Below are 57,671 nucleotides of genomic sequence, written 5' to 3' on the forward strand. Positions count from 1 at the left end.
ACATCGACGCGGATGGCCGGATAACCGCCGCTTCTCTCGAGGTTCGCTTTGGGGGGAGGGGAGGAAAGTCCGGACTCCCTTGAGCAACGGTGCCGGGTAACGCCCGGCGGGGGCAACCCCAGGGACAGCGCCACAGAGAAGAGACGGCCTTCTATACGGAGGTCATGGTGAAACGGTGGGGTAAGAGCCCACCGCGCGAGCGGCAACGTGAGCGGCACGGCAAGCCCCACCGGGAGCAATGCCAAATAGGGGTTCTACGCGGGGTCTGTTGTGCGCAAGCATACCGCCCGCAAGGTCGCTCAAGCCTGAGAACCCGGGTTGGCAGCTTGAGCCGTCTGGTAACAGCCGGCCTAGAGGAATGGTTATCCACGGCGGGTTTCCCGCTGAGACAGAATCCGGCTTACAGGCTGTCCGCGTCGTATGTCAGGGGCTTTTGAGGGCTCTGCCCTCTTGGCCGCTCCGCGCCCAATTCACCCGGGATATTTAGCGACAAAAGAAGGCGGATTTTGCCCGGTTGGCAGATGGAATTTTTCATCGCACTATGGGGCAAGTTGTTTTGAGAAAAGGGAGAGCCCCCAATGAGTTTCGTGAAGACATTGACAACCTTGGCGATCGGCTTTGCTGCGGCCAAAGGCGTTGAGAAGATGAAGAAAATGGGGGGTATGGACGGGGTGCGCGAAGCGATGCGCCAGTCCGGCGCCCCTGGCGGCATGGCCGATCAGATGGGCCAGATGGCGGAGAAATTCGGCTTTCCCGGTGGATCAGAAGCCGTGCGCGACATGATGGGCAAGTTTGGCAATCAGGCCGCGGATATGTCCGAGGCGACCGAAGCGGGGCTTGGCTCGCTGTTCTCTGCTATGTCGGGGGCTGCGGCCACGGGCGCAACGTCGATGTCGGACATGTTTGCCTCCGTGACGGCGGGGACGCCTGTGGGGGCGGCCGCAGAAGAGAATGCGAAACTGATGATCCGCTCGATGATCATGGCGGCGAAGGCCGATGGCGTGATCGACGCCGAAGAGCGCACGAAAATCCTCGATCAACTGGGCGATGCCTCCGAGGAAGAGATCGCCTTTGTGCAGGCCGAACTGGATGCGCCGGTCGATCCGATGGCGCTGGCCAAGGACGCGGGGACGTCCGCGGGCGCGCAGGTTTATGCGGCGGCTTTGATGGCGATTTCGGTGGATACCGAGGCGGAAAAGACCTTTCTCACAGGGCTGGCGCAATCCTTGATGCTGGACCCGGCAAAGCAGGCAGAGATTCATCAGTCGATGGGCAAGCCAGTCATTTGATGTCTTCATGCGAGATTGCTTTGCAATCCGCTCCAGACGGGGCGGCCTGACCGGGCGACAGTCGTCGCCTTCTCGTACAGACCTTTCAAGTGGAAGGGCGGTCTTGGAGCCGCCCTTTTTTGTTTATGCAGGCTGTGCGGCGCGGCTTTCCTGGCGCAGCAAGTAGAAGGATGCGGCGAGGATCATAATCGATCCGATCCACATCGAACCGGGCGGCACAAAGCCAAAGGCCAAGACGCCAAAGCCCACGTTAAGCGGCAGTTTCAGGTGATCGAAGGGCTGCAAATAGGCGGCATCGGCGACCGCATAAGCCTTGGCGATGGCATATTGCGCCAAGGCGGTCAGGAGCCCCGCCGCGACGAGAATGAGCGCTGTGAGGCCGCCACCCAGGGCGATGCCGTCTCCTAATGCGAGGCCGAAGTTCACGGGGCTGAGCATCAAGAGCAGGTAGACGGTGAGGCTCTCTGGTGTTTCAGAGCGGGTCAGGCGTTTGGTCAGCAAAGAGGTGAGCGCCCAGAAGGCGGCGGCGCCGACGGGATAGAGCACGAAGAGCGAAAAGCTTTCGGACCAGGGCGCGAGGATGATCATGCCGCCCGCGAAACCGACCGTGACGGCGATCCAGCGCTCGGGCGTGGCGGCCTCATCCAGGAACAGATTGGCGCCCAGCGTCACAAAGAAGGGCGAGAGCATGATGAGCGCAATCGCCTGCCAGATCGGCACATGGGCGAGGCCCGCGATCCAGAGCTGGACCCCGATGACGGCGGCGGCGACGCGCAGAAGGTGGAGCATCAGGTTGTGGGTCTTCATCGCGCGCAGGCCCTCGCGGACCACCCAAGGGAGCGAGAACAGCAAGGCGATGAAATATTGCCAAAACGCCATGCGCGCGGAGGGCACATGGAGCATCATGGTGGCATATTGGGTCAAAAGGTTGATGACGGCAAAGAGCACACCGGCCACGATCATCAAAAGGGCACCGGCGCGGGCCGGACCAAGGGAAGTGAGAGTCATGTGTCGTCCTTTCTCCACACATAACTCAAGGCACGAGGGCAGGGCGCACGCGGTGAGGCGACGACCTGTCTTCTCTCTTTCATCCGGACTATGACCGTCGGCTCCGGGATCGCACCGGATCTGCTGTCCAAGCGTATCCGAGGAGGATGCGCGAGCGCTCGCGGGCTGATAGGAGGCTTGAATAGGCCCCTAAACACCGCCGGTGGGGAATTTCACCCCGCCCTGAGAGGTTACACGACCGATTTGGTCGCAGGATCGATTTAGGCGTCGTGCAAAAGGGACGCAAGCCATAGCAGGCGCAGAACCTCTGTGCGTCAGGAAACTCCGCGCTTGTGACTGTTTTCTGTCGATACCCCATTGACTCAGGGGCCGAAGTCCTTAAAAGGCAGGCTTCAAGGATTCCACGGGCTGGCGCTCGAACACAACTGTGCCCCCGTTGCACGCGATAATTGGAGTAATGAAAAATGGCGAAGCCGACGACGATCAAAATCCGTCTCAACTCGACCGCGGACACGGGCCACTTCTACGTGACCAAAAAGAATGCCCGCACCATGACCGAAAAGATGGTCGTAAAGAAATACGACCCGGTTGCGCGTAAGCACGTCGAGTACAAAGAAGGCAAAATCAAGTAAGCCCTTCCGACATACCAAGATGCAAAAACCGCGCAACCCGAGAGGGAAGCGCGGTTTTTCTTTGCCAGCTTCTCTCGCCAGCGGACCAGAATTCCAACCCGTCCAACATGAGGAGAGAGAGATGTTCGGATGTTTCGATGATGATTTGAGAGAGCCGGAGCGGCCAGACAGCTCCTGCTCGTTGCCCAGTAGCCTGAGCGAGGCTCTGGCGGTGCGCGCGCAGGAGATTCGCAAGAGCGTGCCGTTCACCGTTCGCGTCGCCATGCCGGCCGATACCGCGGAGATCGACACGCTCTTTCGTGCCTCCTACGGTCAGCTTCTCAAACAACACTACCCGGCCGCCATTCTCGACGCCGCCTTGCCTGCGCTTTTGCATACGGCGCCACGCTTGCTCAATTCCGGCACATTCTTTGTCGCCGAAAGCGGCGGGGGCGAGATCATCGCCGCAGGTGGTTGGACGCAGGCCACGCCCTTTGGCGGTGTCGGTCCGCGTGAGATCGGCCATATGCGCCGGGTCGCGGTGCACCCGGATCATGTCCGGCGCGGTGTGGGGTCGGTTCTGCTTGGCCATATCCTCGAAAATGCGACGCTGACGGGGGTGGAGCGGATGTGTTCGCTGTCGACCCTGACGGCGCGGGCGTTTTATGAGGCGCATGGGTTTGAGGCGTCAGGCGATGTGGATCTGGCGCTGAAACCCGGTGTCTACCTGCCCGCGATCCAGATGGCCCGCGACTTGGTCTGACACGTTAAAGCGTTTCTCAAAAAACTTGAGGCACTCAATTTTGAGAAACGCAGCACTATCAATTCAGTGTGGCACCGTTTTTCGCTCAATCTGATTCAGATTAAACGAAAAACGCTTTAGGCAATCGCCATAATCACGGCGCCGGCTGAAATCAGGCCGACGCCGACCCAGCCGAGCAGGCTGAGGCTTTCCCCAAGCACAAGGGCGGCCAGCACGGCCACGAAGACCACGGAGAGCTTGTCCACGGGCGCGACCTGTGCGGCTTTGCCGATCTGGAGCGCGCGGAAGTAACAGAGCCAGGACGCGCCGGTCATCAGCCCCGAGAGCACCAGAAACCCCGCGCCTTTGGCGCTGATCTTGGACAGCGGCTCAATGTCGCCCAGCGACCATGCAAAGAGACCGGAGGCGACAAAGACCACGCCGGTGCGCAGGAAGGTCGCGAAATTCGAATTGATTTCCGAGATGCCGAGCTTTGCTGTGATGGCGGTCAGAGCGGCGAAAACTGCGGAGAGCAAAGCCCAGAATTGCCAGTTGTCTGTCATGTAACTGTCCTGAATCCATGAAAAAAGGGCCGGTCGTTACCGGCCCTTTGTCAGTCTGTCAGGCGATCCTTTGAGGATCAATCCCGCTTCTTAATCCCGGTTGCCCAAGAATTGCAGCAGGAACATGAACAGGTTGATGAAATCGAGGTAGAGGTTCAGCGCCCCCATGATCGCGGATTTCGCCAGCCATTCCCCGTCCATCGCATGGGCGTGGGAGATGTAGTCGGTTTTGATCTTTTGCGTGTCGTAGGCGGTGAGGCCTGCGAAGATCAGCACACCGATCGCGGAGATCGCGAACTCAAGACCGGAGGACTTGAGGAAGATGTTGACGATCGACGCGAGGATCAGGCCGATCACCCCCATGATCAGGAAAGACCCCCAGCCGGAGATGTCTTTCTTGGTGGTGTAGCCCCAGAGCGACAGACCCGCGAAGGCCGCGGAGGTCACGAGGAAAGTCTGCGCGATGGAGGCGCCGGTGAACACGAGGAAGATCGAGCTCAAGGACAGGCCCATCAGAGCGGCGTAGACATAGAAATAGGTCTGGGTCGCGGCAGCCGAGAGGCGGGACACGATGGCGCCAAAGCCAAAGACCATGGCGAGCGGTGCGAACATGATCACCCATTTGAGCGGCGACACGTAAAGCGCGTAGCCGAGGCTCGTCAGGTATTCATTGGCGCCGATCTGATATTCGGTCGGGGTGGCGCTCACGGCGAGGTTGGACAGAGCCCAAGCGGCCAAAGCGGTCACCAGAAGACCCACGGACATCGTGCCGTAGACCTTGTTCATATGGGCGCGAAGGCCGGCGTCGATCTCAGCCGAGCGTGCGCCGACACCAGCGTTGATCGTTCTGTAGTCAGCCATTTTCTATCTGTCTCCTGTGCGTAAAAATGCGTGTTCTCCGCCGCTTGCGGAGATATCTCTCCCGATATTGGCAGTCCTGCCCCGGATTTCAAGCCATGTCAGAGCGGAAAACGCATTGTTTTCGACAGATTTTTGAGGGGGCTTTATGGGAATTGAGGGCAAAAAGTGACCGCGATACCAAGGGCATCGCGGTCGGGGGACCTCGGAAGGCAACTCTGCGACGATCCGACCGGGTCAGTCTGTCGCAGGCTTAATATGTGGCTCAGCGCATCCAGTTGCGCGGGGCATCCCAAATCGGGCGCTGGGATTCCTTGAGCGCTTGTTCGCGGGTCAGGCCGATGTCCTTGAGGATCGCATCGTCAAGGCTTGCCAGTGCGCGGCGCTGTTTCGAGAGAGCGAAGAGGCTGCGCAGGCGTCCGAAGACGGAACGAGAGGGGCGGTCACAGGCGGCGCCGCGCGCGCCTGCGGAAGTCGGTGCAAAAATCGACGAAGACATCGGCGTTCCTTTCTGTTTCGTTGTGGGTGCCGTTGGTGTAATCATTTTTCTTGATGACTTATCGTCCATCCTGGAAGATAAGTGAAATGAATGATTGTTTGAATTTGCATCAAGGATGTTGATGTGGCTAGAAACCTCGACCTGACCGCCCTGCGCTCTTTCGTCACCGTGGCCGACACCGGCGGGGTGACGCGTGCGGCGGGCGCGCTCAACCTGACGCAATCCGCCGTCTCGATGCAGCTCAAGCGCCTCGAAGAGAGCCTGGACACACGGCTTTTGGACCGAAGCGCCCGCAAAATCGCCCTGACGGCAGCGGGCGAACAGCTTTTGTCCTACGCGCGGCGGATGCTGGAGCTGAACGACGAGGTCTATAGCCGTTTGACCGCGACGGAATATGAAGGCGAGATTGTGCTGGGCGTGCCGCATGACATCGTCTACCCGTCGATCCCGCTGGTGCTACAACATTTCCATGCCGATTATCCGCGTATGCGGGTGAATCTGTTGTCGTCCTTCACCGTGCAGCTCAAGGAGAAATTCGCGCGCGGTGAATGCGATGTGATCCTGACCACCGAGGACGATCTGGATGCAGGTGGCGAGACGCTGGTCGAGCTGCCGCTCGTGTGGATCGGAGCACCCAATGGCGTGGCCTGGCGTCAACGCCCGCTACGGCTAGCCTTTGAGCATCGCTGCATCTTTCGCAAAGGTGTTCAGGAGGCGCTGGATAAGGCAGGCATCCCTTGGGAAGTTTCCATCGAAAGCGACCAGACCCGCACCATCGAGGCCTCTGTCTCCGCCGATCTGGCGGTGCATGTGATGCTCGAAGACACGGCGCCGCCCTATTCGCAGCCGATCCAACACGGCGGCGCCCTGCCGGAACTCGCTTCGAAAAAGATCAACCTCTATTGCTCGGACATGATGACTGGGGAGGCGGCGGAGCGTCTGCGTGAGTTGCTACGTCAATCCTATCGGAGCCACAGGGGGTCACGTTTGGCGGCGCAGTAGGGGCTGAGTGAGGGCGGAGAGGGCCCGCATAGAGGGCGTTGGCCATAAGGGTGTGTTGGGCCGTGGGTCTGCACGGAAACATCTGAACGATGTGCTATTTTCCAAATCCGAAAAGGATGAGATCGTTGTGCGAGGATTGCCTCTTTGATCGCACCACGTCGGCACTTAAGGCTCCAGCACCACTTTCCCCGTCGCCTTCCGCGAGCGCAAAAGCTCCAGCCCCTCGTCGAACCGCTCCAAAGGCAGGTGATGCGAGATATGCGGTTTGATCCGGCCCTCGGCGGCCCAGTTGAACAACTGCTTGAGGGACGCGCGCAGAGGCGCGGGGTTAAAGCCGAGGTAGCTGCCCCAATAAAACCCGATGGCGGTGATGTTTTTCACCAGCATGTGGTTGGGCTTCATCTTTGGCAGATCGCCGCCGGCAAAGCCGATCAAAAGGATGCGCCCGTCGGGGTTGGTCGCGCGAAAGCAGGCCTCGTACAAAGGTTCGCCTACGGCCTCATAAACCACATCCGCGCCGCCAAGAGCCTTGATCTGTTCGCGGATGTCCGGCGCGCTGGCGTCGATCAGATGATCGGCACCGGCAGCCTTGGCGATGGCCAGTTTTTCGGCGCCGCGCGCAATCGCGATCACTTCGGCGCCCATCAGCTTGCCGATTTCCACGGCCGTGAGACCCACGCCACCGGCCGCGCCCGTCACAACCAGACGTTCGCCCGGTTGCAGTCGGGCTTTGTATTCCAAAGCCATATGCGAGGTGCCATAAGCGATCTGAAGGGCTGCGGCGTCGGCATAGCCCAAAACCTCAGGGATCGGAAGGCAGCGGTCGGCGGGGAAATTGCCTGCATCGGCCAGACCGCCCTGACCGGCATAGACCGCCACGCGCTGCCCAAGAGTAAGCCCCGTGACATCCGCCCCCAAAGCGGTGACGTCGCCCGCCAGTTCCAGCCCCAATGTGAAAGGCGGCTCCGGCGTGTCCTGATATTTGCCCGTGCACATCAGCGTGTCCGCGAAGTTGAGCGCGCTGGCGCGGATCGCGACGCGAACCTCCTGCGGTCCGGGCGGTGGCAGAACGATGTGCTCAAGGGCAGGGGCGCGATCAAACCCAGCGACGCGGCAGGCGCGGATGGTGGGAGAAGGCGGTGCGTCGGCGATAGGTGTCTTGCTCATGGTAAGGTTTTGGCGACTTGCGGGCGCTCTGTCCATGTGAAATCCCATGTGCGGCGCGTGATCGCGGCAAAATCGACGTCTCAAAGCGAGTCGTTTCGAGGCCTCGAAAGAGATGAAAACTGTCTTTTAGTATGTGTGGTAAGGTGTATACAATTCGCAAAATGCAAAAAGTGATCAAAAAACACGCGTGGGTTTAGCGCTTATATTGATGCCAAATGGCAGTGCTCACCATATTATTACGAATTAAGGCTCTGTTTACACGATGAAATACAATGTCTTATCGGCATTTTGTCAAATCCTATCGAAAAAGACAGGTTGAGAGATCAAGCCGAGAGATAGAAATGTGCTATACACGCATAGGTTATTGCGCGCAGAACGATTACGAAGGAGCGGTCAGAATGAAACACCCCGTGGACGTCCACGTTGGCAAGCGGATCCGCCATCGCCGTTGGATGGTTGGCATGACACAACAGCAGCTTGCTGAGAAAGTCGGGATCAAATTCCAACAGATCCAGAAATACGAAACGGGGATGAACCGGGTGTCTGCGTCTCGCCTTTGGGATATCGCTGAAGCACTGGCTGTGCCGGTCGCCTTCTTCTTCGAAGGTATGGAAACGCCGATGCCGTCTCAGGTTGTGGCAGAGTCGAATGAGGCCAACGTGCCCGCCGACATCCTCGCCGACAAGGAAGCCCTCGAACTCGTGCGCTCCTACTACGCGATCCCTGAAAATCAGCGTCGCCGCCTGTTTGAACTGGCGCGTGTTCTCTCCGACGTGGCCTGAGGTCAAATCGGCCGAACGCCTGGTCCAGGTTGCGCCTGACGATATACGACCCCCGCGTTTCGACGTCGGGGTCGTTTCTTTGTGGGCGCGTGCTTTTTGAGCACTGCCGATCTTGCAGGGCGATGTGGTCCGCGCAGGCCGGCCCCGTTCTTGATCTGTCCTTGACCTGTCCTTGACCCGCACCTCCGGACGCGCTACCCGCGAAGGCACAGCCCACAGGAGTTCCCATGTCCACGACCGGCCTTTCCCCGCAAGACCACGCCTCGATCATCGCCACCGCCGAGGCCGCCGCAGAGGCCGCGCGCGAGATCACCCTGCGGTATTTTCGCGGCACGGCGCTCGACACCACGTCCAAACTTGATGCGGGTTTCGATCCGGTGACGGTGGCGGATCGCGGATCGGAACAGGCGATGCGGGCGGTGATCGAAAAGATGCGGCCCGAGGATGCCATCTTAGGCGAAGAATTCCCGATGAAACCCGGCACATCCGGTCTCACCTGGGTGCTCGACCCCATCGATGGCACGCGCGGGTTTATCTCCGGCACGCCGACCTGGGGCGTGCTGATCGCGGTGCGGGACGCGGACAGCGTGCTCTACGGTGTGATCGACCAGCCTTACATTGGCGAACGCTTCGTGGGCGGGCTGGGCACGGCCACTCTCACCGGGCCGCATGGCACCCGCGATCTGGGCGTGCGTCAGGGCGTTTCTCTGGAAGACTCAGTGATCTTTTCGACCTTCCCCGAAGTGGGCAGCGAGACCGAAGGCCAAGCCTTCCAAGACCTCGCCGCGCGCTGCAAACTCACCCGCTATGGCATGGATTGCTACGCCTATGCGCTTTTGGCCGCCGGTCAGATCGATCTCGTGGTCGAGGCCGGGTTGCAGAGCTACGACATCCTCGCCCCCATCGCGGTGATCGAGGCGGCGGGTGGCATTGTCACCGATTGGCAGGGCGGGCCTGTTTTGGACGGTGGGCGTGTTTTGGCGGCGGCCAGCAAAGAGTTGCATCAGGCGGCTTTGGCGGTACTCTCGGGGTATTGACGCCGCCTTCGGAGGTAAGCCCATGCACCGTTGTTTCCTGATCCGCAATGCCGATGTCATCCTGACGATGGATGACACGGCGAAAAAGGGGGAATGGCAGGAGATCAAAGGCGGTGACATTCTGGTCCGCGACGGGGTGATCGAAGCGGTCGGCAAGGGGCTTTACGACGACGACGCACAGATCATCGACGCCGAGGGCTGTCTCGTCACGCCGGGCCTCGTCAACACCCATCACCACCTCTATCAAACGCTGACCCGCGCCGTGCCCGAGGCGCAGGATGCGCTCTTGTTCGGCTGGCTCAAAACGCTCTATCCGATCTGGTCGAAATTCGGCCCCGAACATATGCGTGTTTCCGCGATGGTGGGACTTGCGGAGCTGGCGCTGTCGGGCTGTTCGACCACTTCGGACCACCTCTATCTCTACCCCAACGGCGCGCGGCTCGATGACACGATCGAGGCGGCGCAGGCCATCGGGATGCGGCTTCACGCGACGCGTGGGTCCATGTCCATCGGCGAAAGCGCGGGCGGTCTGCCGCCGGACAGTCTGGTCGAACGCGAAGCGGATATTTTGAGCGATTGCATCCGGGTGATCGACACCTTCCACGACCCGAACCCCGGCGCGATGATCCGTGTGGGCGTTGCGCCCTGTTCGCCCTTTTCCGTCTCGCGTGAGTTGATGCGCGACAGCGCCATTCTGGCCCGCGACAAGGGCGTGATGATGCACACCCATCTGGCCGAGAACGATGAAGACATCTCCTATTCCCTCGACAAATTCGGCATGCGGCCGGGGCAATATGCCGAGGAGCTGGGCTGGGTGGGCCCCGATGTCTGGCATGCCCATTGTGTGAAACTCGACGTGTCGGAAGTGGAGTTGTTCGCCAAGACAGGCACCGGCGTGGCGCATTGCCCCTGTTCGAACTGTCGTCTTGGATCGGGTGTGGCGCCGGTGCGCGGCATGCGAGATGCGGGGGTGAAAGTTGGGCTTGGCGTCGATGGCTCGGCCTCGAACGACAGCGGCAATCTGATCCTCGAGGCCCGCACCGCGATGCTGTTGCAACGCGTGACTTATGGCGCCGACAAGATGAGCCCGCGTGAGATGCTTTGGATCGCGACACGCGGCGGGGCGGAGGTGCTGGGCCGCCATGACATCGGCATTTTGGCGCCCGGCAAACGCGCGGACATCGCCGTATGGGACATGGCGGATGTCGAAGCCGCCGGAAGCTGGGATCCGGCGGCCTTGTTGCTGGCGGGGCCGATGATGGTGAAAGACCTGTTTGTCGAGGGCCGTCATGTTGTGGCCGACAGCTGGGTGACGACGATGGATGTGCCGTCGGTGGTGCGGCATCAAACGCGTTTGGCGCAGGGGCTTATGGACGGCTGAGCGCATTCCGAATTGAAGGAAACTGCAATCGAGTGGGGAAAATATGAAGACGACATTTTGGGCAATTATGCCGATGATCTTGCTGGCGGCCTGTGGCCCGGAAACCGGCGCAGGTTTTGGCGAGCTGACACCCGTCACTACGGCGGCCACTGCGGCGCCTTCCGCCATGGAGGAAGAGGCGCAGATCATGGCGATGATCAACGCCGAACGGTCGAAACGGGGGCTGGTCGCACTGAGCTATAATGCGCAACTGGCAAAGGCTGCGGAGCGGCATGCCAATGACATGGCGGCAAAGAATTACTTTTCACACACCAGCAAAAATGGCGCCCAAGTCGGCGATCGCGTGCGCGCGGTAGGCTATTGCTACGGCTACCTGTCGGAAAATATCTCCGGCGGCTACCCGACCGCGCAACAGGCGGTTCTGGGCTGGATGAAATCCGACGGACATCGCAAAAACATTCTGTCTTCGCAGGTCAATGAGATCGGCATCGGCACTGGCGCTGGCGGTATGCGTGTGGCGGTCTTTGCACGCGGCTGCTGAAGATCGTTAAAATCCGCCGGGAGTGTCACATGACCGGGCGGGATCTGCCGTGATCTCGCCCGAAAATCGTCCATTTGACGGCGCAAAACAGGGCAACCACAGGAGGCCCTTATGACAATTTTGCGCGCACTTATGATGACGCTGGTGGTTGGGATCGGCGCAGGCGCGGCCCAGGCCGCCGATGTGCGCCCCTTGCCGAAAGCGACGATTTCGGTGGCGGTGAGCAATCCACAGACGACAACACAGGATTTGCTGACCGCGATGAATGCAGAGCGGCGCGCGAAAGGCCTGCGCAAGTTGCGGCTTGATCCGGCGCTGTCAAAGGCGGCTCAGGCCCATGTTAACGACATGATGCGACGCCAGTATTTCGCGCATATCTCGCCCGAAGGCGCCCGCCCGATCCACCGCGCGGCGAAACAGGGCTACAAAGGTTGCCTTGTGGCCGAAAACCTGTCCTGCAGCTGGAAATCCGTCGAACTCGCCATGGCGGGCTGGATGAAATCCGACGGCCACAGCGCCAATCTTTTGAACCGCGAGATGCGGGACGTGGGCATCGGCATCGGGCCAAACAATTTGTTTGTGGCGGTCTTTGCCAAGCCCTGTCGGTGAAAGCTGCGGTGAGGCCGCGGCGGTTTAAACCGCAGCCCGTTCGCCCATGACATAGCTCGCAATCACCGCGCGGTCGTCGCCCATCATGATGGTCGGGAAGATCTCTTCCCAGATCGTATTGGCGGTGATGGCGCGTTGGGCAATCGCGGGGGTGGATGCGAGGTCGATCACCGCGAAATCTGCCTCCATGCCGGGCGCGATGGCGCCGATCTTGTCCTCCATCCGAAGGGCCTCCGCCGAGCCGCGCGTGGCGAGCCACAAAAGCTGCGCCGGGTGGAGCGCGTTGTGGCGGAGCTGGCCGATCTCGTAGGCGGCCGCCATGGTGCGCAGCATCGAAAATGACGAGCCGCCGCCGGTGTCGGTCGCGAGACCCACGCGCAGCCCGTCGGCCTTGCGCGCGCCCGTGTCGAAAAGACCGGAGCCGATGAAGGTGTTCGACGTCGGGCAGTGGATGAGCGAGCAATCCATCGCCCGAAGATGCGCGATCTCGCGCGGCTCAAGGTGAATGGAGTGACCGAACAAGGCGCCCTCACGCACCAGCCCGAATTGCTCATAGGTGTCGAGATAATCGCGCGCCTCGGGGTAGAGGCCTTTGACCCAGTCTATCTCGTCGGTCTGCTCGGAGAGATGCGTCTGCATCAGGCAGCTCGGGTGTTCGTCCCAAAGTCGTCCCAAAGCATAGAGTTGCTCCGGCGTCGAGGTCGGCGAGAAGCGCGGCGTGATCGCATAGGTGGCGCGGCCCTTGTTGTGCCAACGCTCGATCAGGGCCTTGCTGTCGTCATAGGCGGATTGCGGCGTGTCGCGCAGGAACTCAGGCGTCGTTTCCCAGCGGTCCATACAGGTCTTGCCGGCAACGATCCGCATGTTGCGGCGCGCGGCGGCCTCAAAGAGCGCATCGACCGAGCCGGGGTGCACAGTGCAGAATGACGTTACCGTCGTGGTGCCATTCGCCAGCAAGAGATCGAGATAGCGCCCGGCGATATCGTCGGCATAGCCGCGATCCGCGAATTTCGCCTCCTCGGGGAAGGTGTAGGTGTTGAGCCAATCGATCAGCCGCTTGCCCCAACTCGCGATCATCGCGGTCTGCGGGTAATGGGCGTGCGCGTCGATAAAACCCGGCACGATGAGCGCGGGGCCATGGTCGAATACCTCGGCGTCCGGGTGTTTCGCCCGCATGTGATCGCGCCCGCCCAGAGAGATCACCTTGCCGTCCCGGACCAGAATCGCGGCGTCGGATAGGACCTGAACGGCCTCCTCGGCGGGGATGTCGAAAGGGTCACCGTGATAGGTGACGACCTGTCCTGCAATCAGCTTGTCCATCGGGGTCCTTTTTGGCAAACGCGCTCTTAAGTCTATGGGCAGATTAGGCACTGGATTGGGGAAGGTAAATCAATCTTGCCCCTGTTTCTCGCGGGAAACCTGTCTTATGGTCGCCACGAAACACGAATGGGCAAGCGATGGTCGAAGAAGAAACGCAGATCGAGGATGAGGCCGAACACGAAGATGGCTACGCGTTGAGTGCGAAAGTGCTCAGCGCCATTCTCTATGCGGTCGACACCGGCGATCGGGCCAAGCTCATCGAGCTGATGGAGCCGCTGCATGCGGCCGACATCGCCGACTTGCTCGAACAGGTGAATGCCTTTGACCGGCGTCGACTGATTCTGCTCTATGGCGCGGAATTCGATGGCGAAATCCTCTCGGAACTGGACGAGGGCATCCGCGACGAGGTGATCCACGTTCTGCGCCCTGACGTTCTGGCCGAAGCGGTCCGGGACATGGAATCGGACGACGTGGTCGATCTGGTCGAGGATCTTGACGAAGAGGCGCAGGAGGCGATCCTTGCGACGCTCGAAGACGCGGATCGTGTTGCGGTTCAGCAGTCGCTGTCCTACCCGGAATATTCCGCCGGTCGTCTGATGCAGCGCGAAGTCGTGATGGCGCCGGAGCATTGGAGTGTCGGTCAGGCTATTGATTTTATGCGAAAATCCGAAAGCCTGCCGGAGGATTTCTATCACGTCGTGCTGATCGATCCGAAAATGCACGCGGTGGGGCACGTCACGCTTGGCAAAATCCTTGGCGCGCCACGGGCACAGCCTTTGACGGAACTGTTGGAACCGGGCTTTCGCACCTTCCGCGTCGATGAGAGCGAAACCGACGTCGCCTATGCGTTCAACCAATATCACATGATCGCTGCCCCGGTGGTGGACGCGGACGACCGTGTCGTCGGCGTCATCACCATCGACGACGCGATGAACGTTTTGGACGAAGAACACGAAGAAGACATCATGCGCCTCGCCGGTGTGGGCGAGGGCTCGCTGGCCGACCGCGTCTCCGATACGGTCAAACAGCGCATTCCCTGGCTTGCGGTGAACCTCGTGACGGCGATCCTCGCCTCCTTGGTGATCGCGCAATTTGAAGACACGATTTCGCAATTTGTGGCGCTGGCCGTGTTGATGCCGATTGTCGCCTCCATGGGCGGCAATGCGGGCACACAGGCGCTGACGGTCGCGGTGCGCGCCATCGCCACGCGTGACCTCACCGGCGCCAACGTCTGGCGGGTCATTCGACGCGAGGTTCTTGTGGGGCTTGCCAATGGCATCGTCTTTGCCGTGATCATGGGGGTGGTCGGCATTCTCTGGTTCGGGTCTCCTGCGCTGGGCGCAGTGATCGGCGCGGCCATGGTGATCAATCTGGTGATCGCGGGGCTTGCGGGCATCGGCATCCCGGTCGTTTTGGAACGTCTGGGCGTCGACCCGGCACTGGCCTCGGGCGCTTTCGTGACCACGGTGACGGATGTCGTTGGCTTCTTTGCCTTCTTGGGGCTGGCGGGGATGGTGCTTCTGTGACGGGTTTGAACGGCACAACCACGGCCCTCAAAACGGCGCTGAGGTCCCGCGCCAAAGCGGCACGTGATGCGGCGCATGCGCAAAGCGAGGCCTTGGGCGGCGCGGCGGCGCGGCAAGCGACCCAGCTTTTGCTGGGATTTCTGACGCCCCATGCGGGCAAGATGACGGCGGGCTACATGCCCTTGGGCAGTGAGTTGGACCCGCGGGCGGCCATGGCACGGCTGCACACACGTGGCCCCGTCGCGGTGCCGGTGGTGGAGGCTAAGGCACAGCCTTTGCGCTTTGATCTCTGGACGCCGGACACGGAGATGGTGCCGGGCGCTTTTGGGGCGCTGATCCCGGCCTCGTCCGAACCTGTGGTGCCCGAGGTGGTCATCGTGCCGCTTTTGGCCTTTAACCGGGACGGGCATCGTTTGGGCTATGGCGGCGGGTTTTACGACCGCACGCTCGCCAAGCTGCGCGCCAGTGGTCCGGTCTTCGCCGTGGGCCTCGCCTATGCAGGCCAAGAGGCGCATGACGTGCCGGTGGAACCGACCGACGCGCCGCTGGACGCGATCGTGACCGAAAGAGAAGTGCTCACCTTTTGAGGGGAGCCGACAGAGAAAAACAAGAAAGACGAAAGGCAATCGCCCTATGAAAATCCTGTTCCTCGGAGATATTGTCGGCAGCGCGGGCCGCAAGGCGGTGATCGAACGCATGCCTGCGCTTCGCAAGGACTGGGGGCTGGATTTCGTCGTGGTCAATGGCGAGAATTGCACCAATGGCATGGGCCTGTCGGGCGATCACGCGAAGCTGCTTTTGGAGGCGGGGGTCGATTGTCTGACGCTGGGCGATCACGCGTTTGACCAGAAAGACATGATGCAGTTTTGCGAACGCGAGACCCGCATCGTGCGCCCGATCAATTTCGCCAAGGCGGCGCCGGGGCGCGGTGTGCGCATATTTGAGGACGCGCGCGGGCGACGTATTCTGGTGGCGCAGGTGCTGGGGCAGGTCTTTATGAAACGCGCCTTCGACGATCCGTTTTCTGCGCTCGATCAGGTCTTTATGAGCCATAAACTCGGCGGCGCCATTCAGGCTGCGCTCATTGATGTGCATTGCGAGGCGACGTCGGAGAAAATGGCCATGGGGCATTTCTGCGATGGCAAGGCCTCTGTCGTCGTGGGCACGCACACGCATGTCTGCACGGGCGATGCGCAGATCCTGCCCGGCGGCACGGCTTACCTCACGGACGCGGGCATGTGTGGCGACTACAATTCGGTCATCGGCATGGATAAGGCCGAGCCGCTGCGCCGCTTTGTCACCGGCATGTCAAAGGGCCGCTATGAGCCCGCAAAAGGTGAGGCGACGCTGTCGGGGGTTTATGTCGAAACCGACGACCGCACGGGGCTTGCCACGCGGGTGAAACAGATTCGCGTCGGTGGCCGTCTGGAGCAAAGCGCGCCGTAACCCTCAGGGCGTTAAATGCACGAATTTTATTCCGATTTTGATCAATTGGCCGAAATATCCTTTTGATCTCAGGGCATTTTGTCGCTTGTGATAACGGGCTCCGACAAGGCATATTGGTGCCAACCGGAACAAGCACGTGAGACACGATGGACCTTTTTCAGTTCAGTCCGATGACAGAGGCGGTGATCGCCCTCGTGGTCGTGGGCTTTATGTTCGTGCTCTTCATGCGAGAGGTTTTCCCGACCGAGGTCGTCGCGATCACCGGCGCTGCGCTGATGATGGTCTTGGGCATTTTGCCCTATGAGGCCGCGCTTTCCGTCCTGTCGAACCCGGCGCCCTGGACCATTGCTGCGATGTTCATCGTCATGGGGGCGATGGTGCGCACGGGCGGGCTTGAGTGGTTCACGCGTCAGGCCGGGAATTACGCCGAGACACACCCCTCCGTGGCCATCGCCATGTTGCTGGTCGTGGTGGTGGTGCTGTCGGCCTTCGTCGCCAACACGCCGGTCGTCGTCGTCATGATCCCCGTGTTCATCCAGCTTTCGGGGAAACTGGGCGTTGCGCCCTCCAAGCTTTTGATTCCTTTGAGTTATTCCGCCATCATGGGCGGCACGATCACGCTTTTGGGCACCTCCACCAACCTGTTGGTCGATGGTGTCGCGCGGGCGCAGGGGCTTGAGCCTTTCACGATTTTCGAAGTGTCCCTTTTGGGCCTCGCGGTGACCGCATGGGGCATGGCCTATCTGTGGCTCTTCGGGCGCCATCTTTTGCCGGAACGCGACAGCCTGGCCGCCATGCTGTCGTCGGGCCGCTCGAAAATGAAGTTCTTCACCGAAGCCGTGATCCCGCCGGACAGCAACCTGATCGGACGCGAAGTCTCCGGCGTGCAGCTTTTCAAACGCGAGGGCGTGCGTCTGATCGACGTCATTCGCGGCGACAAATCTTTTCGTCATGAGTTGGAAGGCTTCACCCTCGATGTTGGCGACCGCGTCGTGTTGCGTTCGAGGATCACGGAGCTTCTGAGCCTTCAGCGTGACAAATCCCTCAAACGCGTCGATCAGGTCTCTGCGGTGGAAACCACCACGATGGAGGTGCTGATCACGCCGGGCTGTAAAATGGTCGGACGCGCGCTGTCGTCCATGCGTCTGCGCCGTCGCTACGGTGTCTACGTTCTGGCCGTGCACCGCCGAAATCAGAACCTTGGTCAACAAATTCAGGACCTTGTGGTCCGTGTCGGCGACACGCTTTTGCTCGAAGGCACGCCCGCGGACATTCAGCGCCTCGCCTCTGACATGGATATGGGCGATGTGTCGAAACCGACAGAACGCGCCTATCACCGCAGCCACGCGCCGATTGCGCTGATCGCGATGTTCTCCATCGTCGTGCTGGCCGCTCTGGGTGTGGCGCCGATCCTGATGCTTTCGGTGATTGCCGTGGCGGTGGTGCTGACCACCCGCTGCATCGACGCGGACGAGGCCTTTTCCTTTATCGAGGGGCGGTTGCTGGCGCTGATCTTTGCCATGCTTGCGGTGGGGGCGGCCCTCGATGCCTCGGGCGCGGTCGAACTGATCGTGGGCGCCGTGGCCCCATTGCTCGAAGGGCTGCCGGTGTTCTTCGTGGTCTGGGCGATCTTCTTGATGACCTCGATCCTGACCGAGCTTGTGTCGAACAACGCCGTCGCGGTCGTGGTAACGCCGATTGCCATCGGGCTTGCCAACACTATGGGGCTCGACCCGCGCGGGCTTGTGGTGGCCGTGATGATCGCGGCCTCGGCCTCTTTCGCGACGCCCATCGGCTATCAGACCAACACGATGGTCTACGGTCCCGGCGGCTATAAGTTCACCGATTACATGAAAGTCGGCATCCCGTTGAACCTCTCGATCGGGCTGTTGTCCTCTGCGCTGATCCCGCTTTTGTGGCCCATGTGAGGATTTTGAGTATTTTTCCCACGGAAAAGACTGCCTCAAAGCCATGTGGTGGCCTTGCAGGTCATAGGGGCGCTGCTTTATAGAGGCGCGTAATCTGACTTTATCGACATTTCCGGAGGCGCCACATGGCCGGCCATTCTAAATGGGCAAACATCCAGCACCGCAAAGGGCGTCAGGACGCCGTGCGTTCGAAGCTGTTTTCGAAACTCGCCAAGGAGATCACCGTGGCGGCGAAAATGGGCGATCCGGATCCTGAGAAGAACCCGCGCCTGCGTCTTGCGGTGAAGACCGCGAAAACCCAATCCGTGCCGAAGGACGTGATCGACCGCGCGATCAAAAAGGCATTGGGTGGCGACGGCGAGAACTACGACGAGATCCGTTATGAGGGTTACGGCCCGGAAGGCATCGCGTTTATCGTCGAGACCATGACCGACAACGTGAACCGTACGGCTTCGAACGTGCGCTCGATCTTCACCAAATCGGGCGGCAATCTCGGCACCTCCGGTTCCGTGGCCTTCATGTTCGACCGCGTGGGCGAGATTTCCTATGACGCCTCCGTGGGCGATGCGGACACGGTGATGATGGCCGCGATCGAAGCGGGCGCCGAGGATGTTGAAAGCGACGAGGAAGGTCACTGGATCTACACCGCCGATGGCGATCTGGCGGCTGTGTCTGACGCGCTGGAAGCCGAACTGGGCGAGTCCAAGGAAAGCAAGCTGATCTGGAAGCCGCAGAACCGCACCGAGGTGAACCTCGAGACCGCGCAAAAACTGATGCGTCTGGTTGAAGCGCTAGAAGACGACGATGACGTGCAATCGGTGACGGCGAACTTCGACGTGCCGGAAGATGTCGCGGCGCAGCTCTGAGCCACGCTATCAGAATTGAGGAAAGCCCCGTCTCTCAGGCGGGGTTTTTTATTGCACCAGATGGGTTTGCGCAGCGCGTTTCACGGCCTCTGTGAGGTCCGTAAGCCTTGGCGCACTGAGCCGCGAGATATGCCAGTAAAGCGGGATGTCCCAAGGCTCTGGTGAGAGGGCCATGAGGCGCCCGCTGTCCAAGTGCGGCTGTAACAACGCCAAAGGGTTCAACCCCCAACCCAGTCCCGCAAGCGCTGCATCGACAAAGCCATGGGTTGAGGGGATGCGATGGGCGGGCAGGGGGACGCGCCGCCCGGCCTGATGCGCGGCCCAAGTGTCCTGAAGCCTGTCCTTTTCATCGTAGATCAGCGAGGGCGCGCGGGCGAAGGCCTCTGTCGTCAGCCCCTCCGGGAAATGCCGAGCCACAAAATCCGGCGTCGCCACCGGCAGATAGCGCAGCGCGCCCAGAGGCATCAGATCACAGCCCGAGACAGGCGTGTCGCGGGACGAGACAGCGGCCATCACCTCGCCGCGTTTGAGCCAGTCGGCGGAGTGGTCCTGATCGTCGATCTGAAGCTGAAACAACATGCCTGCGACGGGCGCCATCGCGCTACAAAACCAGGTGGCGAGGCTGTCGGCATTGACCGCAATCGGGACAGAGACGGGCACGGAAGCTGCGGCACTTTCTGTCTGTCCAAGATCGCGGGTCAACTGGCGCTCCAAAAGCCCGACCTCTTCCATATGCCGCGCAAGACGCCGACCCGTCTCTGTGCCCACGCAGGGCGTGCCACGGATCACCAAAACGCTGCCCAACCGCTCCTCAAACGCCTTGATGCGTTGCGAAATGGCAGAGGGCGTGACGGAGAGCCGCTCCGCCGCGCCTTCGAAAGAGCCGCTCTGCAAAACGGCGGCCAGGGCGGTGAGCGCGGGGTAGTCGGATGAGTTAAGCATATCTAATTTAGACATAGTAAGATTAATTTGTCTAACTCATTCAAGCCCCGTAACTCCGCCTGACAAAGGAGTTTTCATGACACAAGACATGCTGCACGCCGCCCTCACCGGGCTTCTCACCGGGCTGAGCCTCATCGTCGCCATTGGCGCGCAGAACGCCTTTGTGTTGCGCCAAGGCCTCAAACGCGCGCATGTGCTGCCCGTTGTCTTGATTTGCGCGCTCTCGGATGCGGTGCTGATCACGCTGGGCGTCTTCGCATCGGCGCAAATCTCCAAGGCCTTTCCGCCTCTCTTGCCGATCCTGCGCTGGGGCGGCTCGGCGTTTCTGATCTATTACGGTGCCAAGGCGGCCCTCTCTGCCTGGCGTGGTGGCGGGCATCTTGAGGCCGCAGAAGGAGAGGGGCAAAGCCGCAAGGCCGCCATGCTCACGGCGCTGGCGCTCACATGGCTCAACCCGCATGTTTACCTTGATACGGTGGTGCTTTTGGGCGCGATCTCCGCCCGGTTTGGCGAGGCACGGTCCGGCTTTGCGATGGGGGCGGCCAGCGCGTCATTGCTGTTCTTCTTCGCTCTGGGGTTTGGCGCGCGCTTCCTCGCGCCGATTTTTGCCCGTGACCTGTCCTGGCGTGTGCTCGACGGGGGCATCGCGCTTGTCATGTGGTCCATCGCGATCAGCTTGATCGCGGGCGCTTAGAACCGCAAAAACCGATAGGGCGCGGGATCGACACAGGTCTCGGCGCCCGTCGCCAGGTCCGCCACCAGCTGACCGGCGGCAGGCCCCGTGCCAAAGCCATGGCCTGACATGCCCGTCGCAATCGTCAGCCCCGGCATGGCGTCAATTCGGTCGATCACCGGGTTCGAATTCGGCGTGATGTCCATCGTTCCGGCCCAGGCTTCGGCGATCTCGGCTTGTTCAAACACCGGCCAGCCCTTGCGCAGATTGTCCAAGGCTTCCGCGTTGATCTTGTCGCTCGTGGGCGGGTCCATCACCCGGGCGCGTTCGAAAGGCGAGACCCGGTCACGCGATCATTTGCGCGGCAATTTCAGGTCTTCGATCAAAGGCTTGCCCAGGATCGGCCGGATCGCGCCCGCGGTATGTTTGAGCGTCGGGAGGTATTTCATCCCGATCATCGCGTGATCTAACGCGAAGGGCGACCCAAAGGCCGCGCGGTGCGTGATCACATAGCCGCCACTCTCATGTTTGCGAAAGGAAAAATTCGGGCCGCCCACGGCAATGTCGCTCGGCCCCTCGAGAGGCGTGGTGCGAAACGCGTAGCAAATCAGCGGCAGGACGGGCAGGGCGACGCCCATATTGCCCAAGAACCGCCGCGACCAAAGCCCGCCCGCAAGGATGACCTGATCACAGGCGATCTCGCCGCGCTCAGTCACCACGCTGCTGACCTGCCCGGCCTTGGTCTCGATGGTGCGCACGGCGCAGCGTTCAAGGATAATAGCACCTTTCTCCTGCGCTGCCTTGGCGATGGCTGAACTGGCGCGCGTCGGTTCGGCATAGCCGTCCGAGGGCGTGGCGGACCTGAGGCGCCAGATGCGTGTCAGGCGCGGGCCTTTTTGCGGGCCTCGCGCCAGGTGATAAAGGACACCGCGCCGATGATCATCGCCCCGCCCAAAAGCACATAGGGATCAACGCTTTCGCCGAACAGAAGATAGCCAAAGCTCACCGACCAGATCAGTTGGGTAAAGGCCACGGGTTGCAGGAGAGACTGCGGCGCACAGGCGAAGGCGCGGGTCATGGCGTAATGGCCGAGCGTCGCGAAGGCAGCGGTGAGGAAGAGCAAGATCAGCTCATGCAGCGTCGGTGTTTCCCAATGCAACAGTGCGAAAGGCGCGATCACGATGGGCACGGTCACCGACATCAGAAAAACGACGACGGAGGAGGGGAGCTCTTTCACCAGTCGGTTGGCGATGAGGTAGGACCCTGCAAAGGCCATGGCCGAGAGCATCATCGACAGATGGCCGGGGTCGATTTCGCGAAAGCCGGGGCGCAAGATCACGAGACCGCCAAGAAAAGCCACGATGAGCGCGGTGATCCGGGGCAGGGCGATTTTTTCGCCAAACATCACCACCGCGCCGATGGTGATATAGATCGGGTTCATGAAGTTGAGCGAGGTGACTTCGCCCATCGGAATGCGCGTCATGGCGTAGAACCAGCACGTCATCGCCAGCGCATGAAACAGCGCCCGGCTAAAGGTCAGTTTCCAAAGCCGCGGCGTGAAGCGCACCTGACGCACGGCACCGAGGGCAGGGATCAGAAAAACCAGCCCCAGAAGAAAGCGCAAAAACGCGCTTTCCAGCACCGGAAGGCCATTGCCGACATATTTCACCAGCACGTTCACCATGACGAAACAGAGCGTCATGAAAAGCATCCAGAGAATGCCTTTCATCGTTTTTTGGGAGGTGTCGGCTGTGCTGGGATGTGTCGTGGACATGCGCGGAGACTGGCGAGAATGGCCTCCAAAGGCAATCCACGCAATGCGCACGCCGCAGCCCGCAAATCTGCACGTCCGTCCTCTCGTCGGGCCTTTTGCCGAGAAAACCGCTTTTATTGATCCGCGTCAAAGCGCTGCGGCGGTCTGACCGTCCAGACTGGGCTTAACAAGGGACAGGAAAGAGGAGACGCGCAATGTCCAACACCCCACACCAACTGGCCGCCGATTTTCCCGATCTCGCTGACAAGATCAGCGATTTGAAGGCAGCTGATCCGCATTTCGCGCATTTGATGCAAGACTACGACGCGGTGAACGATCAGGTGCATCTGGCCGAAACGGATGTGAAGCCAATGGAAGATCTGGGGCTGACCGAATTGCGCAAGAAACGCATGCATCTGAAGGATGAGATTTACAAGGCTCTGTCCGCCGTGGCCTGAGGTCCGATAAGGTCTTTTGAGACTGTTTGATATGCGAGAGGGCGCGTTAACCGAAAGGGGGCGCGCCCTCTTGTGTTATGAGAACAAATCATGCACAAGTCGTGTGTGAGGTTGGGTAAACTACCATATGTTGCGGCTTTCTGGGCCGCGCTGGGGCTCGGGGCGGCCCTGTTTCCTTTCGAGACGGCCGAGGCCGTGAGCGAAAAGGAGGCCGGGAAAATGCAGCCTGTGCAGCCCGAAACGCCGGCCTCAACACCATTTAAAAATGCCGAAACCCTCAAAGGCGCGATTCTCTCCGGGCGCGACGGCGCGTTGCGTATTGTGGATGGCGATACATTGGCAATCGGGGCGGTCAAAATCCGTCTCCACGGCATCGATGCGCCGGAAATGTCGCAAAGCTGTAGCGATATGCGCGGCGAGGCATGGGATTGTGGCGCTTGGTCGAAAGCGGTGCTGGAACGGCTGGCCGTCGGCGCCATTGCTTGCGTTGAAAAAGACCGCGATCGCTATGGTCGCTCGGTGGCTGTGTGTTACGGCGCGAAGGGCGATTTGAACGCCGAAATGGTGCGCGTGGGCGCGGCCTATGCTTACGTGAAATACAGTCGCGATTATATCGCCGACGAAGAGGCCGCACGCGCTGGCGGGCATGGCCTCTGGCGCGCCGGAAGTCAGTCGCCTTCCGAGTATCGCGCCGAGACCCGCACCGCGCTTGCGCCACAGGTGCCGCCATCGAATTGCGCGATCAAGGGCAATATTTCCGGTTCCGGCAAGCTCTACCACATGCCGGGTGGGCGTTGGTACGAGGGCACGCGGATCAATGAAGCCTCCGGCGAACGCTGGTTCTGTTCCGAAGACGAGGCCCGCGCCGCCGGTTGGCGCAAGGCAAAGGGCTAAGACAGGCCCGAGGATAATGCATTTCCCCCTCTTGCCAGCCCGTTCGTTTTCCCCTAAATGAGCCGGACCCGGGTCGTTAGCTCAGTTGGTAGAGCGCTTCGTTTACACCGAAGATGTCGGGAGTTCGAGCCTCTCACGACCCACCATTCTATCCCTTGTTTCTCTGAGATTTTATTGCGTGCTCGTCACCTTCTGCGAAGTGGTCCCTGGTTCCGTGAACCTTAGCTGTGATTCTGCAATCGCATGAATTCCAGAACTTCTGCGGCATCCTGCATATGTTGCGGGCGGTATCGACCGTAGACATAGCACGCCCCTTGCGCGTCACGCTGTCAGGCAGGCGCAGGTTGATCGACCTGCGCTCGAGATCCACCCGATCCCATGTGAGATCAAGGATTGCTCTGACGCGGGCTGCGGTTCCGAACAGCAGACACATGGTCTCGTCGATATCCTGTGGGAGATAGCCACCGAAGGCAGGATGGCCTTCCCCGTGTAGCCCATTGTCGTGGCGGTTGGTCTGTCGCCAAGATCCTCGATATAGGCTTACCAGATCTCATCGAGCCGCGATCCGGCAGGGGTGGCGCGGAATGTCTCGCGGCGGTAGATTTCTACGGCTTCCGGCTCCGCGTCCTTTCAGGTGCGTGCCTCAAGCTGATAGCGTCGCCTTTTCCCGGAGGCTGGATCTTTCCAAGAGACGCAGAATCTGCCTCGCAGTTTTCCGATTGTGATGCTGTGTGACATTCGTATTCCTCCACGGCTTCTGGTTTAAGTCTGAACATCCGACCGACACGGAACGCGCGAAGGCGCCCTTCAGAGATCAGGTTGCGAACGGTTTGGGCTGAGCAGTCCCAGCGTTCAGCCAGACTGTTATGTGTGTAGGGGCGCTGAGAGCCGTAATCCGTCATCGTCAATCCTCGGCCTGTCGTTTGCCCGTCAGTTTCAATGATCTCGCGATCGCTGGAGGGGGATTGTTGTGGTCCGCATTGTTCATGATCTGAGTTTAGCGGAGAGGACGGATATCTGGTTGCCCGATGTGATATTCAGTGTGCTTTAGATATGGATAACTTTCTGATTTTAAGTGAAATTCCTTCTGTGGAGGGGCTGTCCTCCGGTTCGCTGCAGGCCAAGCGTGTCGGTAGCCTTGATCAAGGTTTTGGCCAAAATGGGGCGCCCGAAAACTGACGCCGAGCCTGTAAACATTCGCATGGACCGTGACATGCTGCGTGCTTCCGATGCTTCTGACGTCTAACTTTTCGCGATTGGGCAACTTGAAGAAGCTTTCGCCGCCTGCGTTGTCATGGCAACCGCCCCGTCGATTCATTGAGTGCTCAAGATTGTGCTCTCGCAGAAAGGTCAATTCTCAGCTGGTGAATTGAGCACTTTAAAGCTCATGAATGATGGGTGGCGTGGCGCAAACGGATTTGGCGATTTCCACCACATGACGATGATGGGTCAGGTAAATGGCCTGCCCGCGTGCGCCGATGGTTTCCATGACGCGGCAGGCGGCACTGGTGCGCGCCTCATCGAAGGTCTCGAAAATGTCGTCGCAGAAAAACGGCAGTGTCGTGCCCTGGGCGACAAGCTGTTCGTGGGCCGCAGCGCGCAGCGCGAGGTAAAGTTGGAACCGCGTGCCCTTCGACATCTCAGCCGCACGCTTGCTGACACCATTCCCGTCGACGGCGAGCAGCACCTCGGTCTCCTTGTCGATCTGGGTGCTCAGGGACGGATAGGCCCCTTGTGTGAGGCTGGCAAAGCATTGCTCCGTCGCCGTTAGCATATCGCTGCGGTGGCTGTCGCGATAGCGCCGGATGGCGTCTGAGGCGAGGTGATGACCCAGAGACAGTTCGAGCTGCTCGAGTGCCGCGTCCTCAAGCTCCAGTTCTAGCGTTGCTTTCTGTTCGGCGAGCAGGGCAATCGCATCATCTCCCTTCACGTCGGCAAGGGCATGTTCGGCCGTGACCCGGTTCTGGATGGCCCGTGTCAAGGCATCTTCGGCATGGGCAAGGTCGGAGCCGTTATTGTCGAGAGCGGCCTCCAACTCGGGGGCCGAGACCTCTGCAAGCCGGGCCTGAGCGGCTTCAATGTCGGGCGTATTGAGCTCGGACAGAAGCTGACGTGTGAGTTTCTCCAGCGTGGCACGGGTTTCGATCACCTTTTGGGCGCGGGTCGCGATATCCCGCAGCGCGTCGATGTCTCGCGGGGGGACGGGGTCGGGGAAGAACGCCGCGATCGCCTCGACCTCCTGATCGATGAAGTCCAGCCTGTTCTGATGGCGGTCTTTCTCCGTTTTGGCGGTCGCTATCGCGTCATCGAGTTTTAGGGCCGTCTTTCGGGCCATGCGGGCCTGTTCGGCATGGGACTTGAGCGCGGCAAATGTGTCCGTTGCTGTCGTGAGAGGGGCCAGATCGTGGGCGAGAGCCAAGGCGTCGACCTCTTGGCTGAACAACGTCTGGTCTGCACGCATGGTCGAGACGCGGCGTGCGGCTGCGGTACGTGTGGTTTCGTGTTCTCGCAAGGCGCGCAGCGGTTCCAGAGATGCCGCCAGCCGTTCGGGGGGCAACGCATCTCCGATCAGGTCTTGGATCAGCGTGGCCCAGGCCGTCTCTGCCGCTTCTCTGATCTGCCTTATCTCCGTGAGTGTGTCTTCGCGCCGGGTCAGGTCGCGCTGCGCCTGTCGCAAGGCATCCTCGGCCTTTGTTCTGGCGTCAACTTGTTTGCGCTGATCCTCGGCCAGACGCCGTGCCGTGTTCAGGGCGCTGCCCAGATCCGCAGGAGCAAAGGGCAGGGCGGCTGAAAGCTCAGTCATCAGGGCTGCGGCGCGTTGGAGGATCGGACGATTGGCCTCTTCCGTGTCTCGCAGCGCCTGTGCATCGTCGCGGGCTGTGCCGTGACACAGCACCCAGTCCAGCCATTCGGCAGGTGTGATACGGTTCGGCAACCCGACCCCGGACGCGGCCGCATGGACCGAGGTTTCGATGGCAGAGCATTCTTCCCGAAGCGCGATCCGGCGCTTATCTGCTTGGGTGGCACGGGCGCGGGCCTCGGCGTCGGCCTGTCCGATCTCGCGCAGCTGAGCCAGTTCGCGGGACTGAGCCAGTCGGGTGTCGGCAGCAATGTCATGCTGTTGCATCGCCGCGTAAAAATCGTTGGCGGAGGTGAGGGTCAGCGCGGCAAGATGCGTTGACCACCGCGCGTCGCGCAGCTTGCGCCGTTCCTCTGCTTCGGTGTCTGAGACAAGCTGTGCGTCCTGTGCCAATGCGCTGGCCTGCGCCGCGCGCGCCTCTGCATCGGCGAGGTATTCGTCACGCTTGTCCGTCGTGATGCGCAGGTCTTGAAGCAGCTCTTGGTGGCGTTCCGACCAGTCTGTCGCCTGTTGGCGAGAGGTTGGGCAGGTTGGCAACTGTGCAAAGGTGATCTCTGCAAAAGTGAGGGCTGCCAGAGAACGCCGGAGCTTGACCTTTGCGGTTTCGATGGTTTGCAGCGCGGCGGCATGGGCTGGCGCCAGACTGTCCGCATCGAAACGCACAAGGATGTCTCCGACCGGTTGGCCGTTCTCGGGCGCGGAGGTGTTCTCTTGTAGCGCCTCGGTCGCGCGCGTCAGGCGCTCTTGCAGATCGTGGACTTCGCGCGCTTCGGCATGTTCGCGTGAAATGGCCTCGCGCAAGGTCTCTCTTGCGCTCTCCAGTGTCGCGATATCGGAGCCAGACAGCACAAGCCTCTGCAGATCGGCGTCGGGAGATACGATCCCGAGATCTCGTGCTGCCTGTTGCATCGCGTTCTCGGCGGCCTGCTGTTCGTCCTGACGTCTGCCGAGATCGAGCTGTGCGGTGCGATCTCGGGCAGAGAGGTCTTCCAGCGCTTCGAGCGCTGTTGAAAGTTCAAGACGTTTCGTGTCCAGCGCGAGCTCTGCGCGTTCCTCCGTGAGACTTGAGATCTCACCGGTCAGGCGCGCGATGTTCTGTGTGGCGACTCCACGGTCGCTGCGCAGCTCAATCAGGCGCTCGGGGTTGAAATCAAGATGATCGGGATAAGTCGCGAAGGGGGCGACTGCCTGTTGCAGGTCAAGGATCTCGGCGAGCAAAGGCAGGGCGCGCCGCTGCGCCTCGGTGTTTGCCTTGGCGGCGTTCAGCCCGTCCCGCGTCGCGCGGGCATTGAGTTCGGCCTCCCGCGCCTTGCCCAATTCCCGCTTGAGGGCCTTCCATGTGCTGGCGGTCACATCCCGCTCTTTGATCTCCTTTTCAACTTCGGCAAGGGCGCGTTTCAGTTCGGCCACGCGGGTGGTGCGGCCGCGTTTTTTCCAGAGTGCGTCGGCCCGCGCGCGGACGCCATCCAGAACGGCGCTGAGGTCGGCCACCCCCGCTGCGGCAGAAAAAAGCAGGCGTCCGATATCGCCTTCGGCATTCGCGATTTCTTCGCCGCCGCGTTCGATCGTTTCATCATCAAGACAAAGCAGGCGGCGGTAATCCTCTTCGGAGAGCCCGGCGAGATGGCCCGAAAGGGCGGTCTCCGGCAGGGCTGTGCCGGTTACGTCGACCAATGATCCGCTGCGCGTCGGCAGGCGTGTGAAATCGCGCAGAGCACCGTCGATATCGAGCGTGGCCGAGACTTGCAGATTATTGCGCGCATGTTTGAAGGCATAGCCCTCGCGCAGAGGGAAGCCGTAGAACAATCGTAAGACGGCTTCCATCGTGGTGGTTTTCCCGGCTTCGTTGGGGCCGTAGATGATATGGAAATCATGGCCACCTGCGGCAGATCCAAAGTCGAATTTCCGGTCGGTGAAGTGGCCGAAACGGTCCAGAGAGAGGCGCTTGATCCGCATCAGTTTCCGCCTCCCTTCATTTGGGCGAGGACAAGATCCGCGCCCGCTCGGGTCAGCCGGTCGATCAGAGCGTCCCGGCTGGCCTCATCGGGCATCAGCTTGTTGCGCAGAGACGCGGGCAGATCCTGAAGCAGGGTCTCGACCTCATCGCGGGCGAGGGCGGAAAACCCCGGTTCTGTCCGGATCATGGACATTGTCTTTGCCAACTCATCTGCGGCGCTGTTTGTGTCTTCGTTTGCCTCGGGGGGTGAAAGGTCGAACAGGAGCTTGTCGATCCAGATGTCTCCGACGGCTTGAGCCAGGTCATCCGCCTGCTCGATCCAGACATCTCGATCCCGCAGGATTTGCCAATGACGCGCCGGGTGGCCGGTCAGAGTCAGTCGGACCACGCCGACGGGCGCTGAGATGTCTTTGCGCATCGTGCTCAGTTGGGACTTTAAAAGGCTGCGCAGGTCTTCGTCGCTGTCTGTCTCCGTCACGTCCAGCTTGCTCTCGGCAAATTCAACCACCGAAGTGGGCACTTCGGTCACATCGATGCGGCCTTGGTCGATGGTCAGCAGTGTTGCGGATTTGGGACCTGCCTCGCCGATGTCGCGCCCCTGTGGAATGCCGGGCATGACCACCCAAGGTGCGTCTGAATGAACCTGCCGTTTATGAATATGTCCGAGCGCCCAATACTCAAATCCCATGCCTGACAAATCCGCCAGACTGCAGGGCGCATAGACGTCATGGCCCGCGGCCCCTGCAAGTGAACTGTGCAGCATGGCGATGTTCACCGCACCGGGGACCGGCGATTTGAAACGTGGCAGAAGGCTGTCGGGGGCGTGGCGGTCGGTAAAGCTGACACCGTGGACCCAGACATCATCAACCAGTTTCTCTTTGCCCCCGCGAGCGTCGAAGACATGCACATGGGAGGGCAGATCCAGTGTCCCTGTGATCGGGTTTTCCGCGTCATGGTTGCCTTTGATGTAGAACACCCGGATCCCCGCCTCTCCGAGACGATCGAGTTCGGCCATCAGGAAGGCGCCTGTACTGGCGCTGCGCTCTTTTCCGTCAAAGAGATCGCCGGAAATGAGGAGGGCCGCAACGTCTTCGGCTATCGCGATGTCTATGAGCTGCCTGAAAGAGGCGCGGGTTGCGGTCGTCACGACCTTGCGCAGCTCAGAGTTTCTGATGGCAAGGGAACGGAGTGGCGAGTCCAGATGAATATCGGCGGTATGCAAAATTTTAATCAAATTTAGTCCCTTTCCCCATAGCTGACTGAACCAAGTTTTTTTGCTTGGAACAACAAGGAAATATGAACTCTGAAATATGAGGCGTTGCAGGAATTCTTGAAACGTTTTCGGAGTGAGATTCGAGCGATGTCGGAGGGCCTTCTTTTCGTGTCGTTTTCATGCGTCCCCTTCAGCTGAATTGACAGACTTTCGCACTTATGCCTCTCTGGGAGAGAATTTTGAGATAGGCTATCTAAGAATGTCATTTGATAAGATTGAGGAAGAGGCGCAACGTGGTCTGATGCTGGAACTTTCTCTCGCGGAGAAAGTGAATTTCGCGTCTGCGCAAAACGGTGTTTCGATTGTAAGAAACGTACGGCTGCTGAATTTCTCTGATGATCTTTTCGAGAACATCACTGTCGAGCTGACCTGCCATCCCGGTTTGATCCGGGCCAAAAGCTGGGCTGTGGATCGGCTGGCCCCGGGGCAGTCACAAGACCTGCACGACCTTGAGACGCCGCTGGATACCGTGATCCTTGGCGGGCTCAACGAAGCTGAATGGGGGGACATGCAGTTCGTCGTCCGGCAGGGGGACCGAGAACTGCTGCATGAGCGTCGTCCGATCGAGATGCTCGCCCGTGACGAATGGGGCGGTGTCGGTGGTATGGCGCATTTGCTTGCGGCCTTTGTGTCGCCCAACGACGCAGTCGTCGCGAGTCTCCTGAAGGAGGCCAGCCGGTTGCTGGAAGCCGCGGGGCAAAGTGGCAGTATGGATGGCTACCAGTCCCGCGATCCCGCTCGGTCATGGATGCTTGCCGGGGCGATCTGGTCGGCAGTCACGGGGATGGGGCTGACCTACGCCGTGCCGCCGGCGAGTTTCGAGATGCGCGGTCAGAAAATCCGCGACCCAGGCAGGATTAAGTCAGAGGGGCTGGCAACCTGTCTGGACAGTGCGTTGCTTATGGCGGCTTGTTTGGAGGCGGCGGGTCTTAATCCTGTGGTGCTGTTCTCCGAGGGACATGCGTGGACCGGTGTGTGGCTAACCGAAAGAGATTTCGGGACCATCAGTGAACCGGATGTGATGACGGTCCGTAAGGCGATTGACGCGCGTGAATTTGTGGTCATGGAGACCACCTTACTGACGAAAAAGCCCAGCGTCGGGTTCGAACAGGCGGTCGATACGGCGCGCGATCTGACCTCGGAGCGCAATGAGCACAGCTTTGTCATGGCGGTCGATATTCGGCGAGCGCGTGCAGCCCGGATTCGCCCTCTGGCCAGTCATCGCGCAGAGGCCCCCGTGATTGCGGAAGAAAAGGGTGTGGCAAGCCCCGCCGCTTTGCCGCAACCGCTGGATTTTGGCCTCCTGCCCGGGGATTTCTTGCAAGAGGATGTGCCGTCGACGCCTGCGGACCGGATTTCCCGCTGGCAGCGCAAGCTGCTGGATCTGTCGCTGCGCAACAGGCTGCTGAACTTTAAGGACAGCAAGCAGACGCTGCCTTTCCTGTGCCCCAATGTCTCGGCATTGGAAGACCAGTTGGCTGATGGCAAGAAGTTCCGCGCGCTTGCACTCAAGGACGAGGATCCGGTCGGCGCGCGTGATCTTCTGGTGAAGGATGAGCCAAGAATTCTTGAAGAGGTCGCGAAGGATGCGTTTGCGAAGGGGCAGATCGCCGTACCGCTGACCCGGAAGGAAAGCGAGCGTCGTTTGCTTGAACTGCACCGCCGCGCCAAAAGCGACATGCAGGAGGGGGGCACGAATACACTGTTTCTGGCTGCTGGTTTTCTGCGCTGGAAGAAGTCCGAAGGGGATACTCGCAGTTATCGCGCGCCGTTGCTGCTGGTCCCGGTGAAAATTTCCCGCAAGTCTGCCCAGTCGGAATTTGTGATCGAGCATCACGAGGATGAGGTGCGTTTCAACACAACGCTCCTCGAATTCCTAAAGCGGGATTTCGATCTGAAAGTGCCGGAACTGGAGGGCGATCTGCCGCGAGACGAGAGCGGTTTCGACTTGCCACGCATTTTTGAAATTATGCGCCGCAAGGTCCGCGATGTCGCCGGATTTGAAGTGGTGGAGGAACTGGCGCTCTCGACCTTCTCTTTTGCTAAGTTCTTGATGTGGAAGGATTTGGTTGAGCGAACGGACAGCCTGCGTGAGAGCGCGCTGGTGAAACACCTTGTCGACAGCCCGGCCGACCCTTTTCTGGCCGATGGTGCGGCAGGGCTTCCGGTGGCTGCCGATGTTGACAGAAGACTCGCGCCGCGCGACCTCTTTACGCCACTGCCTGCAGATTCCTCTCAGCTTGCCGCGGTGTTGGCGGCGCAGGAAGGGCATGACTTCGTTCTGATCGGACCGCCGGGCACAGGCAAAAGCCAGACCATCGCCAATATCATCTCGCAATGCCTCGCCATGCAAAAGACGGTTCTGTTCGTGGCCGAAAAGTCGGCGGCGCTGGACGTGGTGCAGCGGCGGCTCGCGTCGCACGGGCTGGGCGACGCGGTGCTGGAACTGCACTCCAACAAGGCGGATCGCAAATCGGTGCTGAGCCAACTGGGGCGAAGCTGGGCGCGCGCTGCCAGCGCCTCGGAGGACGAGTGGATCAAGGTGACGGATGACCTGACGGTCACCCGCGAACAGCTGAACACCTATGTGACGGCGCTGCACAAGAAGGGGACGCAAGGCTTCAGTGTCTTTCAGGCGATCGGCAAAGCTGCCGGTCAGGAACAATCGTTCAGTCTGAGCTTTGCGAATAAGGATGCGCATGATGCGGAAAGCTACATGCACCTGATGAAGCTGGCAGAAGCCCTTGGCCGGTGCCGGGAGATTGTCGCGGGCCGCATGCCCTTGCCACTTGTTCAGGCGGAGGAGTGGTCGTTTGGCTGGCAGGCGGATCTTCTTGATCGAAGCGCGAAGCTTGGCACGGCAACCCGAGAGCTGACAGAAGCCGCCGAGGCGCTCGCGCGCCATGTCGGTTTGGCATGGTCCGGGGCGGGAGACGCCGATGAGTTGGCGCGTCTGCTGCAGCTGTCATCGGTCCCCGAGGCGGGAGATGACGTCAGTTGGGCACTGACGCGGGATGCTATGGAGATGAGGGCGCAGGCTGAAGCGCTGACGAACAAGCTCGCCAGCTACAATGCCGCCGCCGGGCGGGCCTCTGCGCAGTATCCAATGGAGCATCTGGACTCTATTCCGTTGGATCAGCTCGATGCCAGCTGGCGGCTTGCTCAGACGAAGATGTGGCCGTTTTCGATCTTTGCCAAGTCCTCTGTGCGGAAACTTCTGCAAACCTACGCAGAAAGCGGGAAGGCCGATCCCCAATCCGATATCGCCGCGCTGGCGGAGGCCAAGCGCGCCCGAGCAGAAATTGAGGCAACTCCGCTCACCGGGTGTCCGGTGGTCAAGGGCGTCGAGACCGATGCAGGGCAGCTGGCGGCTTGGATTGATCTTGCCTGCGCACTGAAGGCGGCGCTTGCCGAGATTGCGCCTTTTGCCTCTGACCGGGCCCGCTGGGAGGCCGCCAGCCATAGTCTTGCCAAGCGCAGTGCCGGGGAGCTGCGAAACGCGATCACTCTGTTTCGGCACAATCATGACAGTTGGCAAGAGCATATGGCGGCCTTTGCCCGTGTCGCAGAAGCATCGCCTGACGGGATGACTTTGTCTGCGCTCTGTGCTTCTCTGAAAAGCATTCTGGACAACAAGGAGCACCTGCAGGATTGGACCCGGTGGGTCAATGTCCGGTCTCAGGCCGCTGGTGCAGGGCTTGAAGCCCTTGTCCTGGCGGTGGAAGACGGACTGGTAGAAGACAATGTCGAGGATGCCTTTGTCTCGGCCTATGCAGCATGGTGGCTGCCGCAGGCCATGGATGCGCAACCTGAATTGCGGGGTTTTTCGCATTGGTCGCACGAGGATGCGATCAAGCGCTTTCGGGAATTGGATGACCGAGCAACGCACATGGCCGCGGGGCAGGTCCTGTCGCGCATCCAGCACGGCTTGCCAGCCCAGGATGCCGTCGCGCGCAGGTCGGAACTTGGCACCCTGCGGCATCAGCTCAACCTGCAGCGGCCCAGCATGCCGATCCGGGAGCTGATCGCGGAAATGCCCGATACCTTCACAAAGCTGGCCCCCTGTGTGCTGATGTCGCCGCTCTCGGTGGCGCAATATCTGCCGGCGGGACAGGCCGCTTTCGATGTGGTGATTTTCGATGAGGCTTCTCAGATCACCACTTGGGACGCGATCGGAGCCATTGCGCGCGGCAAGCAGGCGATCATCGTGGGCGATCCCAGACAGTTGCCGCCGACGAATTTTTTTGGGCGCAGCGACGCCGGGGAAGAGGATCTGCCTGACGCAGAGCGCGATCTGGCGTCCATTCTGGATGAGGTTGCGGCGGCTGGCATCCCGACGCAGCAACTCGACTGGCACTACCGGAGTCGGGATGAGGCGCTCATTGCCTTCTCAAACTGGCACTATTACGGCGGGCGACTGGTGACTTTCCCGTCCCCGGCGACGGCCTCTGAGGCGGTAAAACTGCATCAGGTTGATGGCGTCTACGGGCGGGGACAGGGCCGGACCAACGAGGCCGAGGCTCGTGCCATCGTGCGTATGACGGTGCGCCGCCTGAACGAATGGCTGAGCTGGCCGGAGGATGAGCGGTTGACGCTTGGGGTTATCACCTTCAATGCCGAACAACAGGGCCTGATCCTTGATCTGCTGGACGAGGAGCGGCGCAAAAAACCTGATCTGGAATGGTTCTTCGAGGATGCGCGTGAAGAGCCGGTCATCGTCAAGAACCTTGAGAATATCCAGGGAGACGAGCGGGATGTGATGCTGTTCTCCATAACCTTCGGCCCCGATCATGCAGGCAAGCTGTCGATGGCCTTCGGTGCGCTGAACGGTGATGGGGGCGAAAAGCGCCTGAACGTGGCGGTGACACGCGCGCGCGCCGAGTTGCACGTCTTTGCCTCGATCCATGCCGACCAGATTGACCTGACCCGAACCAAGTCCCTTGGGGTGAAACATCTTAAGGGCTTCCTCGATTTTGCAGCACGTGGGCCTGTGGCGCTCCCGGCGCAAGATGACGGCTCGCTCGGGCCGGTCGAAAACGTCTTCGAGGCCGCGATCAAAGCGGCCATCGAGGCGAAGGGTTGGGAGTTGCGTCCGCAGATCGGTGTCTCGGGCTTTAGGATCGATTTGGGGGTTGTGCATCCGGATCATGCGGGCGTCTATCTTGCAGGGATTGAGTGCGACGGCGCGACCTATCACGGCTCCGCCACGGCAAGGGACCGGGACAAGGTGCGCCAAGCGGTTCTCGAGAACCTCGGCTGGACGATTTTCCGGGTTTGGTCGACCGACTGGTTCCGCAACCCTGCGCTGGTGGTCGAGCGCATCCACGCAGAGCTGACGGAGCATCTTGACGCGGATCGCGCCAAGCGGGCCAAAGAGGAGGCCGCGCGCGAAGCTAAGCGAGTAGAAGCGGGTGAGGAGATTGAGGCCACAGAGGGGGTTGAGAGCCCTGAGCCTGAGACATCTGGGGCGGAGGTGAGCGTCGAAGAAAGCGTCGTATCACCCGATCCTGTTCATCAGGAGCCGCAGTTTGCCAACGCAGCGCCGTCAACTGTCATGGAGCGAGCGGGTTCTGGCGAGATCAGCCCCGATCCCGAAAGGTTCTACGATGCGGATTACATTCCCGTCCTTGAGCGACTGATCGCTGATGTCGTTGAGCGTGAGGGCCCCATGCCGGTCGCTTTGCTGGGCAAACGTGTCTCCGGAATGCATGGCTGGCAGCGGACAGGGCGGCGCATCTCGGAGCAGGTTTCCAGAGCTCTCAGTCTGGTTGATCTGCATAGTGAAAACGAGGTGGATTTCCTTTGGGTTTCTGGGACGAAGGCTGATCGTGTGATATTCCGGCAAGGCATGGAGCGCTCGATCCGGGATATCTCGCGCACGGAATTCGCAGAACTCTACGATCAGCATGCGGTTGAGTTGGACAGGAGTGAGGATCCGGTTCTTGATCTGGCGCGGTATGCGGGGATTGCAAGACTGTCGGCAGATGCCCGATCCTATCTATCTGATTGCATGGCGTGGCGGGCCGCAAAAATGGGCCGATAGGTAGATTGGGCATCGGAAGGCTAAGCCTAGCCCTAGTCAGGTGATCTGTTCGGGAACGTGTCGGATACCTTTATTCCTGTGGCATTGCACTTTCTGATCAATTTGATAAGGAATAGTCGTTCGCAGCGCAGCGGACCTTTGATCGGCTTACGGCGTCATGAACCTTGGGACTGCAAGGGTATTGCGGTGATGACCACGCCATGAGTTTGCTGAATCACGTGGTCTGTTCATCGCAAGACGTAGGGCGATCTAGTTTCGACCTTCCAGCCACTGCATTCCATAAAGCAAAAGAGCAGGTTGCCTATGCTGCCTGACACGCGCAAGTGCCGGATTGTAAGTACGTATGAGCGGGGAACTGACAGAGGTTTTCATGAATATGCGCCAGTCGCTCATCTGGAGTGTGCCGCGTATCGTTCGTGATCGGCAGGTCGCGGAAGAGCTGACCCCAGAGACTTATATCCGGGTGAAAAAGGTCGCGGACCGAGGGCGCGCGGATCATGCCGAGGCGCTGATACAGCGAACCGCACGCACTCTCGCGCTCGATCACCTGTGGCGGCGTGGCGCTGTTTCCGGCGGCTCTGATGGGAGCGGCCCTTTTGAGCGTCGCCGACGGGCTGGCGCAACACGCCTTTCCTGTACAACTGCCGGTCGGGCTGGTCACGACATCTGTCTGGGGGCGCTATTTTACCTGACGCATGATCCGGGAGGATCGCGGAGGACGCTGAGCTCTGAGACGCGGAACGTGTCGCAGGATCTGTCCGTGGCGATCCCGGGGGGCGGTTTCATTTTCATCGTCGGGCCGAATGCCTGTGGCAAAACCACACTCTACTGGGCGCTGTCTCGGCTGCTCTCGCCAAGAGCGGGGCAGGGGCTACTAGACGGTAAGGCGATTTCAGACCGTCCGGCCAAGGAGGTGGCCCGGCGGCTGGGGTTGCTTACGCAAAGCTCGACCGCGCCCGAAGGGATCACGGTGGCCGATCTGGCGGCGCGGAAGGTGGATGAACTGTCCGGCGGGCAGCGCCAGCGGGTCTGGATCGCTATGGTTCTGGCACAGGATACGCCGATCATTTTGCTCGACGAGCCGACCACATCTCTCGACATCGCCCATCAGATCGAACTTCTTGACATCCTTGCGAAACTCAATGCCGGGGGCCGCACTGTGGTTTCAGTCCTGCACGACTTGAAACATGCCTGTCGCTATGCGGCCCATCTTGTTGCCATGCGGGACGGTCGCATTATCGCCGAAGGCAGCCCCGCAGAGAGTGTGGGCGAGGGGCTGGCCCTGGATGTTTTTGGCCTGTCGCCAGCCATCATCACGGACCCGATAAGTAGCGCGCCTCTTATGGTGCCCGGACATCGGCTGTGCTCGGAACAACTTGAAAGAGACTTTTCATGAAAGACCTGCTGCGCCGTTTCTCGGCCTACTATCGCCCGCACAGGAAACTCTTCGCGCTGGATTTCTCCAGTGCGGTATTGGCCGGGCTTTTGGAACTGGCCTTCCCGATGGCGGTGACGCTGTTCATCGATCGCCTGTTGCCGACCCATCAGATCGGCTTGATTGCGCTGGCTGTGTTCGGTCTGTTTGCAATCTACCTGTTGAACGCGGGGCTACAGGTGATCGTCACCTATTGGGGGCATATGCTGGGGCTGAAGATTGAGACAGAAATGCGTCGCCGTGCTTTCGACCATCTGCAAAAACTATCCTTCGGCTATTTCGACAACCAGAAGACTGGTCATCTTGTGGCACGGCTGACCAAGGATCTCGAAGAAATCGGCGAGGTCGCCCACCATGGGCCCGAAGATGTGTTCATCGCGGTGATGACGCTGATTGGGGCGTTCCTTCTGATGCTGTCAGTGCATGTGCCGCTGGCGTTGATCACCGCCTTGATCGTGCCGCTCTCGGCCATTGTCACCACTCGCTACGGCACGCGCATGACCCGGACCTGGCGGGCGCTTTACGGGCGCGTGGCAGAGTTCAACGCCAGGATCGAGGAGAACGTCGGCGGGATCAGGGTGGTCAAGGCCTTCGCCAACGAGGATCACGAACGCGCGCTCTTCGCTGAGAACAACCGCAATTACCTGACAACCAAACTCGAAGCCTACAAGTTGATGGCAGCCTCCATGTCGCTTTCTTACCTGTCCATGCGTTTCGTGCAGGTTGTCGTGATGCTGGTGGGGGCATGGTTTGTGGTGGAAGGGGACTTGACTGCGGGGGGCTTCGTCGGATTTCTCTTGCTGGTCAAAGTGTTCTTCCAGCCGATTGTGCGCATCAATTCCGTCATCGAAACCTACCCCAAAGGGATCGCCGGGTTCGAACGTTATTGTCGGTTTCTCGACACCGCACCAGATATTGCGGACCGCCCCGATGCCGTGCAGATCGGGCGGCTGACCGGAAATATACGGTATCGAGATGTACGTTTTGGCTATGGTGCCGGACACCCGGAGATCTCGAGCCTGAGTTTGGAAGTCCGGGCTGGTGAAACTGTTGCGCTGGTCGGGGCCTCCGGTGCGGGGAAATCGACCATATGTGCTCTGTTGCCTCGGTTTTACGAGGTGACCGGCGGGGCGATTACCATTGATGGGGTCGACATTCGCGACATGACCCAGGCCAGCCTGCGCGCCAATATCGGCATCGTGCCGCAGGATGTGTTCCTGTTCGCTGGTACGATCCGCGAGAACATTGCTTATGGTCGTCTTGAAGCGACGGAAGCGGAGATTGTCGATGCGGCCCGCCGCGCGCGGCTGGACGATGTGATCGCGGCACTTCCCGAAGGGTTGGATACGATGATCGGTGAGCGCGGGGTGAAGCTTTCGGGCGGACAGAAGCAACGCCTCGCCATCGCGCGTGTGTTCTTGATGAACCCGCCGATCCTGATCCTTGATGAAGCGACCTCTGCGCTCGACACTGCGACAGAGCGGGCCATCCAGAAAGCGCTTGATGAGCTGTCGCATGGGCGCACGACGCTGGTTATCGCACACCGGCTGGCGACGATTGCAAATGCGGACCGAATTCTGGTTATCGAGAGTGGCAGAGTCGTGGAGGAAGGATCTCATGCTGCGTTGATGGCATGCCCCACCGGCGCCTACCGGCACCTGCAAGATGCTCAGAGTCAATCGCATGAGGCGGGGTCATAGGGCCGACGTGTGATCGGATTTCAACTGCACTGGCGGGCGCCATGACCGTTTTGTGGGCGTTTGATGATTTCTCCCGAGTGCTTACGCCCGTCGGTAAAAGAGGCGCCGTGACCGCCGGCGTATGCTTGGGTCTCAGGGATTTCGGACTGAGGCACATGTGCTTTGAGAGTGGGGATACAGTGGGTTTTCATGAGGGTGCCCCATGCTGGGCAACGACTTGGCGATCCGAAATGGACCCAATCCACGGGAAGGAACCTAAGAGCGACCGCAAAATCCGCGTTTTGGGCGAAAAACAGGCTCGTTTCGTCGGAGCGATAAAAGCCCGATGATATGGTTGGAAAAGTTTTCCACAATTCCGTTCTTTATGTTGTCGAATTTGGGGACGGATTTCGATCATGCTGCGCTGCATTCAGATACCTCACTTCACGTGAGCGGCCATAAAAACTCAGGTGCAGATTTGAAATTCATCGGGCGTCAGAAATGGGATTCGAACCTCTCGTCTGAAGACAGCCTGATCGCATTGGGTTTGATGGAGCGTCTTGGCTTTGAGAGGCGGACGGCTCAGCAGGTATGTGAGGCGAGAACCCGGTGAATTGATCGAGGGCAATGTTCTCACCTGGTCCAAGGAAGATGTGCTTGGAGCAATGTCCGGAGGGATAGAACTGGATCCGCCGCGATATCTGCATGTCACGATCTCCATGCCGCCGGGTCTGCGACTTGAGAGAACTCAATGGGGGCATGTGTTTCGCACGGCATTCCGTCATCTCGGCCTCGCGATTCAGCGCCTGCCGTATTTCATCTGGCAACATCAGGACACCGACAAAGATCATGCGGATGCCATGCTGGCGCTCTCGAACGATCTCGGGCCTTCTGCGGTTCAGGCACAATTCGCGCAATGCCGTCGTGTTGCGGCGCTCCGCAAACATTATTCAACATGGTTGCTGCTTTTTGGGAATGCCGGCCTGTTTGATGCATGGCTTGAGAGAAGGGATAATCCCGATGTCGGGGAAGAGAGACTCACTGGCGGGACTTTCGCTGGGGGTCCGGAAAATTGCGGATTTCCTGAGGGATCGGACGACTAAGACGGGCGAAGACGTGGAGCATCTCTTGGAGCTTCATAGTATGCTCGAGATGGGCGAGGGCGGCAAGGCGGTGCTGGTCGAGAGATTGTTCGAAGAGATCGTGGCGATCCGCAAGCAGCAATAGGTGATGGATGCGAAACTGGACGAAATTCTGGCTCAGCAGAAATCTATGGTGAAGGCTCTGAACCTTCCCGTTGTCTCGGGGACCTGAGTGGCCACGCGGCAGATCGCGCGCGCATAATGGGACCAGAATGGCATCTCAGGATATTCGGGCCCAGTGATGTTGGGCTCATTGGTCCCGGCGGAGAGCGGCATGCTTTGGATTTTCAGCATGAAGCAGATGTCGGTGATCCCGATATGCCAAGTCTGTGATAGCGCGAAGCGCGCCGTTTCGTGGTGAGTTTCTGCACAAATTCAGGTCGGCCACTTTGGCTACGATTTGCAGATTGTGGGTCTTCAATGAGAAGGGAACCAGAGGTGTCAAAGTGGAAGGGGCACGCGTGTTAAGTCAAGGCAATGCTTGGTCAGAGCAAAACGGCGAAAAAGCTGAAGGCCTTAGTTTATCTGCTGCAAATGTCTGAAAGAAACTCCGCAATTCATGGATAAATGCTGCACACGATCTTAAGCTGTGTTGAAATTTAGCCATGTCGACGTTGAGAGAAAGTTGCGGCATGCGCGGTATCTCACGTCGAGTTTTCAAACCTTGCAAAGATGAGCCAATGGGATGAAATGCCTTCCCACCAAACTGCGGTTCAAATTGCAGGGATAGGTGGCGAGTGGAGTAGCTGATGGACATCAAATTTATGGGCATTGGCCTCGGTCGAGTCCGCCGCATTATGCTCGCCCCTAAGCCAATGCGTTCAGCATCCGCATGTGCGCCTGCCCTTTGCCGCCTTTCGAACTTGATCGGAACAGTGAGGGTTGAGGGGAGCCCTGGTGGGGGGAGGACTGGCGGATGAGGGAGAGGGCGGCTTGGTCCATCGCAGCTGTGCTGGAGGAGCGCGGGAGGCGGGGCTTCAGGGGTGACGTGCTGGGGCTTCCGCCCGTTGCGGTTCGCCTTAGAGATACGCCTGTACCAAATCGCGGGTTGTCGCGAATGCGGCCTCGGCCCCTTTGATCGCACGGGCCTGGTCATGGGAGCTCAGGTCAACCGCATCAAGCGCGGATTTGACGGCTTTCCAATAGGGCGCGCGGCCCTCGGGCGGCTCTGCCAGATGGCGAGCGCCATGGGTCTCCGACAGGCCCATCTTGCGGGCGTATTTCAACAGAAAGGCCGCGCCCAGATTGGAGCCTTCGACCACGTAGAGCCAGCCCAGTGCCTCTGGCAGATCGGCGGTTTCGGTGGCGGGCGCAGCGGTGATTTCGGGCCGCGGGAGGTCCAGATCGTCCATGTCCTGTGTCACATCGTTGAGCCGCCCTCGTGCTTTCAATCCGGGAAAATGCGCGGCCAATGCGGCCGAGCGATAGATCGGAGCGGCATGGTGATGCAGCCCGTGCTGGACTCGCAAAAAACGCCCATAGTTCTCAATGTTGTCAAACGGTTTTGCCGCCATGATGGACCGGTCCAACCGCTCATGCGTCGTGTTGGTTTCGGCGCGAAGTCGCATGGAAAGCGTCGAAAGGGCGGGAATAGAAGTTTGTGTGTTCATCTTTCACCTTGCGAAAATGGAAAAGGGCGCACCAAGAGGTGCGCCCTGAGACGTTAGAATGTTGCAGTCAGACCAAGACGCACCGTGCGCCCGGGAGAGGGCATAAGGCCGATTGTCAGCGTGTCCATGTAATATTGATCAGTCACGTTATCGACTGCGAAATCAAAGGTCAGCGTGTCGTTGATTTCATAGCTGCCGAACAGATCGACGGTGGTGTAGGGATCCCAGTCCACAGCCCGGGTCGTCCCGCCGCGTGGTCCACTAAAATCGGAGGACGCACGTTTACCGACATAGGTTACACGCCCGCCCAGTTCGAGCGTCTCGTCCAGAAAGCGCCCCCCCAAGGTCAGGGATGCCGAAGTCTCTGGCGGCACGTGTTGTTGCACATAGCCATTGTCGGAACCACCCGATGAACACGCCCCCTCAAGATCACAGAATTCGGTGCTGACGTATTTCGAGCCAGAGAAGTCGCCGTAGAAACGCCCGGTATCGAAACCGAGGGACAGCTCCCAGCCTTTCATCCGCGCGGAATCCAGATTGACGAAGTTCCAACTGTCATCACGGGTGATGTAATTCTCGATGTCATTGTCGAAATAGGCCAACTTGGCCCGGATCTGTGCGCCGAATTGATCCGTCATATAGTTGACGCCGATCTCTTTATTTTGCGCGTGTTCGGGTTTGAGATCCAAGGTGGGATCCGGGCTCGCCGACCAGCCCACAGTGCTCTCGAAAAGGCTCGGTGCCCGGTAGGCTTCGGCATATTTGCCGTAGACTTGTAATCCCGGGATCGCCTCATAGGTCAATGAGGCAATCGGCGCGAGACCTCCGCCATCGTATTCCGTATGAACCTCTGTCCGGGTTTGCCCGCCATTGCCGTCGTCGACATAGATCGTTCGTGTATTGTTGTCGTAACTCTTCATTTCGGAATAGCGCAGGCTGCCATCAAAGGTCAGCGTGTTCGACAACTCATAGTGGGCCGAAACAAAGGCGCTCACTTCCTGACGCCAACCATCGCGGATTTCACCATCAAACTCCACATAGGGGTAATCGTCAGGAATGTAACTTTCGATATCCGATGGCGGACGGATGTACTCTTTCTTGCCAGCCACCCCATAATTCAACGTCAATGCACGGTCGAACAGGTCCAGTCGCGAGGTGTTGGAGACGTTCAGGCCAAATTGTTCGGCCTCGCTGGCATAGCTGAAATAAACACCGGGAAAACCGGCCATGAATCCATAGGCCGTGTTGATCGAGGTGGTGTTCAGCGTGTAATAGAGGTCAGCCTCGAGATCGATCAGATCGTTGTCATCCGGGTTCCAGCCATAACGCAGCGTCCCCGTTTTGGCATCGACATAGCTCAGAGGCGATTGCCACCCCATGCCGAAGCGAATGATCTGCGAGGGCATCAACTCGCCGAAATCGCTTTCATAATGCATATAGCTTGCATCAATCGAATGCCCGTTGCCCCATTTGTAAATGCCGCGCAACAGGTGAGAGGTATTGTCCTGCGAGGTGTTCAGCACCTCTTCGCCGGGGACAAACTGATTGAGGCTGTCATCCGCAGGATCATCGCCATCGTCACCGGCAAAATAGTTGCCGGTCTTGCGCCGTGCAGTGGCGGCGAGAAGCTCGAAATCACCGAATTTCTGCGCCACCGCAATGCTGCCGTTCCACGAGTCGCCGAATTCCAGCGCACCGGGACGATCATAGCGTTCTTCGTCGCCTTGTCCCGCGCCGATTGTGAACGTCTCTGGGACGTCTGTGGTGTTGCTTGTCACGCCGAAGGTGAGGCGCACGCCCTGTGTGTCACCGTCTTTGATAATGTCGTCGGGCTTTAGTGTAGAGACACGCATCACGCCGCCGGTCGCGCCATTGGCATCCGCGCCGGAGCTTGGACCTTTCTCGATAGACATGGAACCGATCAGATCGGGATCGAGATAGGTCCGCCCCGCAATGCCGGAATAGCCGCGATAGACGGTGGTTTCCTGAAAGCTGCCATCAATGACAACGGGCACACGGCCTTGTCCCTGCATCCCGCGCACGTTGACATCCAAAGCCCCGCTGTTGCGGTTGTCGCCATTGAGCACACCGGCTGCGCCCTTGAGGAAATCACCCACCGAAGTGCCGCGAAAACGTTCAATTTCTTCCGCGTCCTTGTAGACGATGGAGGCGGGTTCCTCGTAATTGCTGTTGGCGGAATAGGAGCCGGTTCCACCCGAAACGATGATCGTATCTAACAACAACGTGCCTTCGGGCAGGTCGACTGCGGCGCTGTCGTTCGTGGCGTAGACTGTCACTGTGTTTGCACTTGTGAAACGATAGCTTAGCCCGCTCCCTGAGAGCAGGGCGGCAAAAGCGCTGCGTGCGGTGTAGCTCCCATTGAGCGCTGGGCTGCGTTTGCCGGCCACAATCTGCGAGGATAGGATCAGGCGTATGCCACTTTGATCCGCCAATTGCGTCAGGGCAGAGCCAAGATTTTGAGCCGGGATGGATAGGGTCACTTCTGCGCTTTGCGCTTGGGCATAAGCCATCTCGGTCCACCCGAACTGGGTCATGCTCAGCGCGGCGGTCGTGCAGAGTGCGAGCGCGCGCAGGGTAGGTCTTTTTCGTATCGTGTTGGTCATTGGTCCCCCGCCGATTTTCAAGGTTCTATTTCGGCTGGGTCACAAGGGCGTCACCTGGCGTGTCATAAGAGAGACGAGACGTGGCGCGCCAACTTGCAGCGGGTTGTGAAAAAAATCTTAACTTTTTATGATTTTATATGGAAAATTGTTTTATATCAGGCTGTTCTGATCGCGGCCAGCATCGGAATTTTGCTGATCCTGACAGGGAGGGCAGCTTCTAAAGCGTCAAGGATCGCGTCGGGGTCGGCCAGATCAAACACGCCTGTGATCTCCATCGTGGCCAATTCATCCTCCATTAGGACGATCCGACCGCCGCGATAGCGTTCCAGTTCCACGGCAAGATCGCCAAGCGCCCTGCGGTTGAAAATGAGCTTGCCTCGCCGCCAGGCGCTTGCCTCGCTAAGATCGACGGTTTTGATGTCAGAGAAACGGCCTTCGCGCGTGATCTGAATGTGTTGACCGGCGGCCACATGTCGTGTGCCGGTCTGGCCCGTGACGTCAGCCGCGCCTGTGTGAACGACAAGCCCGACTCGTCCATTGCACAGATCGACATCAATCTCACCCTGCGCACAGGTGATCGTGGTCTTGCCCTCCGAGACATGAAACGGCGCAGTATTGTTTTGAGCGACCGTGAAAAATGCCTGTCCGCGCGCGAGGGACACGCCCCGGTCACCGTTCTCAAATGTACCGGAAAGCGCGGTGCGTGCGTTGAGCAAAACATCGGTGCCATCTTTAAGTTTAAAGCTCTTACGTTCGGCTGTGGCCGTCTGATAATCGGCGAACAGATGTGTGCCGAGAATGCCGAGGCTGTGCATTCCGCCTGCCACAATCATCGACGCGCCACCGCCAATGACGGCGCGCCGTGTCATCCGGCGGTTGCGCATCTCGCGTCCCCAGCCGGCCCCGGCGGCCCCGAGACCGTTCCAGAGCTGCTCGGCCTCCTGCGCTGCCGCTTCATGTGCGGGGCTGATGGCGCGCCATGCCTGCCAGTTCTGCGTGTCATGGGGTTCGGCGCTGCCGGAATGTAGCCGGACAATCCAATCGAGGGCCTGATCGCTGAGCTCGGAAGAGGTTACATTCATGTTGTCTTTTCCGCTGGAGGTCATGACCCTTGCCACCTTTTTGCCGTTTGGCGTGCTGTCTCTATAGACGGGACGAAATGAAAGCATCGATCTTGCACTGAAAAATCTTCTATTGTGTGTGATGCAGATAATCGCGGCAATGCCGAAGCGCCTGCGCCATATATTTCGCGACCATGCTTTCGGAGACGCCGAGGGCCAGCGCAATTTCACGATGGCCCATGCCGAGACAACGGTTCATCAAAAGCGCGCGCCGGGGTTTGTCCTTGAGCTTCAAGAGCGCTCTGACCAGTTGTTTCAACTCCTCGCGCGCCAGCATCACCTCCTCTGCGGAGGGCACATCGTCCATCAGCGTGTCGATGTCGATATCCCCAATCGCGGCGCGATCACTGTGCCGTTTTTCCCGACGGATCAGGTCAATGGCGATATTGCCCGCAATGCTCAGCAAATAGCCACGGGGGTTGTTCACTGAGGAGGGGGCGGTTTTAAGGCCTTCGAGCCTGATCCATGTTTCCTGCATCGCTTCATCGGCCAGGTCCTGTGACCCCAGACGTCCGGCCAGACTGCGCCGCAAACCATGCCAATGATCGAGGTAGAAGCGAAAGAGCCGTATTTTGCTATTTTGGTCTGTCATACACGATTGGCCCGACATTCTGCGACCACCTTTCCGGTCGAATTATGCGATCCTCCGCGCAGCACGGGAGAGCGTGTCCCGATGGTGGTTTCGAAACAGCTCAGAATTCCAGCGATCAATAAAAACAGCCATGCCTGACCTCTGCCAATATAACGATTTCGTCTGATGGGCTGACAGTCATGCAACCTTTGGTGCGCGAACTGACGTGATCTTGGCGCTCACGTGTACATCGTGATGCCAGAGGCGGCTGCCAGAAATTTAAAGGCATATGTCTTGGAAGAAAAGACATTTTTCGGTGCAAATATTCCCGCGGCTTGGGGCAATTCTCTCCGTCGGTCGATCGTGCCCCGCTTTGTCGCTCACGATGGACTTCGCAGCTAGATACGCCAAGTGGGTGAGGCGCTCTGGATTACAGGCAAACTCAGGCATCATTGTGGGGATGCGATGTGCCGATGGCAGCGTCAATATTATATCACCGCTTCGCCTGTTGCGCTGATCCCACCAAGGCATCTGCAAGGCGAGGCTTCTCAGAAAAACTCGCCAGATGAAGCCGAAGATCCTCTATGTTCAGCACGTTCAGTGGGGCTCCATCCCATTGCTTCTATGAGGAAACCCGTAGGGTGGGGAGCGGCGGTGCTCTCACAGAGCGGCGCTAATTCTCGCAGCTTTTCCGCCAATCTGCTTGCGGTCGATGGTGAACTTTGTTTTACTGCGCAGAGCGAATACGCTCTCCGAGACAGTTTGATAAGGTGCGCAGCACCTGTGAACGATCCAGGGAAATTCCACATTTCTCTGACGTCACAGGAGTTGACAATGTCGCAGTTTATGCGTCCCAAAAGACGTGCTCTTTCTTTTGTTGCAAGTACAAGCATGCTTGCAATTTTTCCTCTTTCCGCGCTGTCTCAAAGCGAAAGTGTCGAGATTCACGAACTGGCGCTGATTGTTGTCCAGAGCGAAGCGGGGGCATCTGACACAACGGTTCCGACAGAAGATTTGCAAACCCGTTATTCCGGCAATCCCCAGAATGCACTCGATATGACTCCCGGCGTGTCGACCCGGCAAAGCTCAGGTCAGCCGGGGATCGAAGTCAATATTCGGGGCATGTCTGGATATGGTCGGGTGAATTCCATGATCGATGGGGTGCCACAAAGCTTCAAGAATACGGCGGGGCACGAAGCCTCGGGTGGCAATCTTTTGTACATCCAGCCCGAGTTTCTGAGCGCGATCGACATCGAACGTGGCGTCGTGTCGGGGGCCGCAGGTGCCGGGACGCTCACCGGGGCCGCAAATTTCCGCACCATCTCGTTGGAGGACATTCTGCGCGAGGGGGAGACCGAAGGCGGCATGGCCCGCCTGAAGTTTGGTGACAACGGCTATAACTACTCCGGCCTTTTCAGCTACGGGAAACGCTTTGACGGGCTTTGGGGCGGAGACGGCCATGTCGATGTGCTCTTTGGCTATGCCTATACGGACGAAGGCGATTATGCCACGGGCGACGATGGCGAACTGAGCAGCTCTCGCACCTCAGTCAACGCGCCGGAAGGCAAGCTCGCCAAGATCGAAATCGCTCCCAATGACGCGCATAAACTGAGCTTTGGTGCGCGGTGGTATGGCAACACCTTCGACAATTCGAGCTACACTTGGGATGTCGATAACCAAACTTGGACCGCCGATTACGCCTACGCACCCGGCAATGATCTGATCGATCTGAAAATATCGACCTATTACAACAACACAGCGCTCTATTACCCCGGTACCGGCGGCTCTTATGCGGGACGCGAAACCGAAGAAGAGACCTATGGGCTCTCGGTCACCAACAACAGCCGGTTTGCGCTCGCGAGTGGCCGTGACCTGACGCTCAATTATGGGCTGAGTTGGACGCGGGATGATTTCCAAACTCATGCCATGCGCGGCGGCAACAACCCCGGTAAACTTGATAAAGCCAGCCTCTTTGTCGACGGGCAAATCGACTATGGCCGCGTGGTCGTGTTCGGCGGGCTGCGCTATGATCACTGGCAGGTTGATGGCTACCGTGCGCCCTATGCCGCCGGCGTTGCGGATTGCCCGCCCAATGGTCCGTCCTGTGGGGATGAGTGGGTCAAACGCGACGGCGGGGAGCTTTTGCCAAATATTGGACTGAGCTACGCGGCGACGCAAGAGCTGACCCTTTCTGCAAGCTATGCGCACACATTCCGTCCGCCGACGACGCATGAAATGTTCTATGGGCTTGTGCCCTTCGGTGACGGTGTGGGGACAGGGATGACCAATAATCTCGACCTTGATCCAGAAACCAGCCGCACTGTGGAGTTGAGCGCGGAATTCAATCGCCAAGGAGTATGGGGCGCAGAAGATCAGGCATGGTTCAAGGCGTCGGTCTTTCGCAGCTGGATCAAGGATTACATCGTCAATGATTTCGTTTCGATCCCCGGTGATGCCTATGATCGTGCAATGTGGGTCAACACGGATGGCACAACCATCATGCAGGGGATCGAGTTCGAGGGGGGCTATGACACCGGAAAATTCTACGCCAATCTTAGTTTTTCGATCAGCGACACGGACAGCCAACCCGTTGGCAACGGTACCGGCATGGGCAATGGTCTGACCTCCTCGCAGCCCGATCGCACAGCGATGCTTGACGTCGGTATGCGGGCTTTCGAAGAAGCTCTGACGCTTGGGGCACAGGTCCGCTATGTTGGAGCGACGGCGCAGGCTGCCTATGACTGGGGCAGCTATCCTGACGGCGCGTATCTTTCGGAAACAGACAGCTACACGCTTGTTGATCTCTACGGCAGCTACGCACTGAACGACACAGCCGAGCTGTTCGTTTCTATCGAGAATGTTTTCGATGAAGCCTATGGGTATCCGGGCGGCAACGAAGCTGCCTACCAAGAAATGGCGGGCCGCGGCCGCACTTTTATTGCTGGCTTGACCACCCGGTTCTGAAAGGGGTGCTAGGCATTTCTGTGCAACTGCGCTTGTACGAGGTCAGAGGGGCGCTTTTTGGCGTCCCTCTTGCCGGGAAGCGAAAAGGGGGACGCAGTGTCTCATCGCATGAAACTGGTGCGGGAAACGCCGCTTGAACAAAATGAGGTAGAGCCTTTTGGTCCGCGAGACTTGGCGCGGCGCATTTTGCGCACAACACGTCAAATCTCATTGGCGACTTTGGATCGCAACAAGGGCTTTCCCTATAGCGCTGTCACGAACCTCTCTGTGGAACCCGATGGGGCAATTGCCTTTTATGGAGCCGCGATAAGCCATCATTCCCGCAATATTATGGCCGACCCCCGCGTGTCTGTCACACTGAGCCAAAGCGAGGGGCGCGATGTGTTGCGGGACCGGCGTATGACGTTGATCGGGACAGCACACAGGCTTGATGGCATCGCGTTTGAACGGGCCAAGAACCGCTACAAACGTAAATTCTTCCGCTCTTCGAAATATCTCGATCTGGCAGACAGCTGTATGTTCAAACTCAATGTTGAGGCCATCCATCTCAACGGCGGACCCGCACGCTATTCGGATAGCCTGTCTGCCGAAGATTTGAGTGTCGATCTGCGTGGAGCCGAAGCGTTGCTTGAGCAAGAAGAAAGCTTGATCGCTCACTTTGGGAGATTTCCAAACAAGATCAAAATGTTGACCTCGCATATTAACGGGGTGCGCGGGCGTTGGCATATTGCTACGATTGACCCTGAGGGCATGGATTTGGCCTCTGAAACGGAGTTTCATCGCCTAAGCTTCTCTCAGCGGGTCACGACACCTGCGACGCTCTTGGGTCTTTTGTCATAATATTTACAAAACACCGACACTGACTGCAGGATGTTGTCAGGTTAAAGCATTTTGCTTTTCATCTGAGAGATAAGCATGTGCTTAAGGCCATCCTTAAGCCCCTTTGGTCTGGCTGAGATATCCGGTCGAAATGGCGGCCAATTCAGTGATAGGCTACCTGCCGTTCAGTTCATCAGGCGGCGCGCTACTGTTCCATCTGATGAGCAAGCTTTACAAGCGCAGCAGTGTGGTCATCACCGCGAACCTCAGCTTCTCCGAATGGACCAATTTTGCGCCGCCCTTGACACGCAGCCTTGCTGGATCGGCTCACGCACCGCTGCCACATCCTCGAAACCGGCAGTGACAGCTACCGCTACAAAGCCAGCTCAGACACCGCGAAGAAAAAAGAAAGGAGATACCTGTGGCTTTCGAAAAAATCTCGAAAAGTACGGTAGACAAAGCCATCACCTGAGGGCACCAATTTAATCTCACAGGAAACCTGAGTGACAGCGCCGAACGTGTGTATCCGTCATTTGGCCAATGCGTGGGAAAGAATTTTGAGCAGCCAATTGAAAGATTCTCCGATTATTCAAGCCTTTAAGCGCATGCAGGTCGCGCTTATGATTTTAGGATCGGGCGGTCAAATATTGCACAGCAATCATAAGGCCAATCGCTTGTTCGGGTATGACGAGGACGAGCTTATAACGCGCGACATATGTGATGTTTTGTGCGTTGAATCTGTTGCTGAGTTGAATGCCTTTATCGAACCTCCCGCCGTTGATACCCTCATCAAAAAAATAGCGGGACGGCATAAAAACGGGGAGACACTCATTCTCTCGGTACATGTCTCGCTATGGATCGATGCCGATCTGGGCCAGCAGCACGCATTGGTCTTGAGAGACATTTCAAAGGAATTGAAGGCGCAAACTTCGGTCAGAGATGAGCTCCAAAGGGCGAACAACGCCATCGTCGGCGCTCAAATTGGAGTGTTCGAATACAACCCCGTTGATGACACCGTGATTGTTTCCAACATATGGCGAGAGTTGTTGGAGCTGGACCCGTCAGATGATGTGGATGTTCAGGTGGAATGGCGAGGCCGCGTGCATCCTGAGGAGCTTGATGCCGCATTGGAGCCCATCCGCCTGTGTCTCGCCGGCACGCACGAGAGGGCGCGTTGCGAATATAGATTGCGATCACGGGATGGAACGCAATGGCGCTGGATCCGTACCGATATTGCGGTTTCAAAACGGAATGAGGCTGGTCAGCCTATTCGTTTGAGCGGCGCAATGTCGGACATCTCGGACATCAAGGCCACCGAAGACGCTTTGAGAGCAAGTGTCGAACAGTTTCGCACCACATTCGAAAGTCCGGTTATCGGGAAGGTCATTGTCGGCTTAGAAGGTGACTTGCTTCGTGTAAATGAGGCCATGTGTGATCTTCTAGGGTATTCCAAGGAGGAGCTTCAGGCCACCGACTTCCAGACATTGACGTATCCCGATGATCTGGACAAAGATCTTTCTTTGTTTAACCAATTGAAAAAAGAGGAAATTTCTCACTACGAGCTGGAAAAGCGCTACATCCGTGCGAACGGTGCCATTATGTGGGGGCACTTAACCGTGAACATGATCAAAGACGCGAAGGGCCAGCCAGAATATTTCGTTTCCCAGATCATAGATATCACCGAACGACGGCGGCTGAGTGAAGTTAAAAGCAGATTTGTGTCGACTGTCAGTCATGAACTTAGAACGCCACTGACCTCGGTTTTGGGCTCTTTGATGTTGCTGTCTTCCCTTGATGATGAACCTCTATCTGATGAGGCTCAGCGGTTGTTGTTCATTGCACAGAAAAACGGGGAGCGCCTGCGCGATCTGGTCGATAACATTCTGGATTTTGAAAAGTTTTCAGCCAAACAAATGCGGTTTGCCTTATCGGAAAACCAGCTTGTCTCACTTGTTGAGGAATCCGTTATGGTGAATTTGGTTGCGGCAGATATATCGGGTGTGCGCTGCAACATCATTTGCCCGGATCGGACGGTGCGCGGTTTTGTTGATCCGAAACGCTTTGCTCAGGTGATGGCCAACCTTCTGTCGAACGCTACGAAATTTGCCGCAAAAGGGAGTCCAATTGATATCTCTGTTATAGAAGAAAGCGAGGCCGTGCGCATTACAGTCCTCAACAGAGGCGATGGCATTCCGGCGTCCATGCAGGCTCATATGTTCGAGCCTTTTTTCCAAGCCACACCTGGGGCGACCCCCATCAAGGGCGGGACTGGTTTGGGCCTCAGCATCACCAAGCAAATTGTTGAGCAGACGGGGGGGCAAATCGGGTTTGAAAGCGTTCCCGGTGAGATCACCAAATTCTGGTTTACCATACCGAAAAAATGCCCCGAAGGACATCCTGGCGACTGATCTCTATGGCGTCGCTTTAGACGCTGTATGCAGAGTAGATATTGACCGGCCTTGGCGCTTTTTGTTTCTCCTCAACGCGCGCCTGAGCACGTGCAATTGCGCGCTCAAATGTATCGCGCACCGAGAGCATGGCACTGGTGTTGGGCCGCAACGGGCTTCCTGCGGAGACTTCGAGATCAAGAGGCTCCCCATTGTCGTATTCGGAGTTCTTTTCATCGAGAGCGTTCTGAATTTCGGATTCGAGTTTTTCAGAGGTTTCAAAGTGGGGCGTGTTGGAGACCACGATAAAGGCGCCATTGCCGACATAGGACATCAAAGGCTTCGTCGCTCCCAGAGCATTGAAAATCGCGTCGGTCACCTCAGTGAGCGCATATGAAAACTCTGCCATCGAGGCTCGGGAATGGATGGCCTCAATTTGATGTATCTTCACAGCAAAGATATTTGAGCCGCCAAGGCCCGCATTTGAGAGCTGTTTTAGGTAATTTTCCAGAGCACCTTCGCAGATAAGGTTTTTGATACCTTCAATCGTCACAGCGTCAGAAAGCGGGGGCGGGGTGTCAGATTCACAAGAAAGGGTCGGCTGCGAACTTTTGTCATTCGCCTCTAGGTGACCTTGCCGTGCGGCGATGAGTTCCTTGGCAAGTCGCAAACGCGTACGCAATTCAACGATGTCGAACGGCTTGCTGGCGTAATCCGTCGCACCAGCTTCAAAAGCGCGGTCAATGAACTCACGCTCTTTCATTGCTGTGAGCATGATGATGGGCACCTTGCGATATGAGGGGACCTCACGAACACGGGCACAAAGCTCGATCCCATCCATTCCCGGCATGTTGATATCCAGAAGGAGGCATTCAAACGGAGCCTCACTGTTCGCCAAAATATCCAACGCAGCAGTCCCCGAAGGGGCCGTCGACATTTTGTCGAAGCCCGCCTTCTGGCCGATCATCGGCAGAAGTTCCAGTATGAAGGGGTCGTCATCGACAGCCAGAATTCGCATGTAGGCCTCTAAAATTGAAAATGCGACAACCGTTATGAACTCATACAGCCTTCCGTAGATGGAGAAGGTGACCACTAAGGCGCATTTGCGCAATTTGCAATTAAAAATTGCATTTGGAGAGGCTTTATGTCTTGGGTGGGGTGGTAAGGTAATGTTTTATCTTATTGAATTTAAAAAATTTTGTTATTTTCTTTGCAGTCTGCCATAGGTTGTTTGGTGTGTCTGTGCAGTATATCAGACTGTTTCCAAATGGTTTCTTTGATGTTCTGCATATTGAGCAGATTTTCTGCAAACCATGTCTGACATCAGAAAACAGAGATCACTCCCCCCAACAATCAAATTGCCCGCAACTGTTAAGGAAGAGGATAGGCGCCAATTGCTTCATCGTTGTTTCAAAGAACAAAGTGGTATTTGAGACTCTGGCTCGCTGCCGTGTCCCACTTAAATGATGGGCGCTGCAGACTGATCAGTCTTGCTCAATGCCAGCGCCGTCCGCCCCTTCTGGAAAAGCACTCCGCGCGACACATTCCATCGCAACTTTTCCTTTCATGCGCCATGCGGCGAACTTTCGCTTTCCGCCGATTTCGTTTAGATATCGCTTCCGGCCCATTGCCTTCATTCGGCGAATTGGGTCTCGCTGAGGCGCTGCTTCACTAGATCGGTCATTGAGCTACGCTTGCCTCACGCGACCCGGTCTTCCAACGTCAGTGGATCACGCGCCAGTCCCCCTTCGCATCCTGCCAGACATAGAGCACCAGCGTGGCCCGCTGGCCCGTCGACGGATTGTAGAACGCCAGAGGGGAGGGCACCAGAGCCGCGAGCCTGCCGTTTCCGAACCGCTGAACGATGCCGGCATTCGGATCCAGTTCAAGGATTTCGAAACCGGTATCAGCTTGGAAAAGGGGGGCAAGGGAGGCGTCAAAAAACTGGTCGGGCGTGACGCCGATGGCAGCGGCCTGCCGGGAGATATAGGGGGCGAGGGCCTGACGTGCGGTCTCTTCGCCATGCGCCAGGGCGGCGTGGAGGCGGGCATAGGCGGCGCGGATGCCGGTGTCGGCCTCGGAAGTCAGGGCCAAGGGCTCAGCCGCTTGCCAGATGAACGGGGGCAATGCCATGTCGACGTCGACAACAAAGTCTAAAGACGCCGTTCCATCCGCGTGGGTGGCGGTTTTAACTCCGGCGATGGCCAGGTGCTTCTGTGTGCCGGGCGTGCTGACCAACCACGGGCCGTCGGATCCGGCGGTGTCGAGTGTGACGGCGATCGCATGTTCCGTGTCGGCAAAGGGCAGCGTGGGCTGGCCTGCAGGTCTCCACAACAGGCGCGCGCGGAAGGCCGTTTCGAACCCGTCCACCGGATCTGCACGGGGCGTGAGCGTCAGGGCGACAGTGTTCTGCCCCTGTCGGAAAGCCGGGTTCAGCGGTATGTGAGTGGTGATTGTCGCGTCAGAGCCAAAAGGCGCGCCGGGGGTGAAAACCGGGACATCGTTTACGCGCATGTCCAGGGTCGCGGCGGTGATGTCGATGTCGAGACCGATCGCAGTCTCTGCAGGATCGAGCGGCGCGGCCGTGACCTTGGCGCCGCCCTGAAGCAGGCAAAGCACCAGTGCCGCGCAAAGAGCTGTCAAAAAGCCTCTGCTGCGGCTGGTGCGGGTTCGCGGTGTCGCGTTTAATCTTTGGATAGCGGACCTCATCTTTCGTCTCTCGGGCAGGATTGCGAGGCGGGGCGCGTGGGGCGTGCCGGTTTGCGTCAGTCAGGGGTCGAAGGTGTGCCGCCGGAGAGCACCCAATCGCGGATCCGCTTCTTGTCCGCGCGCTTGCGCCCGCAGGCAACATGCATGGCGTCGATGTCGGTATCGTAAACCAGGCCATGCACGTCCGCCAAGGAACGGAGCCAGGTCGGGAACGATGTGAGCTTATCAATCGGTGGAATCCCGTCTTCCTGCAAGCTGGTCTTCCCAGCGAAGTGGCTGTAGTTGACCTTCGTGGAATGCTGAAGGGTCACTTCCCATTCCGGGTTGCGTGAGGGATTCATCCGAAGGTGCAGCCTGAGAGGATTATACCAGCGTTGTCCGCTATCCTTTTCGGGGAGGGCCACCTGGATCTCCCAGTCGCTTGTTTCGGCGATGTCGAGCCCGAGCCCACGGGCCAGCGCTATCACCTCGCTTGCCTCGTCTTGGGCCGTTTTCTGGGCCGCCTGCTGGGCGGTCAACTTGTCGAACAGAGCCCGGCAGGCGCTCTCGTCAGGGCCGATTTCGCCCATCACCGTCTCGAGCGTCTTGTGCAGGGTGGTCAGGAACTTCTGCTGCCGGGGCGTGTCCGGCGGAACGGCCGAGAGATCATGGCACAGCCCGGTCCGGGTTTCGGGCGCGAGGGCAACCGTCAGCATCATGGCCCAGAATGTCAGGTCGACCATGTTGAAGGTTTCGCCCTCGGGGGCGGACAGCCCCAAGTACTCGGTGTGCCGCAGCACCGCGAGCAGGCGGGGCGCCTCGGGGATGAAGGGGCGGAACCTCTCGAGCTTAGCGCGTTGCCCGGGAAGGCTGGTGTACCTGTGGCACTGGGTCAGGGTTTTGAGCCGCGCTTTCAACTCTTTCGCGGTATCCAGGCCACTCGATGGCAAGGCGCCGGTCGCGTCGAAGCCGAAAAGGTACAGCCCTACCAGCCGCGGAAAGATCAACGGCTCGGGCCCGGTCATGTCGGGCAACAGTTGCTTGTAGCCTTCAATCAAGAGTGGAATTTCACCTTGGGGCACGGCGGGGGCGATATTGGCGCGCCGAAGGTAATGCCGATAGAATGTGATACGCTCTTCGGGCTCGAGATCCCGTGCCAGTTTCGCGGCGATCGGCACGATGTGATGGTGGTTCATCGTCCAGAATTTTGGCTTGGTGTCAGTGCCTTCGTCAGCAATGAAGGCACGCGCGAGCGTGGCAGGATCTTGTGTCGACATGAGCAGGGCCTTCTTTTTGGTCCGGATGGCGGGACTATGGGACGGGAAACGATGCGGTGTCCATCCTGCAACCCAAGGTAATGGGGCAGTCAGCAATTTTGTGCGCGAGTCAGACGAGCCGTTTGCCGAAGCCCTGAGAACCACGGGGTTAGCGATGAAACTGGCCGGTTTCGATGTGAAACGGGGGGCGAACGCTTGTAACTGTGCCACATCGACAAGAACCAGCCCCAGTCTTGCGGATCCCCGTTGGAATTGGCGCTCTTCGAATATTCGCCGTTCTGATGGGCGGAGCGTCGTAGCTTCACGGAAGCGATCGTTCGGACCTAGGCGCTGCGATTGCCTGCCGCACCTGTTCAATTAACCAGCGCAGTGCAGGATCGGTGCGCCGACGCTTTGCCGAGATCGCGGCGAAGGGGATCGAGGGCATTGTAACGGGTGGAGCGGCAACTTCCATGCCCGGATCGACGGTATCCAAGCACCGCCGCGCCACTGTCAGGATCAGGTCGGTGCCACGAACAACCTGCGGCGCCACGTTCCAATGGGGAAGAACCAAAGCAATGCGCCGTTGCTTGCGATGTGAACGGAGGTGGAGATCGAGCTCTGTCGCCGCCTCGCCATGCACCGCCGTGAGGACATGGGGTGCGGTCCAGTAGCGTGCTTCGGTCAGGCCGTGATAGGGCTGCGGCTGGGCCAATGGATCGAGAAGGCAGGCATACTCGTCTTCGAACAGGGTCTCTGCGATGCAACGTGAGGGCAGTTCAGGGAAGACCCCAAAGGCCATGTCGATCTCGCCATCGGCCACCGCACCGATCATTCCTTCGCGGCTTTTCTGTGTGACCACAAGATCGATGCCCGGCGCCTCCGCGCGCAGGCGCTGCATGAGGTCTGGAAGCAGGAGTGCGGTGCCATAGTCAGACATGGCAAGGCGGAAGACATGGCGCGTGGAGGGGTCGAAGCCCTCGGGTGCCAGCACGGTGCGGATCTGCGCCAGCGCCTCGGCCAGCGGGGCGGACAGCGCGAGCGCGCGGAGCGTTGGCTCCATCTCGCGCCTGCGGCGGTGGAACAGCGGGTCATCTAGCAGAATTCGGAGGCGCGCGAGCGCATGGCTGACCGCGGGCTGGCTCATGTTCAGGCGTTCGGCGGCCCGCGACAAATGTCGTTCAGCAAGAAGCGCGTCGAGCACGACGAGAAGGTTCAAATCGATAGTACGCAGATTATTCATATGCTGCATGTTAGTCTGCTCATGTCGAATTTCAAATGCGGCTTGTGATAAGTCATACGAGAGGGAAAGCGAAAGGATCATGTCATGCCATTTCTTCCCCTCGT

General features: G+C 59.0%; 48 protein-coding genes, 1 tRNA gene, 1 other RNA gene, 1 pseudogene and 1 riboswitch (1 of these 52 running past the window's edge). Of the genes and pseudogenes, 30 read left to right on the forward strand and 21 right to left on the reverse strand.

The window, feature by feature from the left end; genetic code table 11:
• Positions 1-8: 8 nt before the first annotated feature.
• Both rnpB and LC094_RS01420 read left to right on the forward strand, forming a co-directional pair.
• Positions 9-419, forward strand: an RNA gene (rnpB, locus tag LC094_RS01415) — RNase P RNA component class A.
• A gap of 159 nt (positions 420-578) precedes the next feature.
• The gene (locus tag LC094_RS01420; protein WP_226549487.1) at positions 579-1,289 is read left to right on the forward strand and encodes a DUF533 domain-containing protein; all 711 of its coding nucleotides are present in this window, start codon (positions 579-581) and stop codon (positions 1,287-1,289) included.
• A gap of 123 nt (positions 1,290-1,412) precedes the next feature.
• Here LC094_RS01420 and LC094_RS01425 read toward each other — a convergent pair whose 3' ends face one another.
• Positions 1,413-2,297: a DMT family transporter gene (locus tag LC094_RS01425; RefSeq protein ID WP_226549489.1), complete on the reverse strand. Its 885-nt coding sequence runs from the start codon at positions 2,295-2,297 to the stop codon at positions 1,413-1,415.
• A 67-nt stretch (positions 2,298-2,364) separates the two neighbouring features.
• Positions 2,365-2,531: riboswitch (FMN riboswitch) on the reverse strand.
• Between the two features lie 230 nt (positions 2,532-2,761).
• Between LC094_RS01425 and rpmG the strand changes: the two genes are divergently transcribed.
• Both rpmG and LC094_RS01435 read left to right on the forward strand, forming a co-directional pair.
• Complete coding sequence (gene rpmG, locus LC094_RS01430; RefSeq protein WP_009572866.1) at positions 2,762-2,929, forward strand: 50S ribosomal protein L33; 168 nt, start codon at positions 2,762-2,764, stop codon at positions 2,927-2,929.
• A 121-nt stretch (positions 2,930-3,050) separates the two neighbouring features.
• Positions 3,051-3,671 carry a GNAT family N-acetyltransferase gene (locus LC094_RS01435; protein ID WP_226549491.1) on the forward strand — a complete coding sequence of 207 codons (621 nt, stop codon included), beginning with the start codon at positions 3,051-3,053 and terminating at the stop codon, positions 3,669-3,671.
• A 116-nt stretch (positions 3,672-3,787) separates the two neighbouring features.
• Here LC094_RS01435 and LC094_RS01440 read toward each other — a convergent pair whose 3' ends face one another.
• The 3 genes from LC094_RS01440 to LC094_RS01450 all read right to left on the reverse strand — a co-directional run bounded on the left by LC094_RS01440 (position 3,788) and on the right by LC094_RS01450 (position 5,570).
• Positions 3,788-4,213, reverse strand: a complete 426-nt coding sequence (locus LC094_RS01440) for an EamA family transporter (RefSeq protein WP_226549493.1) — start codon at positions 4,211-4,213, stop codon at positions 3,788-3,790.
• Positions 4,214-4,303: 90 nt separating this feature from the next.
• Positions 4,304-5,074 carry a Bax inhibitor-1/YccA family protein gene (locus LC094_RS01445; protein WP_226549495.1) on the reverse strand — a complete coding sequence of 257 codons (771 nt, stop codon included), beginning with the start codon at positions 5,072-5,074 and terminating at the stop codon, positions 4,304-4,306.
• Positions 5,075-5,336: 262 nt separating this feature from the next.
• Positions 5,337-5,570: a DUF1127 domain-containing protein gene (locus LC094_RS01450; RefSeq protein ID WP_226549497.1), complete on the reverse strand. Its 234-nt coding sequence runs from the start codon at positions 5,568-5,570 to the stop codon at positions 5,337-5,339.
• A 123-nt stretch (positions 5,571-5,693) separates the two neighbouring features.
• Here LC094_RS01450 and LC094_RS01455 point away from each other — a divergent pair, with 123 nt between their 5' ends.
• A complete protein-coding gene (locus LC094_RS01455) occupies positions 5,694-6,572 on the forward strand; it encodes a LysR family transcriptional regulator (RefSeq protein WP_226549499.1) in 879 nt (292 codons plus the stop codon).
• A gap of 165 nt (positions 6,573-6,737) precedes the next feature.
• Here LC094_RS01455 and LC094_RS01460 read toward each other — a convergent pair whose 3' ends face one another.
• Positions 6,738-7,697: an NADPH:quinone oxidoreductase family protein gene (locus tag LC094_RS01460; protein WP_404814961.1), complete on the reverse strand. Its 960-nt coding sequence runs from the start codon at positions 7,695-7,697 to the stop codon at positions 6,738-6,740.
• Positions 7,698-8,137: 440 nt separating this feature from the next.
• Between LC094_RS01460 and LC094_RS01465 the strand changes: the two genes are divergently transcribed.
• From LC094_RS01465 to LC094_RS01485, 5 genes are all read left to right on the forward strand, one after another.
• On the forward strand, positions 8,138-8,521 hold the full coding sequence (locus tag LC094_RS01465; RefSeq protein ID WP_226549503.1) for a helix-turn-helix domain-containing protein: 384 nt from the start codon (positions 8,138-8,140) through the stop codon (positions 8,519-8,521).
• A gap of 227 nt (positions 8,522-8,748) precedes the next feature.
• On the forward strand, positions 8,749-9,558 hold the full coding sequence (locus LC094_RS01470; protein ID WP_226549505.1) for an inositol monophosphatase family protein: 810 nt from the start codon (positions 8,749-8,751) through the stop codon (positions 9,556-9,558).
• Positions 9,559-9,580: 22 nt separating this feature from the next.
• Positions 9,581-10,939, forward strand: coding sequence for an 8-oxoguanine deaminase (locus LC094_RS01475; RefSeq protein WP_226549508.1), 1,359 nt, complete (start codon positions 9,581-9,583; stop codon positions 10,937-10,939).
• 43 nt (positions 10,940-10,982) lie between these two features.
• Positions 10,983-11,480 (forward strand): CAP domain-containing protein, encoded by a 498-nt coding sequence (locus LC094_RS01480; protein ID WP_226549511.1) that lies wholly within the window; start codon positions 10,983-10,985, stop codon positions 11,478-11,480.
• A 111-nt stretch (positions 11,481-11,591) separates the two neighbouring features.
• The gene (locus tag LC094_RS01485) at positions 11,592-12,089 is read left to right on the forward strand and encodes a CAP domain-containing protein (RefSeq protein ID WP_226549514.1); all 498 of its coding nucleotides are present in this window, start codon (positions 11,592-11,594) and stop codon (positions 12,087-12,089) included.
• A gap of 24 nt (positions 12,090-12,113) precedes the next feature.
• On the opposite strand, the gene guaD is transcribed toward LC094_RS01485, so the two are convergent.
• A complete protein-coding gene (guaD, locus tag LC094_RS01490) occupies positions 12,114-13,409 on the reverse strand; it encodes a guanine deaminase (protein WP_226549517.1) in 1,296 nt (431 codons plus the stop codon).
• Positions 13,410-13,546: 137 nt separating this feature from the next.
• On the opposite strand from guaD, the gene mgtE reads away from it, so the two are divergent.
• The 5 genes from mgtE to LC094_RS01515 all read left to right on the forward strand — a co-directional run bounded on the left by mgtE (position 13,547) and on the right by LC094_RS01515 (position 19,175).
• The gene (mgtE, locus tag LC094_RS01495; protein WP_226549519.1) at positions 13,547-14,935 is read left to right on the forward strand and encodes a magnesium transporter; all 1,389 of its coding nucleotides are present in this window, start codon (positions 13,547-13,549) and stop codon (positions 14,933-14,935) included.
• Positions 14,932-15,522 carry a 5-formyltetrahydrofolate cyclo-ligase gene (locus LC094_RS01500; protein WP_226549521.1) on the forward strand — a complete coding sequence of 197 codons (591 nt, stop codon included), beginning with the start codon at positions 14,932-14,934 and terminating at the stop codon, positions 15,520-15,522. The genes mgtE and LC094_RS01500 overlap by 4 nt, the downstream gene beginning before the upstream one ends.
• A gap of 46 nt (positions 15,523-15,568) precedes the next feature.
• A complete protein-coding gene (locus tag LC094_RS01505; RefSeq protein WP_226549523.1) occupies positions 15,569-16,381 on the forward strand; it encodes a TIGR00282 family metallophosphoesterase in 813 nt (270 codons plus the stop codon).
• A 146-nt stretch (positions 16,382-16,527) separates the two neighbouring features.
• The gene (locus LC094_RS01510; RefSeq protein WP_226549525.1) at positions 16,528-18,309 is read left to right on the forward strand and encodes an SLC13 family permease; all 1,782 of its coding nucleotides are present in this window, start codon (positions 16,528-16,530) and stop codon (positions 18,307-18,309) included.
• A 125-nt stretch (positions 18,310-18,434) separates the two neighbouring features.
• Positions 18,435-19,175, forward strand: coding sequence for a YebC/PmpR family DNA-binding transcriptional regulator (locus LC094_RS01515; RefSeq protein ID WP_226549527.1), 741 nt, complete (start codon positions 18,435-18,437; stop codon positions 19,173-19,175).
• Positions 19,176-19,223: 48 nt separating this feature from the next.
• Here LC094_RS01515 and LC094_RS01520 read toward each other — a convergent pair whose 3' ends face one another.
• Entirely contained in the window at positions 19,224-20,117 is an 894-nt protein-coding gene (locus LC094_RS01520) for a LysR family transcriptional regulator ArgP (RefSeq protein WP_226549529.1), read from the reverse strand.
• A 76-nt stretch (positions 20,118-20,193) separates the two neighbouring features.
• On the opposite strand from LC094_RS01520, the gene LC094_RS01525 reads away from it, so the two are divergent.
• Positions 20,194-20,811 carry a LysE/ArgO family amino acid transporter gene (locus tag LC094_RS01525; RefSeq protein ID WP_226549532.1) on the forward strand — a complete coding sequence of 206 codons (618 nt, stop codon included), beginning with the start codon at positions 20,194-20,196 and terminating at the stop codon, positions 20,809-20,811.
• Here the strand turns inward: LC094_RS01525 and LC094_RS01530 are convergent.
• Genes LC094_RS01530 through LC094_RS01540 form a run of 3 tightly spaced genes read right to left on the reverse strand, consistent with a single transcriptional unit; the run spans position 20,808 to position 22,564 of the window.
• Positions 20,808-21,104 carry an NAD(P)/FAD-dependent oxidoreductase gene (locus tag LC094_RS01530; RefSeq protein ID WP_226549535.1) on the reverse strand — a complete coding sequence of 99 codons (297 nt, stop codon included), beginning with the start codon at positions 21,102-21,104 and terminating at the stop codon, positions 20,808-20,810. The genes LC094_RS01525 and LC094_RS01530 overlap by 4 nt on opposite strands.
• 39 nt (positions 21,105-21,143) lie before the next feature.
• Positions 21,144-21,704 (reverse strand): NAD(P)/FAD-dependent oxidoreductase, encoded by a 561-nt coding sequence (locus tag LC094_RS01535; RefSeq protein WP_319003272.1) that lies wholly within the window; start codon positions 21,702-21,704, stop codon positions 21,144-21,146.
• Positions 21,671-22,564 carry a DMT family transporter gene (locus LC094_RS01540; RefSeq protein ID WP_319003267.1) on the reverse strand — a complete coding sequence of 298 codons (894 nt, stop codon included), beginning with the start codon at positions 22,562-22,564 and terminating at the stop codon, positions 21,671-21,673. The genes LC094_RS01535 and LC094_RS01540 overlap by 34 nt, the downstream gene beginning before the upstream one ends.
• A 194-nt stretch (positions 22,565-22,758) precedes the next feature.
• Between LC094_RS01540 and LC094_RS01545 the strand changes: the two genes are divergently transcribed.
• From LC094_RS01545 to LC094_RS01555, 3 genes are all read left to right on the forward strand, one after another.
• On the forward strand, positions 22,759-23,001 hold the full coding sequence (locus LC094_RS01545; protein ID WP_226549538.1) for a YdcH family protein: 243 nt from the start codon (positions 22,759-22,761) through the stop codon (positions 22,999-23,001).
• Positions 23,002-23,220: 219 nt separating this feature from the next.
• On the forward strand, positions 23,221-23,895 hold the full coding sequence (locus LC094_RS01550) for a thermonuclease family protein (protein WP_226549541.1): 675 nt from the start codon (positions 23,221-23,223) through the stop codon (positions 23,893-23,895).
• 70 nt (positions 23,896-23,965) lie between these two features.
• Positions 23,966-24,041: transfer RNA gene (locus LC094_RS01555), tRNA-Val, on the forward strand.
• A gap of 459 nt (positions 24,042-24,500) precedes the next feature.
• Here LC094_RS01555 and LC094_RS21670 read toward each other — a convergent pair.
• Positions 24,501-24,797 (reverse strand): helix-turn-helix domain-containing protein, encoded by a 297-nt coding sequence (locus LC094_RS21670; RefSeq protein WP_226549544.1) that lies wholly within the window; start codon positions 24,795-24,797, stop codon positions 24,501-24,503.
• Positions 24,798-24,948: 151 nt separating this feature from the next.
• Here LC094_RS21670 and LC094_RS21535 point away from each other — a divergent pair, with 151 nt between their 5' ends.
• Positions 24,949-25,074: a hypothetical protein gene (locus LC094_RS21535; protein WP_264186318.1), complete on the forward strand. Its 126-nt coding sequence runs from the start codon at positions 24,949-24,951 to the stop codon at positions 25,072-25,074.
• Positions 25,075-25,273: 199 nt separating this feature from the next.
• On the opposite strand, the gene LC094_RS01570 is transcribed toward LC094_RS21535, so the two are convergent.
• A complete protein-coding gene (locus LC094_RS01570) occupies positions 25,274-28,711 on the reverse strand; it encodes a YhaN family protein (RefSeq protein WP_226549546.1) in 3,438 nt (1,145 codons plus the stop codon).
• Positions 28,711-29,946 (reverse strand): metallophosphoesterase family protein, encoded by a 1,236-nt coding sequence (locus LC094_RS01575; protein WP_226549548.1) that lies wholly within the window; start codon positions 29,944-29,946, stop codon positions 28,711-28,713. The genes LC094_RS01570 and LC094_RS01575 overlap by 1 nt, the downstream gene beginning before the upstream one ends.
• A gap of 178 nt (positions 29,947-30,124) precedes the next feature.
• Here LC094_RS01575 and LC094_RS01580 point away from each other — a divergent pair, with 178 nt between their 5' ends.
• The 5 genes from LC094_RS01580 to LC094_RS01600 all read left to right on the forward strand — a co-directional run bounded on the left by LC094_RS01580 (position 30,125) and on the right by LC094_RS01600 (position 40,245).
• Positions 30,125-36,028, forward strand: a complete 5,904-nt coding sequence (locus tag LC094_RS01580; RefSeq protein WP_226549550.1) for a DUF3320 domain-containing protein — start codon at positions 30,125-30,127, stop codon at positions 36,026-36,028.
• 370 nt (positions 36,029-36,398) lie between these two features.
• Positions 36,399-37,424, forward strand: a complete 1,026-nt coding sequence (locus tag LC094_RS01585; RefSeq protein ID WP_319003268.1) for an ATP-binding cassette domain-containing protein — start codon at positions 36,399-36,401, stop codon at positions 37,422-37,424.
• A gap of 5 nt (positions 37,425-37,429) precedes the next feature.
• Positions 37,430-39,163, forward strand: coding sequence for an ABC transporter ATP-binding protein (locus LC094_RS01590; protein WP_226550340.1), 1,734 nt, complete (start codon positions 37,430-37,432; stop codon positions 39,161-39,163).
• Between the two features lie 334 nt (positions 39,164-39,497).
• Positions 39,498-39,755: a hypothetical protein gene (locus LC094_RS01595; RefSeq protein ID WP_226549552.1), complete on the forward strand. Its 258-nt coding sequence runs from the start codon at positions 39,498-39,500 to the stop codon at positions 39,753-39,755.
• A gap of 1 nt (position 39,756) precedes the next feature.
• The gene (locus LC094_RS01600) at positions 39,757-40,245 is read left to right on the forward strand and encodes a hypothetical protein (protein WP_226549553.1); all 489 of its coding nucleotides are present in this window, start codon (positions 39,757-39,759) and stop codon (positions 40,243-40,245) included.
• Between the two features lie 1,058 nt (positions 40,246-41,303).
• Here LC094_RS01600 and LC094_RS01605 read toward each other — a convergent pair.
• From LC094_RS01605 to LC094_RS01620, 4 genes are all read right to left on the reverse strand, one after another.
• Positions 41,304-41,894, reverse strand: a complete 591-nt coding sequence (locus LC094_RS01605) for a biliverdin-producing heme oxygenase (RefSeq protein ID WP_226549555.1) — start codon at positions 41,892-41,894, stop codon at positions 41,304-41,306.
• 53 nt (positions 41,895-41,947) lie between these two features.
• Positions 41,948-44,518 (reverse strand): TonB-dependent receptor, encoded by a 2,571-nt coding sequence (locus tag LC094_RS01610; RefSeq protein ID WP_226549558.1) that lies wholly within the window; start codon positions 44,516-44,518, stop codon positions 41,948-41,950.
• A 155-nt stretch (positions 44,519-44,673) separates the two neighbouring features.
• Positions 44,674-45,624, reverse strand: a complete 951-nt coding sequence (locus tag LC094_RS01615; protein ID WP_226549560.1) for a FecR family protein — start codon at positions 45,622-45,624, stop codon at positions 44,674-44,676.
• An 85-nt stretch (positions 45,625-45,709) separates the two neighbouring features.
• Positions 45,710-46,231: an RNA polymerase sigma factor gene (locus LC094_RS01620; protein WP_226549562.1), complete on the reverse strand. Its 522-nt coding sequence runs from the start codon at positions 46,229-46,231 to the stop codon at positions 45,710-45,712.
• A gap of 870 nt (positions 46,232-47,101) precedes the next feature.
• On the opposite strand from LC094_RS01620, the gene LC094_RS01625 reads away from it, so the two are divergent.
• The 4 genes and pseudogenes from LC094_RS01625 to LC094_RS01640 all read left to right on the forward strand — a co-directional run bounded on the left by LC094_RS01625 (position 47,102) and on the right by LC094_RS01640 (position 52,401).
• Positions 47,102-49,174: a TonB-dependent receptor domain-containing protein gene (locus LC094_RS01625; RefSeq protein ID WP_226549564.1), complete on the forward strand. Its 2,073-nt coding sequence runs from the start codon at positions 47,102-47,104 to the stop codon at positions 49,172-49,174.
• A 108-nt stretch (positions 49,175-49,282) separates the two neighbouring features.
• Entirely contained in the window at positions 49,283-50,014 is a 732-nt protein-coding gene (locus LC094_RS01630) for a HugZ family pyridoxamine 5'-phosphate oxidase (RefSeq protein WP_226550341.1), read from the forward strand.
• 148 nt (positions 50,015-50,162) lie between these two features.
• Positions 50,163-50,448 (forward strand): annotated as a pseudogene (locus LC094_RS01635) (ATP-binding protein); the annotation flags it as partial.
• 48 nt (positions 50,449-50,496) lie between these two features.
• Positions 50,497-52,401 carry a PAS domain S-box protein gene (locus LC094_RS01640; RefSeq protein ID WP_226549566.1) on the forward strand — a complete coding sequence of 635 codons (1,905 nt, stop codon included), beginning with the start codon at positions 50,497-50,499 and terminating at the stop codon, positions 52,399-52,401.
• A gap of 16 nt (positions 52,402-52,417) precedes the next feature.
• Here the strand turns inward: LC094_RS01640 and LC094_RS01645 are convergent, their stop codons facing one another.
• From LC094_RS01645 to LC094_RS01660, 4 genes are all read right to left on the reverse strand, one after another.
• Positions 52,418-53,473, reverse strand: coding sequence for a response regulator (locus LC094_RS01645; protein WP_226549568.1), 1,056 nt, complete (start codon positions 53,471-53,473; stop codon positions 52,418-52,420).
• A gap of 629 nt (positions 53,474-54,102) precedes the next feature.
• Positions 54,103-55,023, reverse strand: coding sequence for a hypothetical protein (locus tag LC094_RS01650; protein ID WP_226549570.1), 921 nt, complete (start codon positions 55,021-55,023; stop codon positions 54,103-54,105).
• A gap of 122 nt (positions 55,024-55,145) precedes the next feature.
• Positions 55,146-56,345: a hypothetical protein gene (locus LC094_RS01655; RefSeq protein ID WP_226549573.1), complete on the reverse strand. Its 1,200-nt coding sequence runs from the start codon at positions 56,343-56,345 to the stop codon at positions 55,146-55,148.
• Positions 56,346-56,646: 301 nt separating this feature from the next.
• Positions 56,647-57,648: a LysR substrate-binding domain-containing protein gene (locus tag LC094_RS01660; RefSeq protein ID WP_226549576.1), complete on the reverse strand. Its 1,002-nt coding sequence runs from the start codon at positions 57,646-57,648 to the stop codon at positions 56,647-56,649.
• Between the two features lie 3 nt (positions 57,649-57,651).
• Between LC094_RS01660 and LC094_RS01665 the strand changes: the two genes are divergently transcribed.
• Positions 57,652-57,671, forward strand: partial view of a DMT family transporter gene (locus LC094_RS01665; protein WP_226549580.1) — the 5' portion only. The gene runs 439 nt beyond the window's last position; only the first 20 of its 459 coding nucleotides appear in the window; its start codon is at positions 57,652-57,654; its stop codon lies beyond the right edge, outside the window.

The sequence above is a fragment of the Celeribacter naphthalenivorans genome (assembly GCF_020524585.1).
Lineage (GTDB): Bacteria > Pseudomonadota > Alphaproteobacteria > Rhodobacterales > Rhodobacteraceae > Celeribacter > Celeribacter naphthalenivorans.

Bases quoted from the DNA above. Each gene is read 5' to 3' on its own strand.
- LC094_RS01420 (WP_226549487.1), top strand. From the start codon at position 579: ATGAGTTTCGTGAAGACATTGACAACCTTGGCGATCGGCTTTGCTGCG.
- LC094_RS01425 (WP_226549489.1), bottom strand. From the start codon at position 2,297: ATGACTCTCACTTCCCTTGGTCCGGCCCGCGCCGGTGCCCTTTTGATG.
- rpmG (WP_009572866.1), top strand. From the start codon at position 2,762: ATGGCGAAGCCGACGACGATCAAAATCCGTCTCAACTCGACCGCGGAC.
- LC094_RS01435 (WP_226549491.1), top strand. From the start codon at position 3,051: ATGTTCGGATGTTTCGATGATGATTTGAGAGAGCCGGAGCGGCCAGAC.
- LC094_RS01440 (WP_226549493.1), bottom strand. From the start codon at position 4,213: ATGACAGACAACTGGCAATTCTGGGCTTTGCTCTCCGCAGTTTTCGCC.
- LC094_RS01445 (WP_226549495.1), bottom strand. From the start codon at position 5,074: ATGGCTGACTACAGAACGATCAACGCTGGTGTCGGCGCACGCTCGGCT.
- LC094_RS01450 (WP_226549497.1), bottom strand. From the start codon at position 5,570: ATGTCTTCGTCGATTTTTGCACCGACTTCCGCAGGCGCGCGCGGCGCC.
- LC094_RS01465 (WP_226549503.1), top strand. From the start codon at position 8,138: ATGAAACACCCCGTGGACGTCCACGTTGGCAAGCGGATCCGCCATCGC.
- LC094_RS01470 (WP_226549505.1), top strand. From the start codon at position 8,749: ATGTCCACGACCGGCCTTTCCCCGCAAGACCACGCCTCGATCATCGCC.
- LC094_RS01475 (WP_226549508.1), top strand. From the start codon at position 9,581: ATGCACCGTTGTTTCCTGATCCGCAATGCCGATGTCATCCTGACGATG.
- LC094_RS01480 (WP_226549511.1), top strand. From the start codon at position 10,983: ATGAAGACGACATTTTGGGCAATTATGCCGATGATCTTGCTGGCGGCC.
- LC094_RS01485 (WP_226549514.1), top strand. From the start codon at position 11,592: ATGACAATTTTGCGCGCACTTATGATGACGCTGGTGGTTGGGATCGGC.
- guaD (WP_226549517.1), bottom strand. From the start codon at position 13,409: ATGGACAAGCTGATTGCAGGACAGGTCGTCACCTATCACGGTGACCCT.
- mgtE (WP_226549519.1), top strand. From the start codon at position 13,547: ATGGTCGAAGAAGAAACGCAGATCGAGGATGAGGCCGAACACGAAGAT.
- LC094_RS01505 (WP_226549523.1), top strand. From the start codon at position 15,569: ATGAAAATCCTGTTCCTCGGAGATATTGTCGGCAGCGCGGGCCGCAAG.
- LC094_RS01510 (WP_226549525.1), top strand. From the start codon at position 16,528: ATGGACCTTTTTCAGTTCAGTCCGATGACAGAGGCGGTGATCGCCCTC.
- LC094_RS01515 (WP_226549527.1), top strand. From the start codon at position 18,435: ATGGCCGGCCATTCTAAATGGGCAAACATCCAGCACCGCAAAGGGCGT.
- LC094_RS01520 (WP_226549529.1), bottom strand. From the start codon at position 20,117: ATGCTTAACTCATCCGACTACCCCGCGCTCACCGCCCTGGCCGCCGTT.
- LC094_RS01525 (WP_226549532.1), top strand. From the start codon at position 20,194: ATGACACAAGACATGCTGCACGCCGCCCTCACCGGGCTTCTCACCGGG.
- LC094_RS01530 (WP_226549535.1), bottom strand. From the start codon at position 21,104: ATGGACCCGCCCACGAGCGACAAGATCAACGCGGAAGCCTTGGACAAT.
- LC094_RS01540 (WP_319003267.1), bottom strand. From the start codon at position 22,564: ATGTCCACGACACATCCCAGCACAGCCGACACCTCCCAAAAAACGATG.
- LC094_RS01545 (WP_226549538.1), top strand. From the start codon at position 22,759: ATGTCCAACACCCCACACCAACTGGCCGCCGATTTTCCCGATCTCGCT.
- LC094_RS01550 (WP_226549541.1), top strand. From the start codon at position 23,221: ATGCAGCCTGTGCAGCCCGAAACGCCGGCCTCAACACCATTTAAAAAT.
- LC094_RS21670 (WP_226549544.1), bottom strand. From the start codon at position 24,797: ATGACGGATTACGGCTCTCAGCGCCCCTACACACATAACAGTCTGGCT.
- LC094_RS21535 (WP_264186318.1), top strand. From the start codon at position 24,949: ATGGATAACTTTCTGATTTTAAGTGAAATTCCTTCTGTGGAGGGGCTG.
- LC094_RS01570 (WP_226549546.1), bottom strand. From the start codon at position 28,711: ATGCGGATCAAGCGCCTCTCTCTGGACCGTTTCGGCCACTTCACCGAC.
- LC094_RS01585 (WP_319003268.1), top strand. From the start codon at position 36,399: ATGAATATGCGCCAGTCGCTCATCTGGAGTGTGCCGCGTATCGTTCGT.
- LC094_RS01605 (WP_226549555.1), bottom strand. From the start codon at position 41,894: ATGAACACACAAACTTCTATTCCCGCCCTTTCGACGCTTTCCATGCGA.
- LC094_RS01610 (WP_226549558.1), bottom strand. From the start codon at position 44,518: ATGACCAACACGATACGAAAAAGACCTACCCTGCGCGCGCTCGCACTC.
- LC094_RS01615 (WP_226549560.1), bottom strand. From the start codon at position 45,624: ATGACCTCCAGCGGAAAAGACAACATGAATGTAACCTCTTCCGAGCTC.
- LC094_RS01620 (WP_226549562.1), bottom strand. From the start codon at position 46,231: ATGACAGACCAAAATAGCAAAATACGGCTCTTTCGCTTCTACCTCGAT.
- LC094_RS01625 (WP_226549564.1), top strand. From the start codon at position 47,102: ATGCTTGCAATTTTTCCTCTTTCCGCGCTGTCTCAAAGCGAAAGTGTC.
- LC094_RS01630 (WP_226550341.1), top strand. From the start codon at position 49,283: ATGAAACTGGTGCGGGAAACGCCGCTTGAACAAAATGAGGTAGAGCCT.
- LC094_RS01655 (WP_226549573.1), bottom strand. From the start codon at position 56,345: ATGTCGACACAAGATCCTGCCACGCTCGCGCGTGCCTTCATTGCTGAC.
- LC094_RS01660 (WP_226549576.1), bottom strand. From the start codon at position 57,648: ATGATCCTTTCGCTTTCCCTCTCGTATGACTTATCACAAGCCGCATTT.